At 65.6% G+C, this 57,345-nt stretch carries 46 protein-coding genes (1 of these 46 only partly in view); 24 read left to right on the top strand and 22 right to left on the bottom strand.

Annotated features, from left to right (window positions below):
* The first annotated feature begins 214 nt into the window (after positions 1-214).
* From ACFFWD_RS27280 to ACFFWD_RS27290, 3 genes are all read left to right on the top strand, one after another.
* Positions 215-1,066, top strand: coding sequence for an HTD2 family dehydratase (locus ACFFWD_RS27280; RefSeq protein ID WP_376970451.1), 852 nt, complete (start codon positions 215-217; stop codon positions 1,064-1,066).
* 143 nt (positions 1,067-1,209) lie between these two features.
* The gene (gene mdlC / locus ACFFWD_RS27285) at positions 1,210-2,835 is read left to right on the top strand and encodes a benzoylformate decarboxylase (RefSeq protein WP_376970453.1); all 1,626 of its coding nucleotides are present in this window, start codon (positions 1,210-1,212) and stop codon (positions 2,833-2,835) included.
* A 384-nt stretch (positions 2,836-3,219) separates the two neighbouring features.
* A complete protein-coding gene (locus tag ACFFWD_RS27290) occupies positions 3,220-5,631 on the top strand; it encodes a hypothetical protein (protein WP_376970455.1) in 2,412 nt (803 codons plus the stop codon).
* Between the two features lie 51 nt (positions 5,632-5,682).
* On the opposite strand, the gene ACFFWD_RS27295 is transcribed toward ACFFWD_RS27290, so the two are convergent.
* Together ACFFWD_RS27295 and trhA are read right to left on the bottom strand one after the other, a co-directional pair.
* Entirely contained in the window at positions 5,683-6,477 is a 795-nt protein-coding gene (locus ACFFWD_RS27295) for an SDR family oxidoreductase (RefSeq protein ID WP_376970457.1), read from the bottom strand.
* Positions 6,478-6,588: 111 nt separating this feature from the next.
* Positions 6,589-7,284, bottom strand: coding sequence for a PAQR family membrane homeostasis protein TrhA (trhA, locus tag ACFFWD_RS27300; RefSeq protein WP_376970459.1), 696 nt, complete (start codon positions 7,282-7,284; stop codon positions 6,589-6,591).
* 252 nt (positions 7,285-7,536) lie between these two features.
* Between trhA and ACFFWD_RS27305 the strand changes: the two genes are divergently transcribed.
* Both ACFFWD_RS27305 and ACFFWD_RS27310 read left to right on the top strand, forming a co-directional pair.
* Positions 7,537-9,000, top strand: coding sequence for a YcjX family GTP-binding protein (locus tag ACFFWD_RS27305; RefSeq protein WP_376970461.1), 1,464 nt, complete (start codon positions 7,537-7,539; stop codon positions 8,998-9,000).
* The gene (locus ACFFWD_RS27310) at positions 8,997-10,034 is read left to right on the top strand and encodes a YcjF family protein (RefSeq protein ID WP_376970463.1); all 1,038 of its coding nucleotides are present in this window, start codon (positions 8,997-8,999) and stop codon (positions 10,032-10,034) included. The genes ACFFWD_RS27305 and ACFFWD_RS27310 overlap by 4 nt, the downstream gene beginning before the upstream one ends.
* Positions 10,035-10,175: 141 nt before the next feature.
* Here the strand turns inward: ACFFWD_RS27310 and ACFFWD_RS27315 are convergent, their stop codons facing one another.
* On the bottom strand, positions 10,176-11,765 hold the full coding sequence (locus ACFFWD_RS27315; protein WP_376970466.1) for a glycosyltransferase family 39 protein: 1,590 nt from the start codon (positions 11,763-11,765) through the stop codon (positions 10,176-10,178).
* A 176-nt stretch (positions 11,766-11,941) separates the two neighbouring features.
* Here ACFFWD_RS27315 and ACFFWD_RS27320 point away from each other — a divergent pair, with 176 nt between their 5' ends.
* The 5 genes from ACFFWD_RS27320 to ACFFWD_RS27340 all read left to right on the top strand — a co-directional run bounded on the left by ACFFWD_RS27320 (position 11,942) and on the right by ACFFWD_RS27340 (position 16,303).
* A complete protein-coding gene (locus ACFFWD_RS27320) occupies positions 11,942-13,678 on the top strand; it encodes an adenylate/guanylate cyclase domain-containing protein (protein ID WP_376970468.1) in 1,737 nt (578 codons plus the stop codon).
* Positions 13,679-13,802: 124 nt separating this feature from the next.
* Positions 13,803-14,114, top strand: coding sequence for a hypothetical protein (locus ACFFWD_RS27325; protein ID WP_376970471.1), 312 nt, complete (start codon positions 13,803-13,805; stop codon positions 14,112-14,114).
* Between the two features lie 182 nt (positions 14,115-14,296).
* Entirely contained in the window at positions 14,297-15,496 is a 1,200-nt protein-coding gene (gene sorA / locus ACFFWD_RS27330) for a SorA family sulfite dehydrogenase catalytic subunit (protein ID WP_376970473.1), read from the top strand.
* 11 nt (positions 15,497-15,507) lie between these two features.
* A complete protein-coding gene (gene sorB / locus ACFFWD_RS27335; RefSeq protein WP_376970475.1) occupies positions 15,508-15,819 on the top strand; it encodes a SorB family sulfite dehydrogenase c-type cytochrome subunit in 312 nt (103 codons plus the stop codon).
* Between the two features lie 283 nt (positions 15,820-16,102).
* Positions 16,103-16,303 carry a cold-shock protein gene (locus ACFFWD_RS27340; RefSeq protein WP_376970478.1) on the top strand — a complete coding sequence of 67 codons (201 nt, stop codon included), beginning with the start codon at positions 16,103-16,105 and terminating at the stop codon, positions 16,301-16,303.
* 250 nt (positions 16,304-16,553) lie between these two features.
* On the opposite strand, the gene ACFFWD_RS27345 is transcribed toward ACFFWD_RS27340, so the two are convergent.
* Both ACFFWD_RS27345 and ACFFWD_RS27350 read right to left on the bottom strand, forming a co-directional pair.
* Positions 16,554-17,204 carry a hypothetical protein gene (locus ACFFWD_RS27345; RefSeq protein ID WP_376970480.1) on the bottom strand — a complete coding sequence of 217 codons (651 nt, stop codon included), beginning with the start codon at positions 17,202-17,204 and terminating at the stop codon, positions 16,554-16,556.
* A 92-nt stretch (positions 17,205-17,296) separates the two neighbouring features.
* Positions 17,297-17,761, bottom strand: a complete 465-nt coding sequence (locus ACFFWD_RS27350; RefSeq protein WP_376970482.1) for an Lrp/AsnC ligand binding domain-containing protein — start codon at positions 17,759-17,761, stop codon at positions 17,297-17,299.
* A gap of 110 nt (positions 17,762-17,871) precedes the next feature.
* Here ACFFWD_RS27350 and putA point away from each other — a divergent pair, with 110 nt between their 5' ends.
* The 3 genes from putA (at position 17,872) to ACFFWD_RS27365 (ending at position 23,221) form a co-directional block, all read left to right on the top strand.
* Positions 17,872-20,883, top strand: coding sequence for a bifunctional proline dehydrogenase/L-glutamate gamma-semialdehyde dehydrogenase PutA (gene putA / locus ACFFWD_RS27355; protein WP_376970486.1), 3,012 nt, complete (start codon positions 17,872-17,874; stop codon positions 20,881-20,883).
* Positions 20,884-21,096: 213 nt separating this feature from the next.
* Complete coding sequence (locus tag ACFFWD_RS27360) at positions 21,097-22,302, top strand: CaiB/BaiF CoA transferase family protein (protein ID WP_376970603.1); 1,206 nt, start codon at positions 21,097-21,099, stop codon at positions 22,300-22,302.
* A gap of 274 nt (positions 22,303-22,576) precedes the next feature.
* Positions 22,577-23,221, top strand: coding sequence for a glutathione S-transferase family protein (locus ACFFWD_RS27365; protein WP_376970488.1), 645 nt, complete (start codon positions 22,577-22,579; stop codon positions 23,219-23,221).
* On the opposite strand, the gene ACFFWD_RS27370 is transcribed toward ACFFWD_RS27365, so the two are convergent.
* From ACFFWD_RS27370 to ACFFWD_RS27385, 4 genes are all read right to left on the bottom strand, one after another.
* Complete coding sequence (locus ACFFWD_RS27370; protein WP_376970490.1) at positions 23,212-24,612, bottom strand: MFS transporter; 1,401 nt, start codon at positions 24,610-24,612, stop codon at positions 23,212-23,214. The genes ACFFWD_RS27365 and ACFFWD_RS27370 overlap by 10 nt on opposite strands.
* A gap of 87 nt (positions 24,613-24,699) precedes the next feature.
* On the bottom strand, positions 24,700-25,935 hold the full coding sequence (locus ACFFWD_RS27375; protein WP_376970493.1) for a flavin-dependent oxidoreductase: 1,236 nt from the start codon (positions 25,933-25,935) through the stop codon (positions 24,700-24,702).
* Between the two features lie 117 nt (positions 25,936-26,052).
* Positions 26,053-27,591: a hypothetical protein gene (locus ACFFWD_RS27380; RefSeq protein WP_376970495.1), complete on the bottom strand. Its 1,539-nt coding sequence runs from the start codon at positions 27,589-27,591 to the stop codon at positions 26,053-26,055.
* A gap of 181 nt (positions 27,592-27,772) precedes the next feature.
* Positions 27,773-28,780 carry a hypothetical protein gene (locus tag ACFFWD_RS27385; RefSeq protein WP_376970497.1) on the bottom strand — a complete coding sequence of 336 codons (1,008 nt, stop codon included), beginning with the start codon at positions 28,778-28,780 and terminating at the stop codon, positions 27,773-27,775.
* Positions 28,781-29,008: 228 nt separating this feature from the next.
* Between ACFFWD_RS27385 and ACFFWD_RS27390 the strand changes: the two genes are divergently transcribed.
* The 3 genes from ACFFWD_RS27390 (at position 29,009) to ACFFWD_RS27400 (ending at position 30,952) form a co-directional block, all read left to right on the top strand.
* Positions 29,009-29,383, top strand: a complete 375-nt coding sequence (locus ACFFWD_RS27390; protein ID WP_376970500.1) for a Crp/Fnr family transcriptional regulator — start codon at positions 29,009-29,011, stop codon at positions 29,381-29,383.
* Complete coding sequence (locus ACFFWD_RS27395; RefSeq protein WP_376970502.1) at positions 29,380-30,189, top strand: MBL fold metallo-hydrolase; 810 nt, start codon at positions 29,380-29,382, stop codon at positions 30,187-30,189. Before ACFFWD_RS27390 ends, ACFFWD_RS27395 begins: the two co-directional genes overlap by 4 nt.
* A gap of 148 nt (positions 30,190-30,337) precedes the next feature.
* Positions 30,338-30,952 carry a glutathione S-transferase family protein gene (locus ACFFWD_RS27400; protein WP_376970505.1) on the top strand — a complete coding sequence of 205 codons (615 nt, stop codon included), beginning with the start codon at positions 30,338-30,340 and terminating at the stop codon, positions 30,950-30,952.
* A gap of 108 nt (positions 30,953-31,060) precedes the next feature.
* Here the strand turns inward: ACFFWD_RS27400 and ACFFWD_RS27405 are convergent, their stop codons facing one another.
* Genes ACFFWD_RS27405 through ACFFWD_RS27415 form a run of 3 tightly spaced genes read right to left on the bottom strand, consistent with a single transcriptional unit; the run spans position 31,061 to position 33,094 of the window.
* Positions 31,061-31,558, bottom strand: coding sequence for a TPM domain-containing protein (locus tag ACFFWD_RS27405; RefSeq protein ID WP_376970507.1), 498 nt, complete (start codon positions 31,556-31,558; stop codon positions 31,061-31,063).
* Between the two features lie 17 nt (positions 31,559-31,575).
* Entirely contained in the window at positions 31,576-32,463 is an 888-nt protein-coding gene (locus ACFFWD_RS27410) for a TPM domain-containing protein (RefSeq protein ID WP_376970510.1), read from the bottom strand.
* Positions 32,464-32,485: 22 nt separating this feature from the next.
* Positions 32,486-33,094 (bottom strand): LemA family protein, encoded by a 609-nt coding sequence (locus tag ACFFWD_RS27415; protein ID WP_376970512.1) that lies wholly within the window; start codon positions 33,092-33,094, stop codon positions 32,486-32,488.
* 159 nt (positions 33,095-33,253) lie between these two features.
* On the opposite strand from ACFFWD_RS27415, the gene ACFFWD_RS27420 reads away from it, so the two are divergent.
* Genes ACFFWD_RS27420 through ACFFWD_RS27430 form a run of 3 tightly spaced genes read left to right on the top strand, consistent with a single transcriptional unit; the run spans position 33,254 to position 36,474 of the window.
* Entirely contained in the window at positions 33,254-34,114 is an 861-nt protein-coding gene (locus ACFFWD_RS27420; RefSeq protein WP_376970514.1) for an enoyl-CoA hydratase, read from the top strand.
* 4 nt (positions 34,115-34,118) lie between these two features.
* The gene (locus ACFFWD_RS27425) at positions 34,119-35,264 is read left to right on the top strand and encodes an acyl-CoA dehydrogenase family protein (protein WP_376970517.1); all 1,146 of its coding nucleotides are present in this window, start codon (positions 34,119-34,121) and stop codon (positions 35,262-35,264) included.
* A gap of 13 nt (positions 35,265-35,277) precedes the next feature.
* Positions 35,278-36,474, top strand: coding sequence for an acyl-CoA dehydrogenase family protein (locus ACFFWD_RS27430; RefSeq protein ID WP_376970519.1), 1,197 nt, complete (start codon positions 35,278-35,280; stop codon positions 36,472-36,474).
* A 115-nt stretch (positions 36,475-36,589) separates the two neighbouring features.
* Here the strand turns inward: ACFFWD_RS27430 and ACFFWD_RS27435 are convergent, their stop codons facing one another.
* From ACFFWD_RS27435 to ACFFWD_RS27460, 6 genes are all read right to left on the bottom strand, one after another.
* The gene (locus ACFFWD_RS27435; protein ID WP_376970522.1) at positions 36,590-38,914 is read right to left on the bottom strand and encodes a xanthine dehydrogenase family protein molybdopterin-binding subunit; all 2,325 of its coding nucleotides are present in this window, start codon (positions 38,912-38,914) and stop codon (positions 36,590-36,592) included.
* A gap of 112 nt (positions 38,915-39,026) precedes the next feature.
* Positions 39,027-39,902: a dihydrodipicolinate synthase family protein gene (locus tag ACFFWD_RS27440; RefSeq protein WP_376970525.1), complete on the bottom strand. Its 876-nt coding sequence runs from the start codon at positions 39,900-39,902 to the stop codon at positions 39,027-39,029.
* Entirely contained in the window at positions 39,895-40,656 is a 762-nt protein-coding gene (locus tag ACFFWD_RS27445; RefSeq protein WP_376970527.1) for an NAD-dependent epimerase/dehydratase family protein, read from the bottom strand. The genes ACFFWD_RS27440 and ACFFWD_RS27445 overlap by 8 nt, the downstream gene beginning before the upstream one ends.
* A 20-nt stretch (positions 40,657-40,676) precedes the next feature.
* Positions 40,677-42,317, bottom strand: a complete 1,641-nt coding sequence (gene pgm / locus ACFFWD_RS27450; RefSeq protein ID WP_376970529.1) for a phosphoglucomutase (alpha-D-glucose-1,6-bisphosphate-dependent) — start codon at positions 42,315-42,317, stop codon at positions 40,677-40,679.
* A 128-nt stretch (positions 42,318-42,445) separates the two neighbouring features.
* On the bottom strand, positions 42,446-44,098 hold the full coding sequence (locus tag ACFFWD_RS27455) for an acetolactate synthase large subunit (protein ID WP_376970532.1): 1,653 nt from the start codon (positions 44,096-44,098) through the stop codon (positions 42,446-42,448).
* Positions 44,099-44,168: 70 nt separating this feature from the next.
* Positions 44,169-46,832: a M1 family metallopeptidase gene (locus tag ACFFWD_RS27460; RefSeq protein WP_376970534.1), complete on the bottom strand. Its 2,664-nt coding sequence runs from the start codon at positions 46,830-46,832 to the stop codon at positions 44,169-44,171.
* A 218-nt stretch (positions 46,833-47,050) separates the two neighbouring features.
* Here ACFFWD_RS27460 and ACFFWD_RS27465 point away from each other — a divergent pair, with 218 nt between their 5' ends.
* Complete coding sequence (locus tag ACFFWD_RS27465; protein ID WP_376970537.1) at positions 47,051-48,049, top strand: glycoside hydrolase family 16 protein; 999 nt, start codon at positions 47,051-47,053, stop codon at positions 48,047-48,049.
* Entirely contained in the window at positions 48,039-49,496 is a 1,458-nt protein-coding gene (locus ACFFWD_RS27470; RefSeq protein ID WP_376970539.1) for a GH1 family beta-glucosidase, read from the top strand. Before ACFFWD_RS27465 ends, ACFFWD_RS27470 begins: the two co-directional genes overlap by 11 nt.
* Before the next feature lie 9 nt (positions 49,497-49,505).
* Here the strand turns inward: ACFFWD_RS27470 and ACFFWD_RS27475 are convergent, their stop codons facing one another.
* From ACFFWD_RS27475 to ACFFWD_RS27485, 3 genes are all read right to left on the bottom strand, one after another.
* Positions 49,506-50,573 (bottom strand): maleylacetate reductase, encoded by a 1,068-nt coding sequence (locus ACFFWD_RS27475; protein WP_376970542.1) that lies wholly within the window; start codon positions 50,571-50,573, stop codon positions 49,506-49,508.
* 71 nt (positions 50,574-50,644) lie between these two features.
* A complete protein-coding gene (locus ACFFWD_RS27480) occupies positions 50,645-52,162 on the bottom strand; it encodes a flavin-containing monooxygenase (RefSeq protein WP_376970545.1) in 1,518 nt (505 codons plus the stop codon).
* A 132-nt stretch (positions 52,163-52,294) separates the two neighbouring features.
* The gene (locus tag ACFFWD_RS27485) at positions 52,295-52,744 is read right to left on the bottom strand and encodes a cupin domain-containing protein (RefSeq protein WP_376970548.1); all 450 of its coding nucleotides are present in this window, start codon (positions 52,742-52,744) and stop codon (positions 52,295-52,297) included.
* Positions 52,745-52,994: 250 nt separating this feature from the next.
* Here ACFFWD_RS27485 and ACFFWD_RS27490 point away from each other — a divergent pair, with 250 nt between their 5' ends.
* The 3 genes from ACFFWD_RS27490 to ACFFWD_RS27500 all read left to right on the top strand — a co-directional run bounded on the left by ACFFWD_RS27490 (position 52,995) and on the right by ACFFWD_RS27500 (position 55,433).
* On the top strand, positions 52,995-54,008 hold the full coding sequence (locus tag ACFFWD_RS27490) for an AraC family transcriptional regulator (RefSeq protein WP_376970550.1): 1,014 nt from the start codon (positions 52,995-52,997) through the stop codon (positions 54,006-54,008).
* A 184-nt stretch (positions 54,009-54,192) separates the two neighbouring features.
* A complete protein-coding gene (locus ACFFWD_RS27495) occupies positions 54,193-55,059 on the top strand; it encodes a S1C family serine protease (protein WP_376970552.1) in 867 nt (288 codons plus the stop codon).
* A complete protein-coding gene (locus tag ACFFWD_RS27500) occupies positions 55,056-55,433 on the top strand; it encodes a response regulator transcription factor (protein WP_376970555.1) in 378 nt (125 codons plus the stop codon). The genes ACFFWD_RS27495 and ACFFWD_RS27500 overlap by 4 nt, the downstream gene beginning before the upstream one ends.
* A gap of 767 nt (positions 55,434-56,200) precedes the next feature.
* Here the strand turns inward: ACFFWD_RS27500 and ACFFWD_RS27505 are convergent.
* Positions 56,201-57,345, bottom strand: the 3' portion of a protein-coding gene (locus tag ACFFWD_RS27505) for a sensor histidine kinase (protein ID WP_376970558.1). Its footprint extends 247 nt past the window's final position; the window shows 1,145 of its 1,392 coding nt (coding positions 248-1,392); its start codon lies beyond the right edge, outside the window; it ends in the stop codon at positions 56,201-56,203.

Raw genomic sequence — 57,345 nt, forward strand, 5'->3', positions numbered from 1 at the left:
CCGATTTGGCAACTACTTGCAGACGCCCACATGCGATTCCCCTGCGCTTGCGGGGGAGGGCCGGGGTGGGGGCTCTCTCCACGGTGGGATTCGTGGAGAGAGCCCCCACCCGGCGCTACGCGCCGACCTCCCCCGCAAGCGGGAGAGGTGCAGCGAGCCTGCCGCCAAACCGACCTAATCGCGTTAAACTATCTCTTACCCGGGCAAGCACCTCATGAGCGACAAACTCGAACTCGATCACCTCCGCCAGTGGATCGGCCGCACCCAGGAAGCCCAAGACGTCGTCACCGCGCATCTGGTGATGGGCCTGCGCGCGACGCTGTTCCAGGAGATCGGCGAGCCGAAGCCAGGCGACGCCGCGCCGTTCACGACGCATTGGTGCCTGGCGCAGCCGGTGTTTCCGATGTCGCAATTGGGACCAGACGGCCATCCGACCCGCGGCGGCTTCCTGCCGCCGGTGCCGCTGCCGCGCCGGATGTGGGCCGGCGGCGAGCTCGAGTTCATCGACACGTTGCGCGTCGGCGACGAGCCAAAGCGGACCTCGCGCATCGCCGACGTCACGGTGAAATCAGGCTCGACCGGAACGCTGTGCTTCGTCTCGGTCAATCATGAAGTGACGACGTCGCGCGGCACAGCGATCCGCGAGCGGCAGGACATCGTCTATCGCGAGATGACGAGCACGCCGTCGGCCGCGCCGGCAAAGGCGCCGCCTCCGCCGGTTGCAAAACACCGCGAAAGCCACATCTCCGATCCGGTGCTGCTGTTCCGCTATTCGGCGCTGACCTTCAACGGCCACCGCATCCACTACGATCGCGACTACGTCACCAATGTCGAGGGCTATCCGGGCCTGATCTTCCACGGTCCCTTGCAGGCCTCCTTCATCGTCGAGTTCGCCGCTAAGCTTCGTGGCGGCAAGCCGCCGAAGAAGCTGGTCTACCGTGGCGTGCAGCCGCTGTTCGAGGGCAGCGAGTTCTCGGTCAACGCCAATGAAACCGATGGCGGCCTCGAGCTGTGGACCGCGAATGCAGAGGGACAGCCGACCATGAAGGGCACGGCGAGCTGGTAGGTATGCGGTGAGGTCGAGGTAACCATCTCAGGGGCACGCGCCCGCGGCTTGACTTCGTGAAGCAATCCATCGAGAGGTGGATTGCTTGCCGTTCTTGTTCCTCGCAATGACGGAACAAAAAAATCAGAGATGGGAGCCGCCCGATGTCATCCCGCAAACCTGCCGCAAAGAGCAAAGCCGTCACCGTCAAGGATGCCACCTTCGGCCTCCTGCGCGCGTTCGGTATCAAAAAAGTGTTCGGCAATCCCGGATCGACCGAACTGCCGTTCCTGAGCGACTGGCCTGACGACATCGATTACGTGCTTGGGCTTCAGGAGGCTTCCGTCGTCGGCATGGCCGACGGCTATGCGCTGGCGACCCGCAATGCCGGTTTCGTCAATCTGCATTCGGCCGCCGGTGTCGGCAACGCGCTCGGCAATATCTACAACGCCTATCGCAACCAGACGCCGCTCGTGATCACTGCGGGCCAGCAGGCGCGCTCGATCATGCCGCTGCAGGCCTTCCTCTATGCCGAGCGCGCGTCTGAATTTCCACGGCCTTATGTCAAGTTTTCCGTCGAGCCGGCGCGCGCCGAGGACGTCCCGGCCGCGATCGCGCGCGCCTATTACGTCGCGATGCAGCCGCCTTGCGGACCCACCTTCGTCTCGGTGCCGATCGACGACTGGACGCATGCGACAGAGCCGCTCGAGGCGCGGCAGGTCAGCCGCGAGATCGGGCCCGATCCGACGGCGATGAAGGCGCTGGTCGCAGCGCTCGGCGAGGCCAAGCGCCCTGCCCTCGTCGTCGGCCCCGGCGTCGATCGCGCGGAGGCCGTCGCGCTGATGGTGAAGGTCGCGGAGAAGACGAAGGCCGCGGTCTGGGTCAGCCCGTTCTCGGCGCGCTGCTCGTTCCCGGAGCGCCATCCGCAATTCGCCGGCTTCCTGCATGCTTCCCCCGGGCAGCTCTCGGATGCGCTGCGCGATTACGACCTCGTCGTCGTGCTCGGCGCGCCGGTCTTCACCTTCCATGTCGAGGGCCACGCCGCGATCTTCGACGGCGCGACCACCATCTTCCAGATCACCGACGATCCCGATGCCGCGGCGATGACGCCGGCGGGGAACAGCATCATCGCCACGATGAAGCCGGCGCTGTCGGCGCTGCTGGAGATGCTGCCCGAGACCAGGCGCACCGCGCCGGCCGGCCGCATCCTGCCGCCGCCGCCGGGCGCCGGCGATCCGATCCCCGCCGAATACGCGCTGCACGCGCTCTCTGTTGCGATGGGACCGCAGGACGCACTCGTCGAGGAAGTGCCCTCGCATCGTCCCCTGATGCAGAAGGTGATGCCGATGCGCGGCCAGGACAGTTTCTACACCATGGCGAGCGGCGGGCTCGGCTACAGCCTGCCGGCCGCGGTCGGCATGGCGCTCGGACGCCGCGAAGGACGCACCGTCTGCCTGATCGGCGACGGCTCGGCGATGTATTCGATCCAGGCGCTGTGGACCGCGGCCCAGCGCAAGCTGCCGCTGACGGTCGTGGTGCTCAACAATTCCGGCTACGGCGCGATGCGCTCGTTCAGTCAGGTCATGCAGGTGCGCAACGTGCCCGGCCTGGAACTGCCCGGCATCGATTTCGTCAAGCTTGCCGAGGGGATGGGCTGTGACGCGGTGCGGGTGACGCGATCGGCGGAGCTCGCCAATGCCTACAAGCGCGCCCTCGCGCATGACGGCGCGAGCCTGATCGAGGTGATGGTCGATTCCGCGGTGCCGCTGCTCTACGCGCAGAAGAACTGAGGCAAAGGCTTGTAGCCCGGATGGAGCGCAGCGAAATCCGGGGCACGACCTCACCTGGAATCCCGGATTGCGCTTCGCTCCATCCGGGCTACACGCTCTCCGCCTTCTTGCGCGCCTGCGGCGCTGCAGAAACGGCAACGTTATCTTGCGCTTGATGCGCTGCTGCGCATCCCGCTCCGGCGTCACGTCGCCATCATTTGCGTGACGTGCCCGGTTTGACTCTCATAAGACGCTACGCTTAAATAGCATATTACCTAGATCACAACCTGCCGTACCAGGCGAATTTATTTTTCGTTTGTTGGTGACGTCACAAATCTGTTGCTCGACGTGGCGTCAAATCCAGCCGCGCTTTGATTTCCCTGTCCCCTATTTGAGGAAATAGCTATGGACAAGATCGTCACCGCCAAGCCCGCCACACCTGGCGGCAGCTCTCCTCCGGCCAGTCGCGCGCGCGTCTCCGAGCACTCCGAATACGACGCGCTCTCGATGCGGGATTTGCTTGATGCCCGCGAGCAGTACCACATTCACTTGATGCGCCATCCCAAGGTCGTGGCGACAGCCATCGGTTACTATCGGATCCGCAAGGACGGCGTGCCACCCGACGGCGCGCGCAATCTCGCGAACTCGGAGGTCCGACCAAACTCATGGCCCGCCGTCCTCGTCTTCGTTGACGACTGGATCGCGGCCACCGAGTTTGGCCCCGGCAGGCGCTACGATGCCGATCAGATCGTGCCGAAAACGCTGTATCTGCCTGATGGGCGGCGCGTGCCGGTCTGCGTCATCGAGGCACCAAGGGATCCCGTGAGCCCGGAGGCGCCTCCGGTGAAACGGCATCCGCTGAACAACATCGGCAGCGGCCATCCGGTCTTTGTCGACGTGCAGAATCGCAATCATTTCGCGACCGTCGCCTGCCTGGTGACCGACGGCCACAAAGCCTATGCATTGACCAACCGGCACGTCACCGGCGAGGCGGGCGAGAAACTGTCGTCCCAGCTCGGCGGCCGCTCGCAGCCGATCGGGCTGTCGTCGTCGCGCCAGGCGACACGCGTGCCGTTTACCGACGTGTATCCGACCTGGCCGGGCAAGTCGGTCTACGTGAACATGGATGCCGGGCTGATCGACATCAAGGACGTCAACGCCTGGACGGCGAAGCTCCAGGGCGGCGCCGTGATGGGCCCCATGGTCGATCTGTCGGCTGCGAACTTCCCGATGTCACTGCTCGGCCGATACGTCCGCGGCTACGGGGCCGCGTCGAACCAGTGGATCAGCGGCGAGATCCAGGCGCTGTTCTACCGTTACAAATCGAAAGGCGGATTCGAATACATTGCCGACTTCTTTATCGGCGCCCGGACGCCGACCAGGGACGCGCCGACCCCGCCGCCGTTTGTGACGATCCCCGGCGACTCCGGAACGCTGTGGCTGCTGGACCCGAATGATGCCGGAACCCGCGTCGACAGCGCCGACGCCGGCGACAGATTGCGGCCGCTGGCGCTGCAATGGGGTGCGAACCGGCTCTACTCGGCCCTGAGCGGACAACCGCATTCATATGCGCTTGCGACTTGTCTCAGCACCATTTGCGACCGGCTGGACGTCGACGTCGTTCGCGACTGGAATCTCGATCAACCGGACACCTGGGGCGCGGTCGGTCATTTTGCGATTGCCAGCCGCGTCAGCGGTGCCCTCTCCAAGGGCGTTCGGCAGCTCAAGGAGTTGATGGACAACAACGTCACGATCATCAGCCACGACGACGACACCATCCTCAAGAGCGATTTCAAGGGGATGGGCGACCTGGATTTCATTCCGATGGCCGATGTTCCGGATTTCTTCTGGAAGCATGGCCACCAGGGCCATACAAGGCACTTCGAGGGCCCGAACCACTTTGCCGACATGGACCAGGTCCGCGATTCCGACGGCGTCGACCTGCTCAAGCTCTGCAAAGACCCGAAGAATATCGATCCCAAAGTGTGGAACGACTTCTACTCGAGCGTCGAGGACCTTCTCGATCAGACCCCGATCACGATGGAGCATCGCGGCCTGTTGCCGTTCCGGGTCTGGCAGATCTTCGACAAGATGGTCGCGTTCGTGCGCGACGACGAGATGGCCAACTTCGTCTGCGCGGCCGGGGTTCTGACCCACTACATCGGCGACTCCTGCCAGCCGTTGCACATCTCGTATCTGCACGACGGCGATCCGAAGAAGGCAACCACGCACACAGTGCATCACCGAGACGGAACGACGGACGACGTACGCGTTCCGCTGGGCCAGGGGCTGCACAGTGCCTACGAAGACGGGATGGTCAACGCGCACCGCGACCAAATCCTTGCCGGCCTGGACGACACCCCGCCGGTCGTGCCCTCTGAGCATATCGGGAGCGGGTTCGAGGCGGCGCAGGCCACGATCGAGCTGATGCGCAAGACGTTCGAAGCGCTGCCGCCGCCGGACATGCTGCGGGATTATCTGGCGGCGAAAAAGAACAACGACGACCCGACGGAGATGTTCTGGAACAACTACGGAAAGGGCACCATCGAGGCGATGCAGGACGGAACCCACCTGCTCGCGCTGCTTTGGGAGAGCGCCTGGGTCGCGGGCGGCGGTGAGAGCAAGAGCCGCGATACCTCCGCGCTCAAGCCCCAACAGGCGATGGACATCTGCGCATCTTCCGATTTCCTGCCGTCCGTCAGCATCGCCGATATCGGCGCGTTGCTCGCCGGGACGCCGACACAGCCGGCAAAGCAGGCGAAGCCAGCAAAGCCGGCAAAAGCACAACCGCGGAAGGGAAAGGGCAAGAAGAAGTAGCGAGGCATCGTCCGGTGAGGCGCGTTCCGCGCGCCTCACCGTGAGGCGCCGTCACTTCCCGTAGGCTTCGCGCATCTTGGCCTGGATCTTGGCCATGCCGCCGATCCAGCGGTCGTAGTTCTCGGTCTTCTTGCGCATGTAGCCGAGCACCTGCGGATGCGGCAGGATCAGGAACGTCTCCTGCTCGATGCCTTTCAAGGCATCCTGCGCGACCTGCTCCGGTGTCAGGTCGCCGTCGCCGGACTGCGGGCCCTTCGGGATCGAGCGCAGCATGTTGGTGTCGACGCCCTGCGGGCAGAGGATCGAGACCTTGATGTTGTCGGCGCGGTGCGAGATCGCCAGGTTCTCGGCAAAGCCCACGGCAGCGTGCTTCGTCGTCGAATAGGCTGGGCTGCCGACCTGCGACAGCAGGCCCGCCGCGGAGATCGTGTTGAGGAAATAGCCGCCACCGCGCGCCTTCATGCGCGGCACCAGATGCCGTGCGGCATAGACATGGGCCATCACATGGATCGCCCAGCTCCGCGACCACGGCTCGTCCGAGGTGCCGCCGGCATTTTTCGACAGCGGATCGAAGCCGCCGCCGATGCCGGCATTGGAGCAGAACAGCGCGATCGGGCCGAACATCCGTTCGGTCTCCTCGATCACATGCAGGATGTTCTTTTCCTGCCCGACGTCGCATTTGAAGGCGGCGCCGCCGACCGATGCCGCGACCTTCTCGGCGGCCGCATGATCGAGATCGACCACCACGACCTTGGATGCGCCGGCCGCATGGAACGCCTCGCACAGCGCCTTGCCGATGCCGTTGCCGCCGCCGGTGACTACAACAACCTTACCCGCCACCTGCATGGCCGTCCTCCCGATATCCTGATCCTGCCGGATCATGATATCCCAACTTTCACGGCTGCATGATTTTTTTGCAGGACCGCGCCGCCTTGCGCTTCGCGGCGCCGGCGCCGGTCAGCCGGCCAGCACGATGTCGAGGACGGCTGTGTAATGGCAGGCCGCACCGAGCAGGACGAAGCAGTGCCAGATCACGTTCTGGAAGCGCAGCCGCTGCCAGGTGTGGAAGATGACGCCGAGGCTGTACAGGATACCGCCCGCCAGCACGAAGCCGAGCGCAACGGCTGGCAGCGCCTTCACCACCGCATTATAGAGCATCATGCCGCTCCAGCCCATTGCGAGGTAGAGCCCGACCGAGAGCCGGTCGAACCGGCCGGGATAGACGAGCTTCAGCCAGATGCCGACGATCGCCACGCACCACACCCCGACCAGGAGCGCGATGGCGAAATAGCTGTCCTTCAGCTCCATGATGAACGGCGTGTAGGTCGCGGCGATCAACAGGTAGATCGCCGAGTGATCGAAGCGGCGCAGCACCCATTTGGCGCGTGACACCGGCCACAGATTATAGGTCGCCGACAGCACCAGCATGGCGAGCAGGCCCGCGACATAGACCGACACCACGGCGACGTCGAGCGGCCCGGCATAGACCGCAGTCAGCACGATCAGCGCGGTGGCGGCAACCAGCCCGAAGCAGATGCCGACGATATGCACGATGCCATCGGCGATCAGTTCGGTGCGGTCGTAGTTCCAGAGCACGGCGCCGGTCGCATGGATCGAGTTCGAGGCGAGTTGCTTCAGGCGGAAGACCGTCATGCCGGGACGCTTTCCTCAATACGCTGGTCAACATGGGTATCGCTGACGCGATGATCCGTTCAAGCCATTCAGTTACGCAGGCGGATGACCCCGGTATTGCACCGGCGTGGCTTTTTCATGCGCTTGACATTCCTGGGTACCCCGCCTGCACGGGCTTTGACGCAACGCTTGATTTTGGCCCGATAATCGCCACCTTGCGGGTGACTGCCCGCCCCATTTGGCCCCTCCTGCCACCCTTCCCTCAAGACATCCATGGCCCCCAGTTTCTCTGACATCGTCGAGGAAGCGCGGCTCTCGGCGCGGGCGCTGCTCGACTATGGCGACAGCTTCTTCAACCCGACGGTGCGGCTTGGCGTCACCGGCCTGTCGCGCGCCGGCAAGACCGTGTTCATCACGGCGCTGGTGCATGGGCTGACGCGGGGCGGCCGCTTCCCAGTGTTCGAGGCCTTTTCTTCCGGACGGATCGCCCGCGCGCATCTCGAGCCACAGCCTGATGATGCGGTGCCGCGCTTTGCCTATGAGAACCACGTCCGCACCCTGATCGAGGAACGGGGCTGGCCGAACTCGACCACCGACATCTCCGAGCTCCGGCTCGTGATCGACTACCAGCGGCAAAATGGCGCGGACCGCACGCTCACCCTCGACATCGTTGACTATCCCGGCGAGTGGCTGCTCGACCTTCCGCTTTTGAATAAAAGCTACGAGCAATGGTCGGCCGAAAGCCTTGCGCTGTCGCGCGAGGCGATCCGGGCAAAACTCGCCGCGCCCTGGCATGCGCATCTCGCGACGCTCAAGCCCGAAAGCAAGGAGGACGAGCAGGCCGCGCTCACCGAAGCACGATTGTTCACCGACTATTTGCGCGCCTGTCGCGACGAGCGCTTCGCGATGAGCCTGCTGCCGCCCGGCCGCTTCCTGATGCCGGGCAACCTCGCCGATACGCCGGCGCTGACTTTCGCGCCGCTCGACGTCCCCGCGGACGGCAGCGCGCCGGACGGCTCGCTATGGGCGATGATGCGGCGGCGCTACGAGGCCTACAAGGATGTCGTCGTGCGTCCATTCTTCCGCGATCATTTCGCTCGGCTCGATCGCCAGATCGTGCTGGCGGATGCGCTCGCCGCGTTCAATGCCGGGCCGGAGGCGCTGCACGACCTCGAGGCCGCGCTCGCCGGCATCCTCGACTGCTTCCGGATCGGCCGCAGCACGATCCTGAGCGCGCTGTTCCGGCCGCGCATCGACCGCATCCTGTTTGCGGCGACCAAGGCTGACCATCTGCATCATCTGAGCCACGACCGGCTCGAAGCGGTGCTGCGGCGCATCGTTGCGACGGCCGCCGACCGCGCCGAATATGCCGGAGCAGCGATCGACGTCGTGGCGCTCGCCGCGGTGCGCGCCAGCCGCGAGGCGCAGGTCCAGCGCGGCCGCGACAAGCTGCCGTCGATCCTCGGCACGCCAGCCGCAGGCGAGGTCGCCAATGGCGACACGTTCGACGGCGAGACCGAAGTGGCGACCTTTCCAGGCGATTTGCCCAGCGATCCCGAAGAGCTGTTCAGGGGCGAGTTCCGCGGTCTCGCCAGCGCCGGCGCCGAGGCGGCCGATTACCGCTTCCTGCGCTTCCGCCCGCCGAAACTGGAACGGATCGGGGACGAGGAGCCCGCGCTGCCTCACATCCGCCTTGACCGCGCCCTCCAGTTCCTGATCGGAGACAAACTGCAATGAACGAGAAGACGCCGCACCGGCGGCCGGCGACGTTCAAGCTCGATGATCCCGGCGTGGTCGTGATGGATCCGGACGACAGCGGCCGCCCCGCCCGCGGCACGGTGCAGATCGTGCCCGAGGCCGAGCCCGCGCAACTGCCTGTGCCGGTCGATGCGCCGCTGGTGCCGGCACGCCGCGGTTTCCGCTGGGGCACACTGTTCTGGGGCGCCGTCGGTGGCCTGGTGCTGCTCGGCACCGGGCTTGGCGTCATCAACCTGATCGAAGATCTGTTCGTGCGCAATGAGGGCCTCGGCTTCGTCGGGCTCGCGCTTGCGGTGATCGCGGCGGTGGCGCTGATGGTCGTGATCGCGCGCGAGGCGCTTGGGCTGGCGCGGCTTGCGACCATCGAAAAGCTGCATCTGCGCGCCGCGGAGGTGCTGGTCAGCGACGACCGCGCCGCGAGCCGGGCGATCGTCGGCGATCTGCTCAAGCTCGCGCACCAGAACCCGCAGCTCGCGCGCGCCCGCAATGCGCTGCAGAGCCACAGCGACGACATCATCGACGGCGCCGACATGATCCGCCTCGCCGAACGCGAATTGATGGCGCCGCTCGACGAGGAGGCACGGCGGCTGGTCTCGACGGCGGCGCAGCGCGTCTCTGTGGTCACCGCGGTCAGCCCGCGGGCGATGATCGACGTGCTGTTCGTGTTCGTGGCCTCGTTGCGGATGATCCGGCAATTGGCGCGGCTCTATGGCGGCCGGCCCGGCGCGCTCGGCATGATCCGCCTGATGCGTCACGTGATCGCACATCTCGCGATCACCGGCGGCATGGCGGCGAGCGACAGCCTGATCCAGCAGATGCTCGGCCATGGCATCGCGGCCAAACTCTCACAGCGCCTCGGCGAAGGCGTACTCAACGGCCTCCTGACCGCGCGCCTCGGCCTTGCCGCGATCGACGTGACCCGCCCGCTTCCCTTCACCGCGCTGCCGCGCCCGACACTGGCGGATCTCGCGAAGGATCTGTTGCGCAAGCGTGAGGGCGAAGGCGAGGAATAGCGCGGGCTTCTTTCAGCGCAGAAGGGTTGCGGTTGCTGCGCCCTCTCCCCTTGCGGGAGAGGGCAAGTCCGGTGTTTGCCACGAACGCGCTTGGGTGAGGGGTTTCTCTCCACACGCACCTTGCCCGTGGAGAGAAACCCCTCATCCGGCAGCCTTCGGCTGCCACCTTCTCCCACAAGGGGAGAAGGTAAGGTCACCCGGCTCGATCAGCATCGCCAGCACGCGCCAGCGGAAGAAGGTCGAGTCCGGCGGCGGCGACAGGTCCGGGGTCCAGCCGGTCAGCTTCTCCAGCGAATAGGTGTCCATCACCATGCCGCGCCAGCTTCGCGCGACACGCTCCAGCGGCTGTCGCACGGCCGTGGTCTCGGTCCACAGCGGCAGATTGTTTTCGGGCTCGCGTCCGACATAGAGACCTGTGTGCCCCTTGATCACGGCCATGCCGGGATCGGCAAACCCCTGGAAGCGGCCGCGCTCGTTGGTCTCGATGACCGGCACGCGCCCTCTCAGCAACCAGCGCAGCATCGCATAGGTGCGATAGTCCGTGGTCGCGACCCAGGTCGCACCTGTGGCCTGCAATTGCGCCTCAGCGCGCGCGGCAATCTCGCCGTAGCCGGCCTCGGTGCCGACCGGATCGGTACGGCCGATCCAATTCCACGGTGCCACCGTGTAATAGAGGAAGACGCAGACGACGAAGACGATGCCGGTGCTGATCGCCGTGCGCGCCCAGAACATGGTGGACTTGATCAGCCGGACCGACCAGCCCTCGAACGGCATCCGCGTGATGTTGATGGCGACCGCCGCAAATCCGGCCGGCCACATGAACATCGGCCAGGTGTCGCCGACCCGCAGCGTCAGCGACTTCCACAGGAAGTAGGCAAACGGCACGATGACCGCCGTCGCGAGCAGGATCGCGACCGGCTCGCGATTGCGGTAGCCGCGCCACGCCGTCAGCGTCACACCGAACAGCACCACCGGCAACAGCACGAAACCGACCAGACCGAGCTGCATGCCGATGAATTCGCCGACCGTGCGCAAGCCGACGTCATGCACCGCGGTCGCACGCACCGCCTGGAAGCGGAACGAGGCCCAGTCGTGCTGCGCGTTCCAGATCAGGACCGGCGAGAACACGGCGATCGCGATCACGGCGGCGAGGTAAGGGTACGCACTACGCAGCCAGCGCCCCCGCCAGTCCGGCACCAGCGCAAAGGCGAGCACCGCCGGTGCCAGCATGATCACGGTGAATTTCGACAGCGCCGCGAGTCCGGCGAACAGCCCCGCCACGAGCCACCAGCGGCCGTCCTTGTCCAGCGCGAGCCGCACCAGCGACCACAGCAGTGCGACCGCAAACGGGATCATCGCCGTGTCGGGCGCGACCTTGGCCATCAACAGCCCATAATAGAGCGCGGCCTCCGGCATCACCAGAGCAAGCATGACGGCGCGGACATTGTTGCGGGTCACGCGGCGGACGATGTCGGCGAGCAGGAGCTGGGTGACCAGCATCGCGACGATGCCGCCGAAGCGGACGCCGAGATTGGTGTCGCCGAAGATCGCTGTACCGAAGCGGATCAGCCAAGCGATGCCGGGGGGATGGTCGAGGAAGGACAGCACACTTTCCTTCGTCCAGGTCCAGTAATAGGCCTCGTCGGTGCGCAAATCGAGCACCGAGGCATAAACCAGCCGCAACACCGTCATCGCGGCGATCAAGGCCACCACGCCAGCCCAATTGGGCATGCGGGAACGGCCTGGCTTAACGCTGATGTTATCGGGCGGGGCTATCGTCACGGCGCGCTTTTTGTTCGACTCCGAGGGGGGTGTCAACGTGCTGCGGCGCCCATTATCCCCTTGCGCGGGCCGGCGGTGGTGTTCACCAGCGGAATTAAACTCTAGACTTGCCGATCATGAATCACATGGCTTCCCCTTCGCGCGAGCATTTGCAGGAAATGGTCCGCGGCGTCGGCCTCCGACAGGTCCGGCTCGTCAGCGGCGTGATCCTGTTCGCCTATCTGGTCAGCCATTTCCTCAACCACGCGCTCGGCAACATCTCGATGGATGCGCTGGCGACGGGGCTCTACTACCACATGAGGTTCTGGCAGTTCCTGCCGGTGGCCATCCTGTTCTACGGCGCCTGCCTGGTGCACAGCGCGCTCGGTATCTGGGCGCTATACCAGCGCCGCGAGTTCCGCTGGAAGGCGATGGAGCCGTTGCAGCTCGTGCTGGGCCTGAGCATCCCAATGCTGATCATCGCCCACATCGTCGGCGTGCGCCTCGGCCAAACCCTGTTCGCCCACCACAAGCTCTATCCGCAGGAATTATATCTGTTCTTCATCGCCTCCGAGTACCGGCTGTGGATAATGCTCGCCGTGCTGGTCATCGCCTGGGTGCATGGCTGCATCGGGCTGTATTTCTGGCTGCGGATGCGATCGTTCTTCAAGCGCGCCGCGCCGCTCCTGCTCGCGGCCGCGGTGCTGATCCCGACGCTGGCGCTGCTCGGCGTCTACCAGGGCGGCCGCATGACGCAGGCCGACTATGAGGATGCCGACTGGCGGCGGCAGACGCTCTCGGTGGAGAACGTCGGCACGGTGGCGCAGCAGACCACGCTCGACCGCATCACCAGCGATATGACGATCGGCTATCTCGCTTTGCTCGGCCTCGTGCTAGTGGCACGCGGTGTGCGCGCCCTGCTCGAGCGCCGCGGCGGCATGATTGCGTTGTCCTACGGCAACGGCCGCACCATCCGCGTGCCGAAGGGGCTGAGCGTGCTGGAGGCGAGCCTGCGCAACAACGTTCCGCATGCGAGCGTGTGCGGCGGCCGCGCGCGCTGCTCGACTTGCCGCATCCGCATCATCGGCGATTGCGCGGGCCTGCCCGAGCCCTCGCCGCGCGAGGCCTTCGTGCTGCACCGGGTCGGCAGCGACGATCCGTCGATCCGGCTGGCCTGCCAGCTCCGGCCGACCACCGACCTGTCGTTCTTCCAGCTGTTCCTACCGCACGCGGTGTCGGCGAATGGTGGCTCGTCCAACCCAACACGGATCGGCCAGGAGCGCTATCTCGTCAGCATGTTCGTCGACATGCGCGGCTCGACCCGGCTCGCCGAAAAGCGGCTGCCGTTCGACACCGTGTTCATCGTCAACCGCTTCCTCGGCGCGGTGTCGCAGGCGGTGCTGGAATCAGGCGGGCGGCCGAACCAGTTCGTCGGCGACGGCATGCTGGCGCTGTTCGGGCTCGGCACCAGCCGGCAGGAAGCCTGCCGCCAGGCGCTGCGCGCGGCGGCTCGCATCGCGGTCAATATCGACGAATTGAACCAGTTCCTGAGCCACGACCTCCGCGAACCGATCCGCTTCGGCGTCGGGATTCATGGCGGCGAGGTGATCGTCGGCGATATCGGCTATCGCGATCACATGGTGTTTACCGCGCTCGGCGATGCCGTGAACGTCGCGGCGCGGCTGCAGGACATGACCAAGGGGCTGGCGTGCGAAGCGGTCATCTCCGACGAGGTGCGCGTCACCGCGGGGCTCGCCGACGACGCGCTGCCGGCGCAGGAGGTCACGATCCGCGGCCGCAACGAGCCGATGACCGTGCGCACGGCCGAGGAGACGCGCATCCTGTCAACGCTCGTTAACGATGAGCGTGCCGCGGCGGCCTGATTGGTTCAACCCGCGTATCACGCACTGTGATTTCTCTCACACCTGAACAGGCGTTCATCAAATAGCCGGCCCTCGCGGGGCCGCGCGCTCGAACCCGCTTTCCGTGGGGTGCGACTGACGGGCGATGGGTAACACTGCAACCCGCGCCGCGACCGACCTCAAGGCGCACCTGAAGGAGAAGACAATGTTTCGTAAAGCGCCCCTTGCCCTCGCCACCATTGCCACCATCGGTGCCGCCGCGCTGGCGCCGACCGCCGCGTCCGCCAAGCCGTTCGGCGGCGGTTGGGGCGGTGGCTGGCATTATCATCACCACTGGGGCCCGGGCTTCGGCATCGGCTTCGTCGGCGGAGTCGTCGACTCCGGCTGCTACGTCAACCGCCTGGTGCTGACGCCCTACGGCTATCGCTATCGCACCGTGAACGTCTGCCTGTACTGATCGCCCCCGTCGGTTTGATTTCAGAAGCCCCGGTCGCCGTTGCGGCCGGGGTTTTCTGTTGCTGCAATGCAATGCCGGGGACGCTGCGAAAGCATCAATTGACTCCGGGTTCCCCGGTGCGACATTGCTCGCCTGAGTCCGGTGATGACCGGCTCAAACCACAAGAAGCTTCGGAGGAAGCGATGCTCGATCGACGAGACTTGATGAAGCGCGCTGGGATGGCTGCGCTGGCGGCGGGGCTGGGATCCAGAGGCGCGTTCGCGCTCGAAACAGTGACGCTGCCGTTCGGCAATGGCGAGCGGCCGCTGGTGCGCTATCCGCAGAAGCGCCCGATGATCGTCCTCACCAGCCGCCCGCCGCAACTGGAGACGCCTTTCGCGATCTTCAACGACGGCCCGCTCACGCCAAACAACGCGTTCTTCGTGCGCTATCACCTGGCCGACATCCCCTACAATCTCGATCCCGACAAGTTCACGCTCGAGATCAAGGGCAAGGTCGACAAACCCCTGAGGCTGTCGCTGAAGGACATCAAGAAGATGAAGGCGACCGAGATCGTCGCCGTCAACCAGTGCTCCGGCAACAGCCGCGGCTTCTTCAACCCGCGGGTCGCCGGCGGCCAGCTCGGCAACGGCGCGATGGGCTGTGCGCGCTGGCGCGGCGTGCCGCTGAAGGCCGTGCTCGACATGGCCGGCGTCCAGGCCGGCGCCAAGCAGGTGACCTTCAACGGCATGGACGGTCCCGTGATGGACAAGACGCCCGATTTTGTGAAGGCGCTCGATATCGATCACGCCCGCGACGGCGAGGTGATGCTGGCCTATGCCATGAACGGCGACGATCTGCCATTCCTCAACGGCTTCCCGCTCCGCCTCGTGGTGCCCGGCTATTACGGCACCTACTGGGTCAAGCATCTCAACGAGATCACCGTCATCGACAGCGTGTTCGAAGGCTTCTGGATGAAATCGGCCTACCGGATTCCGGATACGCCCAACAACGCGGTCGAGCCCGGCACCGCGCCGAAGTCGACGATCCCGATCAACCGCTTCACGGTGCGCTCCTTCATCACCAGCGTCACCGACGGCGCCAAGCTGAAGGCAGGCCCCACCACGCTGAGGGGGATCGCCTTCGACGGCGGCAAGGGCATCAAAGAGGTCGCTGTCTCGACCGATGGCGGCAAGACCTGGGCACCGGCCAAGCTCGGCAAGGACCTCGGCAAATATGCGTTCCGTGAGTGGAAGCTGCCGGTGAAGCTCGCCGCCGGCTCCTATGATCTGAAGGTGCGCGCCACCAACAATGCCGATGTGACGCAGCCGATGGAGCCGTTGTGGAATCCGGCCGGCTATTTGCGCAACGTCGTCGAAACCGTGCGCGTCACCGCGGCGTGAGGAGAAGCACCATGACAACCAAGCTGCTCCCTACGCTTGCCGCCATCGCGGGCCTTTCGATCACTGCTGCCTCCGCCGCGCAGGTGAACTACGCCGTCCCCGAGGAGACGGCGGCCCTCAAGCCCGGCGCGAACCTCGAGGTGGTGCAGAACAACTGCACCGCCTGCCACTCGGTCGACTACATCAAGACCCAGCCGCAGGGCGAGAAGTTCAAGAAGGACTTCTGGCAGGCCGAGGTCACCAAGATGATCAAGGTCTACGGCGCCCCGATCGAGGATGCCGACGTCGGCAAGATCGTCGAGTACCTTGCCGCAACCTATTGAAGCCCCGTGTGGCCCCACCCCGCGCGCCGGCGGAATGCCCGCGCGCGGGATCCCAACCCGACTCGACGTGACGGGAACCGATTGATCTTGCAGCGCACCAAATGACCAGGAAACAGGCAGATCGGCGCCAAAGCCCGCTCAAGTAGGGTGTTTCCGACCAAAAACACTACCTCGTTTGATCTATCCAGCTTTTTGCAAACTGCTATCCTGTGCGGCGCGGACAGGCCGGTTTGTGCGGGGACCGGCAGGTCTGTTTTGATTTGATTCCGCGGAGACGACTGGAATGCCCAAAGGTACCGTGAAGTGGTTCAACCCGACCAAGGGGTATGGATTCATCCAACCCTCGACGGGCGGCAAGGACATATTCGTTCATATTTCTGCTGTTCAGAAGGCTGGCCTTCAGACGCTCAATGAAGGCCAATCGGTGGAGTACGAAGAGATCGCAAATCGCGGCAAGACTTCGGCCGAGAACCTGAAAGTCTAGCGCCCAGCGCGTGACCTTTCGGCGCACTCTCGGACGTCATCCGGGAGTGAGGGCCGGATCATCAATTCAGTCAGCGTGACGTTCGGCAGGGCGGGCACGGCGCCCGCACGCCTTCACGTCGAGCTTGCACATAGCCGCTCGAGACGACGCGCGGCCGTAACGCCGTTGCTGCGGACGCATGAGCAGCGCCTCGCTCCTGCCGCGGGAACTTTGCCACGCCGCCGGCGGCAGGACAGCTCCGTCACGTCATTCAATCTTCCGTCACCCATTGGGTGACGGGCATGACGTCGGGCGGCTGCGAATAGCCGCGCGGCCAGAGGTCGACGGCCCATTCGACCTTGGTCGCGCGCTCAACCAGCACGGCGGTGTTGTGCGGCGTCTGCACCAGCGAGTAGCCGCGATAATGCGGATCGCCGACGAAGTGGAATTTGAGCAGGTCCCACTGCTGCATGACGAGGAGCAAGCTCGTAGTGTTGCGCGTCGTGTCCCAGCAATCGTAATTGTGCTTGTCGTCGAAGTAGCGGAAGTCGGCCTTTGCGACGCGCTTTTCGGTGCCGATGATCGGACCCATGCGGCGATCGAACCAGATCACCGCTTTCTGCACGGCGGCGCGTTCGGCGGCGGCATTGGCGCGGCCCACCGCCAGGATCTTGGTCAGCGCGGTCCGGTCGGCGGCACTGAAATCGAGAACCTCGCGGCGGCGGCAGACGAAGCCATAGCAGACCGTCATCGACGTCGCCGACGGCGGATAGATCGAAACCGAGGAATAGAGACCAGCCACGCCCGCGCTGAGCTCGGCCGATCGCGCCGGCGCCGCAGGCAGCCATGACAGCACGACGACGGCAAGCGCGCCGGCTAGCCCGGCCCGCCTCGCTCGTATCGGCTGTTCGGCATCCTTCATGATCGCTGCCCCAACTGAACGCGAGGATTAACGCGACGGCGTCGCGATGCCAATACGCCCGCAGGGCGGCTGTGGATCACATCAAGAAAATGTCAGCCGACCGGCAACGGCGCGTCGCGCTTGACCTCTTCCATCACGGCGTAGGTTCGCGTTTCGCGCACGCCCGGCAGCGCCAGCAGGGTTTCACCGAGGAACCGGCGATAGGCAGCCATGTTGGCGACGCGCGCCTTGACCAGATAGTCGAAGCCGCCGGCCACCATGTGGCACTCCAGCACTTCCGGCGCGGTCTGGACCGCCTTTGCGAAGCGCTCGAAGACGTCAGGCGTGGTCTTGTCGAGCAGCACCTCGACGAACACCAGGAGGCCGAGCCCCAGCCGGTGCGGATTGAGCCGCGCGCCGTAGCCCTCGACGAAGCCGTCGCGCTGCAGCCGCTTCAGCCGCTCGCCGACCGAGGTCGGCGACAGCCCGATGCGCTCCGCGAGCTCGACATTGGCGATGCGGCCATCTCCTTGCAAAATCGAGAGGATTTTGCGGTCTATTCTGTCAATATTTGTCATATATCCGGTGTTGTTGATAATATCCCTGATTTTCTAAGGCAAAATTGCTAACTTGTCTATCGAACTACGGTCCGTACACGCCTAGGTTCCTCTGGTCACAAGGAACTGCCATGTCAGACACCCATCGCCCCCCGCCGCGCTTCAGCGCCCCCTACGCGCCCGACGACGCCGCGATCGCTGAACGGCTGTTGCAAGACGCCCGTCTCGGCGCGGAGACGGAGGCGCGGATCGACCAGACTGCGACCCGCCTGATCGAGGCCGTCAGGGCCAATGACGATCCGCTCGGCGGCGTCGAGGACATGCTGCGGGAGTTCGCGCTCTCGACCAAGGAGGGGCTGGCTCTGATGGTGCTGGCGGAGGCGCTGCTTCGCGTGCCGGACGCGCGCACCGCCGACCAGTTCATCGAGGACAAGCTCGCCCAGGGCGACTTCGTTCATCATGAGACCAAATCCTCAGCGTTCCTGGTCAACGCCTCGGCCTGGGCGCTTGGCGTGTCGGCGCGCGTGATCCAGCCCGGCGAGACGCCGCAGGGCACGATCGGGCGCCTGACGAAGCGGCTCGGCGCGCCGGCGGTGCGCGCCGCGACGCGGCAGGCGATGCGGCTGATGGGCAGCCATTTCGTGCTCGGCGAGACCATCGAGGCGGCGCTTACGCGCGCGCAAGCGCATTCGGCCCGCGCCGCGCGCTATTCCTTCGACATGCTGGGCGAAGCCGCACGCACCGTTGACGACGCGCAGCGCTATCTCGACTCCTACGCCCGCGCGATCGAGGCGATCGGCGGGGCGGCAGGCGACCGCCCCCTGCCCGACCGGCCCGGCATCTCGGTCAAGCTCTCGGCGCTGCATCCCCGCTTCGAGGCAGTGAGCCACGCGCGGGTGATGACCGAGCTGGTGCCGCGGCTGATCGATATCGCGCGCCGCGCCAAGGCGTTCGACCTCAACTTCACCGTCGACGCCGAGGAGGCCGACCGGCTCGAACTGTCGCTGGATGTCATCGCGGCCGCGTTCGCCGATCCGTCGCTTGCGGGATGGAACGGCTTTGGGCTCGCGATCCAGGCCTATCAAAAGCGCGCCGGCGATGTGATCGACCATGTCGACGCGCTGGCGCGCCGCCTGAACCGCAGGATGATGGTGCGCCTCGTCAAGGGCGCCTATTGGGACACCGAGATCAAGCGCGCGCAGGAACGCGGGCTCGACGGCTATCCGGTCTTCACCCGCAAGGCGATGACCGACCTCAACTACGTCGCCTGCGCGCGCAAGCTATTGGCCTTGCGGCCGCGGCTGTTTCCGCAATTTGCCACCCACAACGCGTTGACGGTCGCGACCGTCCTCGAACTCGCCGACGATCCCACGAGCTTCGAATTCCAGCGGTTGCACGGCATGGGCGAAGCGCTGTACGCGCAGCTCGGCGAGGACCGACCTGACATCGCCCATCGCACCTACGCGCCGGTCGGCAGCCACCGCGACCTGCTCGCCTATCTGGTGCGGCGGCTCCTGGAGAACGGCGCCAACTCCTCCTTCGTCGCGCGGGCGGCCGACTATTCGGTGTCGGTCGCGGACCTGTTGCGCCGCCCCGCCGATATCATCGGCGCGGCTTACAATGCCTGCCATCCCGACATTCCGCTGCCAGCGGACCTCTACCGGCCGCAGCGCGAGAATTCGCACGGCATCGAGTTCGGCGAACGCGCGGCACTTGGCAAGCTCACAGCCGCGATTGCGGCCGAGCGCAAGACTGCGCCCGAAAGCGGCGGCACCTCCACCGCGGAGCAGGCAACATCCGCCGTCACCGTCGCGCGCTGCGGCTTCAAGGCCTGGAACGACACGCCGGCGCGACGGCGCGCCGACATCCTGGACAAGGCCGCTGAGCTGCTCGAGCAGCGCCGCGCCCATTTCATCGCGCTCTTGCAAAGCGAAGGCGGCAAGACGCTTGACGATGCGCTGTCGGAGGTGCGCGAAGCGACCGATTTCTGCCGCTACTACGGCGCGCTGGGGCGAAAACTGTTCGGCGAGGCGGACGCGATGCCGGGCCCGACCGGCGAGAGCAACGTGCTGGCGTTGCGCGGCCGCGGCGCGTTCGTCGCGATCTCGCCGTGGAATTTTCCGCTCGCGATCTTCCTCGGCCAGGTGACGGCAGCGCTGATGGCCGGCAACGCGGTGATCGCGAAGCCGGCCGAGCAGACGCCGCTGATCGCGGCCGAGGCGGTGCGGCTGTTGCATGAAGCCGGTGTGCCGGCATCCGCGCTGCATCTCGTCCAGGGCGACGGCGCGATCGGTGCCGCGCTGGTCGCGCATCCCGAGATCGCAGGCGTCGTCTTCACCGGCTCGACGGAGGTCGCCCGATCGATCAACCGGACGCTCGCCGCCAAGGACGGCCCGATCGTGCCGCTGGTCGCGGAGACCGGCGGCATCAACGCGATGATCGTCGACGCTACCGCATTGCCCGAGCAGGTCGCCGACGACGTGGTGACGTCGGCGTTCCGCTCCGCGGGCCAACGCTGCTCGGCGCTGCGGCTGTTGTTCGTGCAGGACGACGTTGCCGACCGCATGATCGAGATGATCGCGGGCGCCGCGCGCGAGCTCAAGATCGGCGATCCCGCCGATCCTTCCACCCACATCGGCCCGGTGATCGACGCCGAGGCGAAGCAGAAGCTCGATGCGCATATCGCACAGATGAAGCAGGAGGCGCGCGTGCATTTCGCCGGCGAGGCACCGGCCGGCAATTTCGTCGCGCCGCATATCTTCGAACTGTCTGCGGCCGGGCAACTCAAGGAAGAGGTGTTCGGCCCGATCCTGCATGTGGTGCGCTACCGTCCCGACAGGCTCGGCGAGGTGCTGACTGCGATCGAAGCCACCGGCTTCGGGCTGACGCTCGGCATCCATTCCCGCATCGACGACACCATCGAGGACATCGTCGATCGCCTTCAGGTCGGCAACATCTACGTCAACCGCAACATGATCGGCGCGGTCGTCGGCGTGCAGCCGTTCGGCGGCAGCGGCCTCTCCGGCACCGGCCCCAAGGCCGGCGGACCGCATTACCTCACCCGCTTCGCCACCGAGCAGACAGTGACGATCAACACCGCCGCCGCTGGCGGGAATGCCGCGCTGATGGCGGGGGTGGAGTAGCAGGTGCCGTCATTGCGAGCGAAGCGAAGCAATCCATACCTCCACTTGCGGAGACATGGATTGCTTCGATCGCTTCGCTCCTCGCAATGACGCCCGAACAACCCGTTGCATCGCGCCTCGGAGATGGGTCAAATGGCCGCTCTGAGGGATCATCGCACGCGATATTCCAGCCACCGGAAAAACACCAACAAGCGCCACGGGAGCGACGGCACGATGGAAAAAGGCATTTTTGACGGGCTCAAGGTCCTGGACTGCGCGAGCTTCATTGCGGCGCCTGCGGCCGCAACCGTGCTGTCCGACTTCGGCGCCGACGTCATCAAGATCGAGCCGCCCGGCGCCGGCGATCCCTATCGCAACCTGCCGAACCTGCCCGGCTATCCGCACAGCGAACACAATTTCGCGTGGATGCTGGAAGCGCGCAACAAGAAGAGCCTCGCGCTCGATCTCACCAAGCCCGAAGCACAAGCCGTGCTCTACAAGCTCGTCGCGGAAACCGACGTCTTCATCACCAACATGCCGCCGCAGGTGCGCCAGAAGCTCGGTATCACCTACGACCATCTCGCCCATCTCAACGACCGGCTGATCTATGCGTCGTTCACCGGCTATGGCGAGAAGGGCGAGGAAGCCAACAAGCCCGGTTTCGACTCCAACGCCTACTGGGCCCGCTCCGGCCTGATGGACCTGGTTCGCGCCGACGAGGAGACCACGCCGGCCCGCTCGGTCGCCGGCATGGGCGATCACCCTTGCGCGATGGCATTCTACGGCGCGATCGTCACCGCGCTGTTCCAGCGCGAGAAGACCGGCAAGGGCTCGCATGTCGCGACCAATTTGATGGCGAACGGCATCTGGGCCAACGGCGTGCTGGCGCAGGCCAAGCTCGTCGGCGCCAAGTTCCAGAAGCGCAGGCCGCGCGAAGAGGCGCTGAATGCGGTGACCAACCACTACAAGTGCCGCGACGGCCGCTGGATCATCCTGTCGCTGCTCAGCGAAGAACGGCAGTTTCCGACGCTCGCGCGCTGCATGGGCCGCGAGGATCTCGTCACCGACCCGCGCTTCGCCACCAAGGCCGACCGCCACGCCCGCTCGGTCGAGCTGATCAGGATTTTCGACGAGGTGTTCGCGACCAGGGACCTCGCCGAATGGCGCAAGGTCCTCGACGGCAACGGCCTCGTGTTCGGCGTCGTCGGCATCCTCGACGACATCCCGAACGACAAGCAGATGATCGAGAACGAGGTGCTGGTGCGCTTCGAGAACGACACCATGCTCACCGTCAACAGCCCGATCTTCATTGACGGCGCCAAGAAGGTGCAACCGCGCAAACCGCCTGCGGTCGGCGAGCACTCGGACGAGATCCTGCGGCAGGCCGGCTACGACGAGGCGGCAATCAGGGAGCTGCGCGCAAAGGGGGCGGTGGCGTAGACGAGGCCCATTCCACATCGTCATTGCGAGCGGAGCGAAGCCATCGCGCCGCGTGGCGGCATGGACTGCTTCGTCGCTTCAGCGCAAAATTGCTTCGCAATTTTGTCGCGAGCTCCTCGCAATGACGCACATGTAGCCCGGATGGAGCGAAGCGAAATCCGGGATAAGTCTCGCACCTGATCATGCGATCCCGGATTACGCTCCGCTCCATCCGGGCTACGAAGTCCGCAAGTTTAGAACGAAATGACCCATTCGATTATCGGAAGGCCCCAACATGCCCTGCTACCGGCTGCACTACTTCCCGGAATCCGGCAACAGCTACAAGCTCGCGCTGATGCTGACGCTGTGCGGCGAGACGTTCGAGCCGGTATGGACCGATTTCGCCGGCGGCGTGACGCGGACCGCGGAGTGGCGGGCGACCGTCAACGCGATGGGCGAGATCCCCGTGCTCGAGGTCGACGGCGAGCGCCGTACCCAGACCGCGCCGATCCTGTTGCAGCTCGCCGAACACTACCGCGAGTTCGGCGGCGAGACGCCAGCAGAGAGGTTCGAGCTGTTGCGCTGGCTGTTCTGGGACAACCAGAAGCTCTCCGGCTACATGGCAACCTACCGCTTCCTGCGCACATTCACGCCGTCGGCCGATCCGAAGGTGCTGAAGCATTTCCGCACGCGGCTCGACGACTTCCTCGGCATCCTCGACCGCCATGTCGGCGACAACGCGTTCATGATCGGCGCGCGGCCGACGGTGTCCGATTTCTCGATGATGGCCTATCTGCACTATCCGAGCGACGAGACCGGCTATGATTTTGCCGTGAGCCATCCCAACATCAGCGCGTGGCTCGGCCGCATTGCCGCCCTGCCCGGCTGGAAATCGGCCTATGAGCTGCTGCCCGGCCCGCGCCTGACGCACTATGCTTGAAAGCGTTGGCGGCCAGCTGCTGCCTGCAACGTTGCATCCATTGATGACGTCTGGCTCGCGCCGGAGCCACCCTCGGGACGGACGAACCGGCTGAGCGAGAACGCCGCCAGCGCTGCGCACAGCGCGGCCGATGCGGCGGTCAGGAACAGCTCGCCCGTGGTCCATTTCGCGCTCATCAGCGCGCCGCCAATCAGGGGGCCGATGATGGAGCCGACCCGGCCGATGCCGAGCGCCCAGCCGACGCCGGTGGCACGCATCGCGGTCGGATAGTAGTTGGCGGCCAGCGCATTGGCCGCGATCTGGCCGCCGACGATGCAGAAGCCCGCCGCGAAGATCGCTGATGTGACCAGCGCCACCGAATGGCTGGACTGCCCGATCGCGCCGACCGCGAACACGGCGACGAAATAGACCAGCGCCAGCGCGCGGAACGAGAAACGGTCGACCACACTCCCCAGCGCGAAGGTGCCGACCACGCCGCCGACCTGCAACATCGAACCGATCAATACCGCCGCCGACACCGAGGCGCCGAGATCGTTGAGCACGGTCGGCAGCCAGTTCGCCAGGAAATAGAGGTCGAGCAGGCTCATGAAGAACACGACCCACAACAGCAGCGTCGGCAATGTCCGTCGGTCGCTGAAGAGATGCCGCACCGGCAGCCCTTCGAGCCGCGGCTCATGCACCACGAATTGCGTGCCTGAAGCGGCCGGCGCGGCGTTCGTGTTGATGCGCGCCAGCAACTCGGCAACGCGCGCTTGGGCGCGGCCGCCGAGCGCAAGGAAGCGTACGGATTCGGGCAACCGCCACGCCAGCACCGGCGCCAGCAAGAGCGGCGCTGCACCGCCGACGATGAACACCGAGCGCCAGCCATATTGCGGGATCAGGGCTGCGGCGAGCAGCCCACCGAGCGCAGCACCAACCGAGAAGCCGCAGAACATGATCATCACCATGGTGGCGCGGCGGCGGTGCGGGCTGAATTCGGAGGTCATCGCCACCGCATTCGGCATCGCGCCGCCGAGCCCGAGGCCGGTGAGCAGGCGGATCACCATCAACGAGCTGACGTCATTGACAAAGACCGTCGCAAACGTGCCGACGCCGAAGGCGAGCGTCGAGAAGATGATGATCCGCTTGCGGCCGACGCGATCGGCCAGCGGGCCAAAGACCAGCGCGCCGATCATCAGCCCGAACAGCCCGGCGCTGAATACCGGCCCGAGCGCGGCACGCGACAGGCTCCATTCCTTGGCCAGCGCGGGCGCGACATAGCCGATTGCCTGGGTGTCGAAGCCATCGAGGAACAGCACGGCGGCGCAGGTCAACAGCAGCTTGACCTGGAAGGTTCCGACCGGCTGCCGGTCGATATAACCGGCAACGTCGATTGTCTCAGCCTCCGCCATGACCGTCCCTCCCGATGCAGTTGATCTGGCGGCTCTTACCGGCCGCTGTTCTTGAAAGCCCGATGCGGACCGACGCTGCGCAGCAGGTTAGCCGCGCAGCGCCTCCTTCGAGTAGCCCGCGATCCGCTTGTAGCTGTCGGACAGGCCGACCAGCTCCTCGCGGCTGATGACGTCCTCGATGGCGCGGAACGGCTGGTCCCCGGTGCGCAGGAACACCTCGCGCAGGATCGCATCCGGCGGGTTGGTGCGGTTGGTGAGCACGATGCGCGTGGTGGCTTCGAGCCGCTGCGCCTGATAAGCCGCGAGCGCCGCGACGGGATCGTCATGGGTAAGCAGCGCCGTGGTCAACGCGCGGGCGTCGAGGATCGCCTGTCCTGCGCCGTTCGAGCCGCGCGGCACCATCGGATGCGCGGCATCGCCGAGCAGGGTGACGCGGCCAAAACTCCAGCGCGGCAACGGATCTTGATCGACCATCGGGAATTCGAGCACATGATCGGCAGCGCGGATGAAGGCGGGCACGTCGAGCCAGTCGAAATGCCAGTCCGCGAAGGCCCAGATGAAATCGTCGAGCGAACCCGCGCGGTTCCAGTCGCGCTTGCGATAATTGGGCGTCTCGATCTCAGCCACCCAGTTGACGAGTTGCAACCCGTCGGCACCGGCGGGACGGATCGGGTAGATCACCATCTTGCCATGCGACAGCCAGCCGGCGCGCACCATGCTGGCGCCCGACAGCATCGGCTTCCAGCGTGTCACTCCGCGCCACATATTGACGCCGGAATAACGCGGCTCGCCCTCGTCGGGGAAGAACTGCTTGCGTACCGCCGAGTTGATGCCGTCGCAGGCGATCGTGACACGGCCGCGCACGCTGACGCGACCGGCACCGCCGGGGCCATCGGCGAACGTCACGGTGACGCCGCCGTCCTCCTGCGCGACGGATACGCAATGGCTGTTGGTGACGACGCGATCGGCGCCGGCGCGTGCGCGGAACGCGTCGAGCAGCACTTTTTGCAGGTCGCCGCGGTGGATCGAGAATTGCGGATGCGCGTAACCGGCGCTGCGGCCAAGCGGCTCCTGGTAGATCAGCTGGCCGAAGCGGTTGAAGAACGTCGCGTCCGTCGTGGTGATCGCGACCTTCGCCAGCGCGTCCTCAAGCCCCAAGGCTGCCAGTTCCTTGGTCGCGTGCGGCAGCAGGTTGATGCCGACGCCGACCTGCCTGATCTCGGCAGCGGACTCGAAGATACGACAGGGAATATTGGCCTGGTGCAACGCAAGGCCGAGCGTCAGCCCGCCGATGCCGGCGCCGACGATGAGGACCTCGTCCATGTTTCCATCCCTATTGTTTTCGCGGATGAAACACGAATAGTAAGCCTACTGTCAATCTGGGAAGGTGATCTCTCCCCGTGAGAGCGGTGCGAGGGAGACGAGAGATCGCCGCGCAGCCTACCTTCCCTTCACGAAGCACATGCCCATACGGGAGGCTTGGCCGGCGACCTGGCAGGCAAGCCCCTCCGCGCAGGTCCAGTTGCGGAAGCTGCGGTCGGCCTCCGCCGGCTTGGTGCCGCCCTGGTAGCAATGAGCGCCCCAGCCGTCGCTGTACTCGGTGCCGGCGAGCTCGGTGCTGCCGCGCGCCTGCGGGCGGTTGGAGAAGCCGCGCGAATAATCCGGCGCCTTGCCGTCGCGGATGCTGGCGAGGATGTCGCGGCGGCGGACCTGGTCGCCGAAGAAATGCGGCGAGGCCGGCACCACGGTCGAATTCGACGGCTTGGCCGCCATCCAGTCGACGCCGGGGAAGTGGAAGCCGCCGATGCCGCGGGTCTGGTGGCAGCCGGCGCAGGTGACGTCGTTGAGCCGTCGTTCGAAGCCGGCGAGCGACTGGATGTTCTCTAGCTTCGCGCCATTGGCGGCGGCCTGCTTCAGCGCGCCGACCACGTCGGTCGCTGAGAACACCGCCTTGTCGGCGGTGCCCTCGCCCTGCACCAGCCCGAACTCGGGCTGCAGATCGGAGAGGTCGAAACCGATCGGCGTCGGTGCAATCGCGCCGGTCGCCAGGAATTTGTCGGGGATCAGGATCGTGCCGCGATCGAGCTCGGCAAAATGCTTGGGATCGAGCAGCCACGCCTTGAAGTCGTGCTTCAGCCCCTCGTCGGCGAGGATGCGATCGCGATCGATCTGGTTTTCCATTGGCGCCTCCACGAAGCGCCCTGTCCGGCCGTCATAATCGAACACCTTCAGGAGATAGTCGGTGCGGAAATCGCGGATCGCCGATTTGGGCGCATGCGCGATCTGCAGATTGGTCTCGATACGGTCGATGTTTTCGGCGCCGATCAGCGCGAGCGGGCCGTCCTTTTCGACCAGCTTTTCCGTGGTCGGCGGGGTGCCGTCGGTTGCCAGCCAGCGCCGCGCGATCTCGCCGCAGGTGATGGTGCCCCCGCCTTTTGCCTTCAGCACAAGGTTCAGCGTCATCGGCAATCGCTGCGACACCGCGTTTTCACCGATCGGCGGCACATCGGTGCGGATCAGCCGATAGATCAACCGGATCTCGCCGCAATTGTCCGGCGCGACATAGGCGCGGTCCATGCGGTTGACGATGCCGGCCAGCACGAAGCGCACGTCCGCAGAATCGAACAACGCGCGGTCGAACAGCTGGAATGCAAAACCGTCGCCGACGCCGACGCTTTCGTTCGGCAGGCTCGCTTTGTGCTTTGCCGTGTAGCGTTCGAATTCGCGATCGAGCGCCTCACGCACCGGCGCCATCGACGGCAATTGAAACAGCTGGTCGTTGGAGAGCGGAAGGCTGGTGGAACGTTCCGGCCACAGCATCCGGCCGAGGCCGAACCGCTCCTGATCGAGCGCGCGCAGGATGGCGGGATCGATGATCGCCGCGCCGCGCTCCAGCGCGCGTTCCTCGCCTGCGCGCGCGGGCATGGCGCCGCAGAGCAGGACCGATATCAGCAAAAGGCATCGCAGCGCGCGGCTCATGCCCCCACTAACACCGCGCAGCGAAGCCTATTCAAGAAAAAAGGCGCTTCACATCGCGGTGAACAATAACCGTCATGGCCGGGCTTGACCCGGCCATCCACGTCTTTCCCACCGCGGAGTCAAAAGACGTGGATGCCCGGCACAAGGCCGGGCATGACGAAATCTTGTCGGGGTGAGGCGATCAGCGCGCGACGATCAGGCCCTTGCTGGTGACGACCACCCAGCGGCCGTCCTGCTTGCGGACTGCGTCGACGCGGCCGAGGCCCGGGACGGGATCGCCGGCATAGACTTCATAGACGCCCTGGCGGCCTTCGATCAGGGCGCCGCCATTGCCGACGTCGCGCAGCGTCCAGCCCTCGACGATCGGCAGGCGGCCGACTTCGACCTTGGGCGCGGCCGGCGCGGCAGCGGTGGTCGCTGGCGGGGTCACCGTTCCCGTCACCTCCCTGGCGGCGGCGGGCGTCGCGGCGGCGACGGTCGCGGCCGGCGGGGTGGCGCGGAGCTTGTCGACCGCGTCGCTCAGCTTGGCGAGCTTGGCCAGCGGCTCGGCCTGCGCCTTCTCGACCTTGTCGAGGCGGTCGCTGGTCTTGTTGAACTGAGTCGTGCTCATCTTGCCGGTGTGCTCGACGCTCGCCCTGAGCGCGGTGATATCGGCATCGATCCGGGCGATCGAGGCTTCGACCGTTTCCTTGGCAGCCGTGTCCTTGGCGGCCGCGACCTCATTGCCGGCGAAATGGCCGAGGCCCGCGGTGGCGAGCGCGCCACCGATCGCGCCTGCGATCGTTGCCAACGCCACCACGGCGGCCATCGCGGCCACCCGGCGCGAGCCCGCGGGCTTTGCGGCCTGCTCGGCGGCCGGCTTTGCGGCGGTGGCCTCATGATCCCAGCTGCGCTCTCCCGGCGCCATGATCACCAGCTTGCCCGGGAAGCGCGGCTCGTCGCGCTGGCCGGCCTCGACCTTGGGCCCGTCCATTTTCGGCAGCTCGACCTTGGGCGCCTCGGCCTTGGGAGCTTCCACCTTGGGCGCTTCGATCTTGGGCGCGTCGGCCTTCGGCGCGGTCTCTTCCTGCTCGGGCGCGAGCCGGGGAGCCTCGACATCGGCCGCGGCCGTCATCGGCGCGCTTTTCGCCGCCATTTCAGCGCCGGTTTCGCCGCTGACGGGCTCACTCTGCTGCTCACTCACGTTCAAGTCTCCAGATGTGGTTGACCTTTTGGTAACTTTTATTGCTTGCGAAATCGTTACCCGGCTTGGGCTTACCGAAATTTTAGGAAGTCGTCCGGGCGGGATTTAGGAGATCTTCCGGGCGGGATTTTGACCAATGCTGCCCTGCGGCAATCCGCGTCAGCTCCGTTTGCGCCCGCGCCATTCCCGACTAACATGGTCTCACCATCCAGCCAGAAGGCAGGTGCCGGTGTCATGACGATCGAAAAGTGCATCAATGAATTTGATGTCGATGACGTCATTTTTGAGGAAGGCTCGTCCGGGCGCGAGCTTTACGTCGTGCTCGACGGCCAGGTCGACATCGCCAAGATCAATGGAGGAAACAAGACGGTCATCGTCACGCTCGGCAAGGGCGAGTTCTTCGGCGAGATGGCCGTCATCGACGGCTCGTCGCGCTCTGCGAGCGCGATCGCGGCGGCGCCAAAGACGAAGGTGATGCGGATCAACCACGCGCGCTTCGTCTACCTCGTTAGCCAGCAGCCGGCGTTCGCGCTGATGATCATGGACGCGCTCTCGAAGCGCCTGCGGGCCTCGAACGCCCTCACCTACCGGACGGCGGGCAAATCATGAGCGACCGCCGGCCGAGCCCGTTCAAGACCCTGCTCGACAGCGAGGTCGCGACGCTGATCCAGGCGGCCGACGACGTCTACCAGATCCGCTTCAAGAACCGCGCGGCCAACGCCTATCTCGTGCGCGGCAGCAAGCGGACCATCATGATCGACGTCGGCCTGTCGACCAACTATCCGCATCTCCTGACATGCCTCAAGCATATCGGGGTGACGCCCGACATGATCGACATGGTGGTGCTGAGCCACGAGCATCTCGACCATATCGGCGCGGCCTATCATTTCCACGGCGGCGCTTTTATCGCCGCGCACCGGCTCGCCGCCAACAAGATCATGCTGCGCGATGACTTCTCGATGCTGCGCAAGATGTTCAACGAGCCGAACGTGCCGATCGACATCGACATCTGGCTCGAGGAAGGCAATCTGATCGACCTCGGCAATTTCCGCCTCAACGTGATGCACACGCCGGGCCACACCTCGGCCTGCATCACGCTGTTCGACCAGGACAAGGGCCTGCTGTTCGCCTCCGACACGCTGATGCCGGGCGGCGTGATGGGCGGCGTGTTCGGCTCCGGCTCGATCGCCGATTACATCCAGTCGCTGGAGCGGCTGAAGGGATTGAACTCCAGGATCCTGCTGTCCGGCCACGGCCGGCTGTCCGACACGCCGCAGGACGACTTGCGGATCGCGATCCAGCGCTCGCACGGACTGCTGGAGGATACCGCGCAACTTTTCGACGCGCTCGATGCACGCGCGAATTTCGAGCCGATCATGCAATCGGTGCGCGACCTCAACAAGCTCGACGACTGACGCGCGCGCAAGCGGCGCCAGCGATTTATTCCCTTGTCCGGCCTGACTTCTGTGTGGGACGGGACTTGCCGCAAGTCATTTGACAAATCCGCGCGCGGCCTGTTCAACAACCTCCAACAACAACGCTGGAAAGCAGGGAGCGAGGACTATGAAGCTTTACGACTCGGTCGGACCGAACCCGCGCATCGTGCGCATGTTCATGGCGGAGAAGGGTATCGAGATGCCCAAGCAGACCGTCGATCTGCGCGGCGGCGAGAACCGGCAAGAGGCCCACCTGAAGCGCAATCCGCACGGCCAGATGCCGGCCCTTGAGCTCGACAACGGCAATTACCTCTCCGAGATCACCGCGATCTGCGAATACCTCGAGGAGAAACAACCCGCGCCCGCGATGATCGGGACGACGGCTGAAGAGCGCGCCGAATGCCGGATGTGGACGCGTCGCGTCGACCTCAACATCGCCGAGCCGCTCGCCAACGGTTACCGCTTCGGCGAGGCGCTGAAATTCTTCGAGAAGCGCATCCCTTGCGCCCCCGAGGCCTCGCCCGGCCTGAAGATGATCGCCGCCAACCGGATCAAATGGCTGAACGACCAGATGGCCGATGGCCGCGAATACATCTGCGGCAAGCGCTTCACGCTCGCCGACATCCTGCTGTATTGCTGGCTCGATTTCGGCAACCAGGTCGGTCAGCCGCTGGACCAGTCGAACAGCAATGTGGTGGCATGGTTCAACCGCGTCGCCGCGCGGCCGTCGGTGAAGGCGTAAGCTCGCGATTCGTCATTCCGGGGCGATGCGAAGCATCGAACCCGGAATCTCGTGCCAACAACCTCTAGATTCCGGGTTCGCGCTTCGCGCGTCCCGGAATGACGATCATTACATCACCACCGGTCTGTCCGGCAGCTCGTTCGGGCCGCCCGCCTCATGCGGGAAGTATTTCGCGAGCTCGCGCGACACGGCCTCGATCCCCTTGATGACGCCCTGCTCGAACCGGCCGACCCTGAAATCCACTTCCATCGCGCGGCAGATCGCCTCCCAGCCGTCGCGGCCGACCTTCGCGTCGATGCCGCGGTCGGCGACGATCTCGACGTCGCGGTCGGCGAGCAGGAGATAGATCAGCACGCCGTTGTTGTGGTGGGTGTCCCAGATCCGCAAATGCGAGAACACGTCGAGCGCGCGTGCGCGCGCCGGCTGGTCGCGGAACAGCGGCACCCCGTCGAGCGCGCCTTCGACGACGAAGCGGATCTGGCCGGAATGCGTGGCTTCGCCGGCCTTGATCGCCGCTTCGATGGCGTCGAGCACGCGCGGCGGGAAATCCCGCCGCACCCGCCAGCGGTGTTCGAGCAGATGTCTGCCGATGCGCCTGATGCCCATGTCCTTAAGCCTCTCGCCTACCAGCTCCCCGAGGCGCCGCCGCCGCCGAAGCTGCCGCCTCCTCCGCTGAAGCTGCCGCTGTCGCTCGAGCTCGAACCGCTGCTCCAGCCGCCGCTGCCGCCCGACCAGCCTCCAGAGTAACCACCGCCGCGCCGGCCAACGGCCGGACCGCCGGAATTCAATCCGCCCAAAATCATCGCTGCGACAAAGGCGAACAGGCCGAGCACGACGGCCGTGGCCATCGAACCAACCGCCATCCAGGCGAACACACCAACGATGCCGCCGGTCACGGCCGAACCAAGCAGCCGTCCCAGCATCGCACGCAGGAACCCGGCCACCATGATAACGACAAAGATCGCAACCGGATTGGCCAGATCGACAAGGTTCTGCGCCTGCCAGTGCTCGGGCTCCGGCGCCGGCAGCTTCTCGCCGTCGATCACGCGGATCATCCGGTCGACGCCCGCGGAGACACCGCCGGCGAAATCGCCGGCCTTGAACTTCGGCGTGATGACCTCGTCGATGATGCGGTGGGCGACAGCATCGCTCAGCGCGCCTTCGAGGCCGTAGCCGACCTCGATGCGCAGATGGCGGTCGTTCTTGGCTATGACGACCAGTGCGCCGTCGTCGATCTTCTTGCGCCCGAACTTCCAGGCCTCCGCGACGCGGATCGAGAATTGCTCGATGGTCTCCTCGCCCGTGGTCGGCACGATCAGCACCGCGATCTGGCTGCCCTTGCGGGTCTCCAGCTCCTTCAGCTTCGCGGTCAGCGCGGCGATATCGCCTGAGGACAGCGTCCCGGTCTGGTCGACGACACGGCCGGTGAGCGGCGGCACCGCGACGTCGGCGAACGCCGGAAACACCCAGCCCAGCAGCAGCGCGAGCAGGATCGTGCGTGCGGCGGTCATCGCGGGGAAAATCCCGTCACCGCTATTTCGACGGCGCCGGCGTCGGATTGAAATCGACCTTCGGCGCGGTCGAAATCTCCCTCTCGTTCTCGACGGTGAAGTTCGGCTTTTCCTTGTAGCCGAACACCATCGCGGTCAGGTTGTTCGGGAAGGTGCGGATGCCGACGTTGTACTCCTGCACCGCCTTGATGTAGCGGTTGCGCGCCACCGTGATGCGGTTCTCGGTGCCTTCGAGCTGGGCCATCAGGTCGCGAAACAACGCGTCCGATTTGAGCTGCGGATAATTCTCGGTCACCACCAGGAGCCTGGAGAGCGCGCTGGTGAGCTCGCCCTGCGCCTGCGTGAATTTCTGGAAGGCGTTCGGATCGTTCAGCACCTCTGATGTCGCCTGGATGCTGCCGACCTTGGCACGCGCATTCGTCACCCCGAGCAGCACGTCCTTCTCCTGCTGCGCAAAGCCCTTCACCGAGTTGACGAGGTTTGGCACCAGGTCGGCGCGCCGCTGGTATTGATTCACCACTTCCGACCAGCTCGACTTGACCTGTTCGTCGTTGGTCTGGATCGCGTTGTAGCCGCAATTGGTCAGGCTCAAGGTCGCCAGCGCTGCCAGCACGGTCCAAAGCTTGCGCATGAAAATCCTCCACGTGGAATTCTTGGTCACCGTAGCAGATCGTTCCCGCCGGGTAATCCCGCGAACACGGCCTCGGCCTCATTTTTGCGGCGGATCGCTCTTGCCTATCCGTCCGTTCGCCGTTCATCATGGGTTCAAAATCGATCCTGGGGAGGATCCATGACAGCAACACAACAATTCGAGACGATTGCCGTCGAACGGCCGGAGCCTGCGATCGCGCGGATCGTGATGAACCGCCCCGAGGCCCGCAACGCCCAGAACCTGCAGATGACCTACGACCTCAACACCGCCTTCGACGAGGCGGTGCAGGACGACTCGGTCAAGGTCATCATCCTCGCCGGCAACGGGCCGCATTTCTCGGCCGGCCACGATTTGCGGCCGGGAGCCAAGAATCAGGCAGGCGTCGATTTTCCACCGGTCGGAAATTGGGGCGGCTTCGCCGAACCGAACGCGCATGGCCGCTTCGCGCGCGAACAGGAAATCTACCTGCAGATCACGCGGCGCTGGCGCAATTTGGCAAAACCGACGATCGCGGAGGTGCACGGCAAGTGCATCGCCGGCGGGCTGATGCTGGCCTGGGCCTGCGATCTCATCGTCGCGAGCAGCGATGCCGAGTTCTGCGACCCCGTGGTCACCATGGGCGTCTGCGGCGTCGAGTGGTTCGTGCATCCCTGGGAGTTGGGCGCGCGCAAGGCCAAGGAGATGCTGTTCACCGCTGATATCTGGAGCGCCGACGAGGCGCACCGCCTCGGCATGGTCAATCACGTGGTGCCGCGCGGCGAGCTCTCGTCCTTCACCCTTGGGCTCGCGCGCAGGATCGCGACCAAGCCGTCGTTTGCACTGAAGCTGAGCAAGGAGGCGGTCAACCGCTCCATCGACATCATGGGGCAACCCGCCGCGATCGATCAGGCCTTCGCGTTGCATCAGCTCTGCCACGCGCACAATCTGCAGGAATTCGGAATGGTGGTCGATCCCGCGGGTCTCCATCCCTCCGTCAGAAAAACCGCCAACGTGAAGTGACCAGATGGACCTGACCTTAAGCGACGAGCAGCGCCTGCTGCGCGAAAGTGCCGAGCGCTTCGTAACGGAGACGTTTACGGCCGAACACCGCAAGAAGGCCGCGAACGATCCGCACGGCTTTTCGCCCGCGATCTGGAAGCAGTTCGCCGAGCTCGGTTGGCTCGCGCTGCCGATCAGCGAAAACCATGGCGGACTCGGCGGCGGCGCGATCGAGATCGGGATTCTGATGGAAGCCTTCGGGCGCGGGCTGGTGTCCGAGCCCTATCTCTCCACGGTCGTGATCGGCGCCGCGCTGGTCGCCGCATGCGGCAGCGAGGCGCAGAAGCAGGCGATCCTGCCTGATGTCGCGGAAGGCACGCTGTATCTCGCCTTCGCGCATTCGGAGCGCGCTGCGCGCTTCGATCTCGGAAAGGTCGAGACGACAGCGACGAAGACCGCCGACGGCTGGCGGCTCAACGGCCACAAGATTGCGGTGCTCGACGGCGCGGCCGCGAACCAAATCATCGTGTCGGCCCGTGTTGCCAACGCCAACGGAGCGTCCGGCAAGCTCTGCCTGTTTCTCGTCCCCGCGGGAACGCCTGGCCTTACGCTGCGCGATTATGCGCGGCTCGGCGGCGGACACGGCAGCAGCCTCGAGCTGAAGGATGTCAAGCTTCCCGCCGACGCCCTGCTCGGCGACGGCAGCGATGCGCTGCCGGCGATCGAGGCAGCGGTCGACCGCGCGCTGGCCGCGCTTGGCGCCGAGGCCGTCGGCATTATGCAGACGCTGCTCGACACCACGCTCGAATACACCAAGATCCGAAAGCAGTTCGGCCGGCCGCTGTCGGCCAACCAGGTGATCCGCCACCGCCTCGCGGACATGGCGATGCAGTGCGACGAGGCACGTTCGATGGCATTGCGCGCGGCGCTGATGGCCGATGCCGAACCGGTCGCCCGCGGCCGTGCCGCCTCCGGGGCCAAGGCCAAGATCGGCAAATGCGCCCGCTTCGTCGCCGAGCAGTCGGTGCAGCTCCACGGCGCGATGGGTGTCACCGAGGAGCTCGACATCGGCTCCTATTTCAAGCGCCTGCTTGCCTTCGACACGCTGTTTGGCGGCAGCGCCCATCATTATCGCCGCCACGCCGCGCTCAGCGGCCGGGCGCAAGCGTAACGGAGAGCGCAAGATGGATCTCACCTTCAGCGCCGAAGAGCGCGCCTTCGAGAAGGAAGTCCGCGACTTCATCGCTGACAACCTGACGCCGGAATTGAAGCGCGCCACCGCGCTGACCCCGTCGGTGTTCTCCGACCCTGATATCGGCATGGCCTGGCAACGCGCGCTGCACAGGAAGGGCTGGGGCGCGCCGGGCTGGCCGGTGGACCATGGCGGCCCGGACTGGACGCCGGCGCAGCGCTGGATCTTCGAGGCCGAATGCGCCCGCGCCGGCGTGCCCAATGTGAACGTGATGGGCGTGAAGATGGTCGGCCCGGTCATCATCGGCTTCGGCTCGCCGGAGCAGAAGAATTTTTATCTGCCGCGGATCCTCTCCGGCGAGGACTATTGGTGCCAGGGCTATTCCGAGCCGGGCTCGGGCTCCGACCTGTCGTCGCTGAAAACGCGCGCGGTGCGCGACGGTGACGACTACATCATCAACGGAACCAAGATCTGGACCACGCATGCGCATCACGCTAACCGCATGTTCGCGCTGGTGCGCACCAACGAGAGCGAACGGCAGCAGGACGGCATCAGCTTCATCCTGATCGATATGAAGACGCCGGGCATCACCACGCGCCCGATCCTGACCATCGGCGGCGACCACGAGGTCAACCAGGTGTTCTTCGACGACGTCCGCGTGCCGGTGGCAAATCGCGTCGGCGAGGAAGGCAAGGGCTGGACCTATGGCAAGTATCTGCTCGAATTCGAGCGGGGCTCCGGCATTGCGTCGGCAAAACTGCGCGATGCCCTGAAGACGATCTCCGATCTCGCAGGCTCCGACGTCACCGGCCGCGCTATCGACGACCCCGATATCGCGCTGCGGATGTCGGAGGTCGAGGTCGACATCGATGCGCTCGAGATGACCGAGCTTCGGGTGCTTTCGGCGTTGCAGACCGGGCAAAATCCCGGCGCGGTGTCGTCACTTATAAAACTGCGCGTCAGCGAGATCCGCCAGGCGGTGACGCGGCTCGGCGTCGACGTGATCGGCAATGACGGGCTTGCGGTCGAGCCGGCGCGGCCGTTCTACCGGCTGAACCACGAACCGGCGATCCCCGAGGAGCTGCTGCCGGTGGTGCCCGAATATCTCAACGGGCGGGCGTATACGATCTTCGGCGGTTCGTCGGAGATCCAGCGCGACATCATCGCGAAGATGGTGCTGGGGTTGTAGGCCAACACCACCCTTTTCGTCATGGCCGGGCTTGTCCCGGCCATCCACGTCTCGTTGTCCGCCAAGCAAGACGTGGATGCCCGGCACAAGGCCGGGCATGACGGGCCTCTTGCTATTATGCCCCCGCCTTCGCGTCGCGGATCGCCTGCCAGATCTTTGACGGCGTCAGCGGCGTGTTGAGCTTGACGATGCCCAGTTCACTGAGCGCATCCATCACGCCGTTGGTGATGCAGGGCGGGCCGCCGATCGCGCCCGACTCGCCGCAGCCCTTCGAACCCAGCGGATTGGTCTTGCACGGCGCGGAGGCATCGAGCGTGACTGACATCGGCGGGATGTCGTCGGCGCGCGGCACGCAATAGTCCTGGTAGCTCGCGGTGAGAAGCTGGCCTTCTTCGCTGTAGGCCACGCCCTCATAGAGCGCCTGGCCGATGCCCTGCGCGACGCCGCCATGGATCTGGCCGGTCACCAGCATCGGATTGACGGCGACGCCGACGTCGTCGACCGTAGTGTAGCGAACGACCCGCGTGATGCCGGTCTCGGGGTCGATCTCGACCTCGCAGATGTGGGTGCCGTTCGGCCAGCTCGGCCCGTCGACCTCGCCCTCGCTCTCCACGGAGAGCTTTGCGCCACTTTCCTTCTTCGCGATCTCGAACAGGCTGACTTGCCGGTCGGTGCCGACCACGGTGAGGAAGCCCTCGCGATATTCAATGTCCTCGACGCCGGCCTCCAGCATGTTGGCGGCCTTCTCGCGCGCCTTGTTGATCATGTCGTTGGTGGAGACGGCAACCGCGGTGCCGCCGACGAACAGCGAGCGCGAGCCGACGCTGCCGAAGCCGGTGGCCAGATCGGTGTCGCCCTGCACCACGTCGATCTTGTCCATGGGAATGCCGAGCGTATCGGAGACCATCTGGGTGTAGGTGGTCTGCAGGCCCTGGCCCATCGCCATAGTGCCGGACCAGAGGATGACGCGGCCTTCGGCGGTGGCGTGCAGCGAGACCTTCTCGGTGTGGGCGCGGCCGCCGGTCCATTCGATGTAGCTGGTCAGGCCGCGGCCGTAGAGCAGGCCTTTCTTCTTCGCCGCCTTCTTGCGCGCGGCAAAGCCGTTCCAGTCGGCGAGATCGGAGGCGCGCTCCAGCATATGCGCAAAGGCGCCGGAGTCGTACACCTGGCCGACCGCGTTGGTGTAGGGCAGCTGCGCCGGCTTGATGTAGTTCACCTTGCGGATGGTGCGCGGGTCCATGCCGATCTGGCGCGCAGCCGCATCGAACAGCCGTTCGACGATGAACACCGCCTCGGGCCTGCCGGCGCCGCGATAGGCGCCGACCGGTGCGGTGTGGGTCATCACCGACTTCACCTCGAAATGCACCAGCGGCAGGTCGTAGACGCCGGTCTGCACGAACGGACCGAGCACCAGCGGGATGATGTTCGCCGTTCCCGATGAATAGGCGCCGGTGCCGCCGATCGAGCGCACGCGATAGGCCAGCACGCGGCCTTTGGCGTCGAGCGCAAACTCGCCAGTCGAGGTGAGGTCGCGGCCATGGGTGCCGCCGACGAATTCGTCGGTGCGATCGCCGCGCCAGCGGATCTTCTTGTTCAGCTTGATCGCGGCATAGGCCACGATGCCGTCCTCGGGATAGAGACTGGTCTTCTGCCCAAAACCACCGCCGATGTCGCCGACCAGCACGCGCACGCTGTCCTTCGGCCGCTTCAGGATGGATTCGGCGAGCAGGTCGCGGGTCGAGCCCGGCGTCTGCGACTGCACATGCAGGAGCAGCCGCCCGGTCTTCTTCTCGATCTCGGCGATCGTCGAGCGCGGCTCCATCGCCGACGGCACCAGGCGCTGGCTGACCAGGTCGAGCGACACCCGGTGCGCGGCGCTGGCAAAGGCCGCCTCGACCTTGGCGGCATCGCCATAGCTCATCGCGGCAACGACATTGTCGGGCGCTTCCGGCCAGACCGCCGGCGCGCCGGGCTTGGTCGCCTCGACCGGATCGACCACCGAGGGCAGTACCTCGTAGTCGATCTCGATGGCCTCGGCCGCGGTCTGCGCCAGCACCCGCGAGGTCGCGACCACGGCCGCGACCGCCTCGCCGGCATAACGCACCACCTCATGCGCCAGCAGGCGCCGCGGCGGCACGGTCATCGGCTTGCCGTCCGGCCGCTTGAAGATCGCGAGCGTCGGCAGCGTGCCGATGTCGTCCTTGACCAGGTCGGCGCCGGTATAGACCGCCTCGACGCCGGGCATCTCCAGCGCCGCCTTGGCGTCGATCGACTTGATGTTGGCATGGGCGTGCGGCGAACGGAGCACGTAGAGCCAGAGCGCGCCCTCCTCCGGCTTGTCGTCGATGAACTGCCCCTTCCCGGTGAGCAGTCGCTGGTCTTCCAAACGCTTGACTGGCTGTCCCGCACCAAAACGCATATTGCCGGGAAGAATGTTCATCAGGTGGTCCTTCGAGCTTCCAATAATTCGGCCGGGGTTTTAGCGGATTTTCGGCGCGAGACAACATGCCCCGGGACGACGTCATGCGCCTTATGCAACCCGCAAGTCCGCATCAGCCGAGGTCCCGCAGCGCCGCCTCGACCACCTTGCGCTGCTCGGGCGAGAGCGGCGCCTGCGGCGGCACGGGGTCGCCGACGTCGTAGCCCTGGATCGCAAGCCCGGCCTTGATGCAGGCGGCGAGGTTGAAGCGGGCAAAGGCCTCGTTGATGCGCCACAGCTTCCGCTGGAGCCCCATCGCCTCGTCCCAGCGGGCGCGCCGGCAGAGGTTGTAGAGCTCGACGCTCTGCCGCGGGACGATACAGGCCGGGCCCGCCATCCAGCCATGGCCGCCGATCAGCATCACGGCGGCGGGAATATGGGCGGAGGCCGAGAACACTTTGATGCTGTCGCCGCAGCGGTTCATGATCGACAACAGCCGCCCGGTATTGGTCGAGGCGTCCTTGATGTAGCCGATCCGCGGATGGGTGGCGAGCCGGCCAATGACGTCCAGCGTCAGATCCGAGCGCTGGAAATTCGGATTGGTATAGATGACGACGGGAATATCGACCGCGTCCGCGATGGCGCGGAAATAGGCTTCCACCTGCGCGTCGCCGACCGGAAAATACGCCTCCATGATCGCGAGGATGCCGTCCGCGCCCCGCTTCTGATAGGCCTTGGCCTGCGCCACCGCATCTGCCGTCGTGGTCGAGGCGACACCGGCGACCACAGGCACCCGCCCCTGGGCCGCCTCGATCGTGGTTTGCACCACCTGCGCGCGCTGCGCATTGTTCAGATAGGCGAACTCACCGGTCGAACCGAGCGGCGTCAGCCCGTGCACGCCGGCCTTGATCAGATCGTCGCAGAGCCGGCCCAGCACCTCGGTGCGGATATGGCCGGCAGGGTCGACCGGGGAGACCAGATACGGGAAGACGCCGTGGAAATCAGCCATTTGCGAGCCTCGTGGACGGCGACACATAATCGGGATCGTGCGCGAAGGGAAGCGGCACGCCTGCACGTAAAGCACGCAACACGGCGGCAAAATCAGTCCTGGCCCGGAAGCCGAGCAGGCGCTCGGCCTTGCCGGGATCGTAGATGCGGCCGATCGTTTTCGGCAGGTGCCAGCTGCGCCGCGCAAACAGCGCCGGCGCCTCGGGGAAATAGCGCGCGATCACGTCAGCCGCGTCCGACTTCAGCGTGGCGACGTCGTCGCGCGCGAACGGCGTCGGCGCGCTGATGACGAAAATCTCGAAGCCGCTCGCCCTCTCGAGCGTGACGCCGTAGATGTTGCGCGGCTCGAGCGGTCCCGTCGTCTCGTCGAGCCAGACTGCGGCATGGCCGTCGCCGTCCCGGATCGCCTGCGAGATCATCAGCGACGTCGTCGAGGTCATGACGAAGCGGTCGTGACCGGCGGCAACCGCCGCCTGCAGCAGGTTCAGCGTGCCCGACACATTGGCGTCGACAAAGGCTTGCGGCGGGAAGCGAACGATATCCGGTTTGTGCAGGGCCCCGGCATGGATCACGGCCTCGATGCTATGATCGGCAAACACCTTGTCGATTACCGATCGGTCGGCGACGGAGCCGATGACATCGGTCGCCTCGCCGGCAACCACGTCGAGGCCGACCACGACATGGCCCTCCTGTCGCAGGCGCGGCGCGAGAAAGCGCCCGAGCCAGCCGGAGAAGCCCGTCAACATCACCCGCATGACGTCAGTCCCGCCCGGCCTCAGAACACCCTGGCGATCGCGGCCTGCGCGTCGCCCTGGATCTGCTTGAGATGATCCGGCCCGCGGAAACTCTCCGCGTAGATCTTGTAGACGTCCTCGGTGCCGGAGGGGCGCGCGGCGAACCAACCGCTGTCGGTCTCGACCTTGATGCCGCCGAACGACTGGTCGTTGCCCGGTGCCTTGGTCCTGACCGCGCGCACGGGATCGCCGGCGAGCTCCTTCATCTTGAGCTGGTCGGGGCCGAGCGCCTTCAGCGCGCTCTTCTGCTTCGGTGTCGCCGCGACATCGATGCGCTCATAGAAGGGAACGCCGAGCTCGGCCGTGAGATCCGCGAACAGCTCGCTCGGGTCACGGCCGGTCTTCGCGATGATCTCGGCGGCCAGCAGGCCGAGAATGATGCCGTCCTTGTCGGTGGTCCACACCGAACCATCGCGCTTGAGGAACGATGCGCCCGCGCTTTCCTCGCCGGCAAAGCCGAACGCGCCGCTGCCGAGCCCCTCGACAAACCATTTGAAGCCGACCGGTGTCTCCACAAGCCTGCGGTTCATCTTTTTCGCGACGCGATCGATGATCGAGCTCGACACGATCGTCTTGCCGATCGCGGCACTCCCGCCCCATTGCGGACGGTGCGCAAACAGATAGGCGATCGCGGTGGCGAGGAAGTGGTTCGGGTTCATCAGCCCGTTCGAGCGCGTGACGATGCCATGGCGGTCGGCGTCGGTATCGTTGGCAAAGGCGACGTCGAACCGGTCGCGCATCTGGATCAGGCTCGCCATCGCATAAGGCGACGAGCAGTCCATCCGGATCTTGCCGTCCCAGTCCGCCGTCATGAAGCGGAAGGTCGGATCGACGGCGTCGTTGACGATGGTCGCCTTGATCCCGTAGCGCGCGATGATCGGCTGCCAGAAATGCACCGCGGCGCCGCCGAGCGGATCGACACCGATCTTGACGCCGGCCGACTTGATCAGCGCCAGATCGACGGTGTTGCCGAGATCGGCGACATAGGGCGTGATGTAGTCGTGGAGATGCGTGGTCGCAGCCTTCCGCGCGCGCTCATACAGCATCCGCGCGACGCCCTTGAGGCCGGCCTCGATGTAGCGATTGGCATTCTTCTCGATCACAGAAGTGACGTCGGTGTCGGCCGGCCCCCCATGCGGTGGATTGTACTTGTAGCCGCCGTCTTCCGGCGGGTTGTGCGACGGAGTGATGACGACGCCGTCGGCAACGCCCGCGCTGCGGCCCTTGTTGTAGCTCAGGATCGCATGCGAGATCACCGGCGTCGGCGTGTAGCCGGCTTGTGCATCGATCATGATCTCGACGCCGTTGGCGGCGAACACCTCGACCGCGCTCACGAGCGCCGGCTCGGCCAACGCATGGGTATCGATGCCGATGAACAGCGGCCCGGTCAGCCCGGCGTCGCGGCGATAGTCGCAGATCGCCTGCGTGGTCGCGAGGATGTGGTCCTCGTTGAAGGAATTCCTCAGCGACGAGCCGCGATGGCCCGACGTGCCGAACGCGACGCGCTGGGTGGGATCGGAGGCGTCGGGCTTGCCGGCGAAATAGGCCGTGACGAGACGTGGCACATTGGCAAGCGAGGCGGGATCGACGGGTTTGCCGGCGGCGGGATGTGGTGCAGTCACTTGACCTCTCAGAACAGGTATCGCCAGCCCATCAGCGCAAATGAGTGATGCCTCGCCCTGCTACCATGATGGCTTATCCCCAATCAAGCCGAGGGCATTTCGTTCCTCGCCGAATGCGCCGCGAGGCGTCACGACACGTCGATCTGCTGCACCTTCTCGCGGAGTTCGTCGACCAGCACCCGCTTATTCTCGGAATAATCGATCGGAACCACGACGAGATGGACGCCGCCGCCGGCGAAGGCGCGCTCCAGCGTCGGCACGATCGCATCCGTGCTCTCGATCCGCGATCCCTTGGCGCCGTAGCTCTCGGCATATTTGACGAAATCCGGATTGCCGAAGGTGAGACCGAAATCCTGGAAGTGATCGACCGCCTGCTTCCAGCGGATCATGCCGTAGGCCGAATCCTCCAGGATCAGGATCACGAGATTGAGCTTGAGGCGGACGGCGGTCTCCAGCTCCTGCGAGTTCATCATGAAGCCGCCGTCGCCGCACACCGCGAGCACCCTTGTGTTCGGATAGAGCATCGCCGCCATCATCGCCGACGGCAGCCCCGCGCCCATCGTCGCAAGCGCGTTGTCGAGCAGCAGCGAGTTCGCCAGCAGCGTGCGGTAGTTGCGCGCGAACCAGATCTTGTACATGCCGTTGTCGAGCGCAACGATGCCATCCGCGGGGATCACCTGCCGCACATCGTGCACGATGCGCTGCGGCGTCGGCGGCCAGTGGCCTTCGGTGGCCCGGTCGGTGATCCTGGCGAGGATGCCTTCGCGCAGGCTGACGAGCGCGCTGGCGTGAGGCAGCTTTCCGGCTACGCGATCCGCCAGCAATGCGAGGCTCGGGCCGACGTCGCCGATCACCTCACATTGCGGAAAGTAGACCTGTTCGACATTCGCCGCCGTGTAGCTGACATGGACCACCTGCGGCCCCTTCGGCCCCATGATGAAGGGCGGCTTCTCGATCGTGTCGTGGCCGATCGCGATGATGAGGTCGGCGCGATCGATCGCCTCGTGCACATAGTCGCGCTCGCTGAGCGCCGCGGTCCCCATGTACAAATTGGTGCCGCCGGAGACCGTGCCCTTGCCCATCTGGGTGGTGAAGAACGGGATCTGGGTGCGGCGGACGAAGTCGCCGATGCCGGCGGTGCTGCGCGGGCGCGAGGCCGCAGCGCCCAGCATGATCAGCGGGCGCTGCGCCTTCAGGATCATCTCGGCGGCGCGGTCGAGGGCCGCCGCATGCGCCACCGGGATCTCGATCGGATGCGGCGGTATCATGGCCACCGGCTCCGTCTCCTCGCCCGCGATATCCTCCGGCAATTCGAGCAGCACCGGGCCCGGCCGCTCCTGCATCGCGATCCGGAACGCATCGCGAACCAGGGTCGGGATGGTCGCCGGGCCTATGATCTGCAGCGACAGCTTGGTCAACGGGCGGAACGTTGAGACAATGTCGACGATCTGGAACTTGGCCTGCCGGCTGCTCATGATGCCCTTCTGCCCGGTGATCATCACCATCGGCATCGCGCCGAGCAGCGCATAGGCAGCGCCGGTGGTGAGATTGAGCGCACCGGGCCCGAGCGTCGTCATGCACACGCCGGGCTTTCCGGTGAGGCGGCCATAGGTTGCCGCCATGAAGGCCGCCGGCTGCTCGTGACGGGTGACGATCAGCTTGATCGAGGATTTGCGCAGGCTCTCGACGACATCGAGATTCTCTTCGCCGGGAACGCCGAACACCCGCTCCACGCCCTCGTTCTCGAGGGCAGCGACCAGCAAATCAGACCCTTTGACCATTTCAGCCTCGCATGTTCGACCGGATGCTGCCCGGCAAGCATAGCTGCCTCACGCAGCCCGTGGGAGTCCCCTACGGTTTGCGCGCCTTGATCCAGGCATCGACCGCGGGTAGCGCGCGCGCCTTGAAGTCGGCCGCAACCGCGATCGATTCCAGCGCCCGCGCCGTCATCACGCGCCCGCCGCTGGTGGACTGCGCCGGCGCAAAGCCTGCAAGTTCCGCGGCGTGGGCGTCGTCGGTAAAATTGGTCATGAAATTGGGGACGAACTGGTCGCGGAAGCTCGGCCCCTGCCGCGCGAGCAACGTATCGAAATTCGCCCGCACGAAATCCCAGGCCAGCTGCGGCTGCTCGGCGGTCGATGCAACGGTGCCGATCATACCGGTGACGATCGTGCCGGGCAGTTCGTCGGTCAGAGTGAGTGCCAGCGTGGCGCGGGCGAGCGCGGGGTCGCGGGCACTGGCAGCGGCATAATAGTAGCGCAGGCGCTCATTGGTCACGGTGCTCTTGCGCGCGAGGGCGAGCAGCGTGTCATAGGTCGACTGATCGGCGGTCACACCGACGACATGGGCGACCGGGTCGCGCAATGCGTTGGAAAGCGTCTTGGGATCCTGCAGGAAGGCCGCGAACCGCCGCCGCGCCTCGGCAATGACGGTATCGTCGCCGAGGTCGCCAAGCATGCGGATCAGGCTCGCGCGCAACAGCGCCGTGTCGTCGTCACCAGCGCCACCGCCATCCCAACCAAGCCGGTCGAGCAGTGGGCGCAGCATGGCACGCGCATAGGCCTGGATCACCGGCCGCTCGCCGCGGTCGCGCGACAGCCGGTTGAGCACGGCAAGCGACGAGATCACCTGGTCCCACACCGCGCGATGGTCGCTCGTATCAAGCGGATCAAGCAGCGCGAGATAGGACGACGGCTCAGCGCGGCCGGCCTGCACCAGCGCCCAACTGTCGGTGACGATGTTGAGGCGGTCGTCGATCGACATCTGAGCGAACGCCTTCACCAGCGCGGCGCGGCTGTTCGGGCCGTATTCGACGCGGCAGTAGCCGATATCGCCGAGATTGACCTTGACCGCCTCACCGCAGGCGCCCGCCGGAATGTCGGCGCTGCCCTGCAGCAGCATCTCCTCCGGCGCCGTGCCGCGCACCAGCCCGACCGCGACGGGAATCTGCCAGGTGCGCGACGGCAGCGCTGCCGCGCTCTTCGGCGCGATCACGAAGCGGTCCTGCCGCAGCGTCATGCGCTGGGACGCGCCGTCGCAGATCGTCTCCGCCACGATCAGGGGCACGCCATCCTGCTCGGTGAAGGAGGCGGCGACGCCGGCGATCGTCTTGCCGGCGGCGCTCTCCAGCGCATGCCAGAGATCGGCGGTGGTGCTGTTGCCGTAGGCGTGCGCAGCCATGTATTTGCGGATGCCGTCGCGGAACGCGTGCTCGCCGAGGTAATTCTCCAGCATCCGGATCAGCGCCTGGCCCTTGTTGTAGGTGATGGCATCAAACGCGGTGGTCGCCTCGCTGTGGTCGGCGATCGGCTGCTGGACCGGATGCGAGGTGCGCCGCGCATCGAGGCCCATGGCGAATTGCTTCTGGCCGTAACCATTCAGCCAGCTCTGCCACTGCGGATAGAACTGCGCCGAGGCCTTGGTCGCCATCCAGCTCGCGAAACCCTCGTTGAGCCAGAGATTGTCCCACCAGGCCATGGTCACGAGGTCGCCGAACCACATATGCGCCATCTCATGCGCGATGATGGCGAAGATGCCGCGCCGCGCGGACTCCGCGTTGGTCGCGGGATCGAACAGCAGCCGGCTCTCGAAAAAGGTGATGCCGCCCCAATTCTCCATCGCACCGCCGAACCCGCCGGGCACCGCGATCAGGTCGAGCTTCGGCAGCGGGTATTTCACACCGAAATAGTCGTTGTACCAGGCGAGCAGTTTGACCACGCTGTCGAGCGCGAAGCGCCCCTGCCCGCTCTTGCCGGCCGTCGTCACCACGCCGATCGTCACCCCGTCGGCATCGGCCGTCGCCTGTTCCAGCTCACCGACGGTGAGCACGAAGAGATAGCTCGACATTGTCGGCGTCGGTGCGAACGAGACCTTCTTCAGGTTCTCCGCGACCGGCTCCTCCTGTGCGACCGGCATGTTGCCGACCGCCATCATGTTGCGCGGAATCGTCACTGACAGCGCAAAGGTCGCCTTGAATGCAGGCTCGTCCCAGCATGGAAAGATCCGCCGCGCATCGGCGGGCTCGAGCTTGCTCGAAATCAGCCGCTTGATTCCCGCATCGGTCGGATAATCGACGGAGAACAGCCCGGTACCGAACTTGTTGATCTGCGCCGTGAATGCGATGCGCAGCGTATGGCGGCCGGCTGCAAGCGGCTTCGCGAAGGTCAAGGTCGCTGTCTGTGCGACGGCATCGGTCGATACCTCCGCGCGCTGCGCGCCGTCATCGATCATCGCCACCCCGAACGTGGTATTGATCGCGTTCAGCGTCAGCTGCGCCGTCGGCTCGCGCACCTCGATATCGACGGTTTCGACACCAGGCAGCGCAAGGCTTGCGAAGTCCGGCGTCAGCTCGATCGCATAGCTGAGCGGGATCACCGTCTTCGGCAGCTTTCCGGGCGTGCCATCGAAGGAAAATGTCGGTTCGGCACGCGCGCCTGCGGTCGCAGTCAGCAGCAGGGCGGCCGCGGCGAGACGACGCAGCAGCGTCGATCGGATGTGATTGCGGTGGCTGTTCATTGCGTGTGGTTCACGGGAGGCGTCGATATCGTCGAACGCCATTCCAGGAACGAATGACGCCGCGCACAATCTAGGAGAGAACGTGACGCGGCGAAACTGACAACTGCGCGACCCGGCGGTCGTCCGCGGCTACGCCCATGTTGCCCAACAATGGCAGGAAAGGTTAGCTTGGGTGGATTTCCGCTTGCTGCCGTCCCGATGCAGGTGATGACCGCCGAATGACAGCAAAATTTCTGATCACGATCGGACTCATTGCGGCGCTGACGCCGGCCTGCGCGGCTGATGATCCGGACGGCGCGCCGCTTGAACTGACCTTACCCGTGACGACCGATCCGGCGATGATCCAGTGCCGCAAGATTGGAATGCCGGAGGCATCATCGCTATCCTTCCTGCCCTTGCACCGGACCTTCCACGACGATTTCGATGAACATCCGCTGTCGGGCGGACGTTGGGTGCCGCACTATGCCGGAGGAGCCGCCTGGCCCGAGGCCCGCTACTGGGGCGGCGACGGCTCTGACTTCAAGCGCAAGACCAGCGCCAATGGCGAGCAGCAGATCTATGTCGATCCGCGCTACGCCGGACGCGGGACGGCGCCGCTCGGGCTCGACCCGTTCCGGATCGAGAACGGCGTGCTGTCGATCGTGGCCCGCCGCACACCACCCAACCTGAAGGCGGTGCTGTTCAACAATGAATACACATCCGGCATCCTGACGACCCAGGGCAAGTTCTCGCAGTACGGCTATTTCGAAATCCGCGCCAAGATCCCGATCGGTACCGGCGTGTGGCCGGCATTCTGGCTGCTTGCCGATGACGGCGGCTGGCCGCCGGAGATCGACGCAGTGGAAGGGCGCGGACAGCGACCCGGCGACCTCGTGATGACGACCCATTGGCGGATCCCTGCAACCGGCCGCATTGAATCCTGCGGCTTCGACTTCGCGGTATCGGGCGCCGAGGCCGATTTCCATAACTACGGCGTACTGTGGCAGCCCGATCGCCTGATCTATTTCATCGACCGCAGGCCGGTGTCCGACATCAGGGTACCGATCGGCTTCGACGACCCGATGTACATGATCGTGAATCTGGCGATGGGCTCGAAGTTCTTCGGCGGCGTCGGCTTCGTCGATGCCGAGTCGCCGGTGACTGTTTCGTTTGAGATCGACCGCATCTCCGCCTACCAGATCGACATGACCCCGACGGGAGCAAGTAATGTCAGATGAATTCTCGCGTCGGCAATTTGCCGGGCTCGCAGGCCTCTCCGCGCTCGGCCTGACGGCGCCGGCGCTGGCGGCCGAGAGCGCCGCCAACCCGGTCGCGGCGGCGAGCTTCCCCGACGGCTTCGTCTGGGGCACGGCGACGTCCTCGTACCAGGTCGAGGGCGCCGTCAACGAGGACGGCCGCGGAAAATCGATCTGGGACACCTTCAGCCACACGCCGGGCAAGATCGAGGACGGCAGCAATGGCGACCGCGCCAACGAGCACTATCACCGCTACAAGGGTGACGTGCAGCTCATCAAGGATCTCGGCGCGAAAGCCTATCGCTTCTCGATCGCCTGGCCGCGGATATTTCCTGACGGCACCGGCGCGGCGAACCCGAAGGGCCTCGACTTCTACAATCGTCTGGTCGACGAATTGCTGGCGAACGGCATCACCCCCTATGCCACGCTCTATCACTGGGACCTGCCGCAGGCGCTGCAGGACCGCGTCGGCGGCTGGCGCTCAAGCGATACGTCGAAGGCATTCGGCGATTATGCCGGCTATGTCGCAGAACGGCTGACCGATCGGGTAAGGAACATCTTCACGGTGAACGAGGTCGGACGTTTCCTCTACTTTGGCTATGGCCTCGGCATCGATGCGCCCGGGCTCACGCTGCCCGATGCAGAAGTCAACCAGGCGCGCCACCACGTCGCGCTGGGACATGGCCTTGCGGTACAGGCGATCCGCGCCAGGGGACGCCCCGGAACGCGGGTCGGCTTCGCCGAGAACATCACGGCCTGCGTGCCTGCGATCAACACGCCGGAAAATATCCGCGCCACCGAAATGGCGACGCGCGAGTTCAACTCGGGCTTCCTTGGTGTGGTGCATGAAGGCAAGTACACCGAGGGCTTCCTGCAATATGCGAGGGCAGCAGCGCCAAGGTTCACCGCGGAAGAGCTCAAGATCATCTCGCAGCCCATCGACTTCGTCGGCCTGAACATCTACGCGCCGCAATATTACATCGTCGCAACCGACCGCGCTCCCGGCTGGCGGCCGCTGCCGATGCCTGCGTCGTTTCCACACATGAATTCCGAATGGCTGCGAATTGCGCCGGAGGTGATCTATTGGGCGCCGCGAATCGCCGCGAAGATCTGGAACATCAAGGATATTTACATCAGCGAGAACGGGACGTCGGGAGAGGACAGGATCCATCCAGACGGCCAGATCTACGACCTCGACCGCATCATGTTCCTGCGCAACTATTTGACCCAACTCCAGCGCGCGATCGCCGAAGGCGCGCCGGTGCGTGGCTATTTCCTGTGGAGCCTGATGGATAATTTCGAATGGATCTTCGGCTACGGGAAGCGTTTCGGCCTGTACCGGGTCGACTTCGAGACCCAGGCGCGCATCCCGAAGCTCAGCGCGGCATTCTATCGCGACGTGATCGCGCGCAACGCGATCGGGGTATGAGGCATTGCCTCAAGAGGCCTGGGGCGGCGCGCCGGACCATGCGCGCCTGAGCAGATCGCGAATCCCGCCCTGCTCGATCGGCCGTGGATTCCAGTAGGGATTTTTGGTCGCGAGCTCCGCGGCCTTCTCGATGCCATCTTCGGGCATGCCGATCTCGGCAAGCGAGCGCGGGGCAGCGAGCCTTGCCGATAGTTCGAACAAACCGGCGGCAGCATCGGGCGAACCAAGTGCCCTCGCCGCGCGACCGAGCGCCTCGGGCGCGGCGGGCGTGTTGTAGGCGACGGTGTGCGGCAGCAACACCGCATGAGTCTCGGCGTGCGGCAGGTCGAACAGCGCGCCGACCGTGTGGCAGAGCTTGTGATGCAGGGCCATGCCGACGGTGCCGAGGCAAACGCCGCAGAGCCAGGCGCCGTAGAGCGCGTCCGAGCGCGCATCGATGTCGCGGGGCCGTGCGACCACTTCAGGCAGCGCGGACGCGAGCTTTGCAATGGCCTCCTCCGCCATCAGCGAGGTGATCGGATTGCCGTCCCTGGCGTAGAGCGCTTCGGCCGCGTGCGCGATCGCGTTGAGACCTGATATCGCGGAGAACTTTGCCGGCATCGAGACCGTGAGATTGACGTCATAGATGACGGTCTCCGGCAGGATCTTTGGCGACGATTGCGTCGTCTTGACGCCGTCGACGGTCTCGCCGAGCACCGGCGTCATTTCGGAGCCGGCATAGCTGGTCGGCAGGATGAGTTGCGGCAGGTCGGTGCGCAGCGCGATCGCCTTGCTCAAGCCCGTTGCAGCCCCCGCGCCGATCGCGACCACGCCATCGGGCTTGAGCTCGCGCACCACGTCCATCGCACGTTCCGTCACCACGACCGGCGTGTGCACCACCGCGCCGTCGAACAGGCCGGCCGCGCGGCCGCCAGTCAAGACCGCAACATCGCCGAGCTCGGCCTGCTGCCGCCGCGTCGCCAGCAGCAGCGCGCGCCTGATGCCGAGCCGGTCGAGTTCGTCCGGCAGCTTCGCGATCGTGCCGACGCCGAACACGACCCGCATCGGGCTGACCTGGTAGGTGAAAGGCTGCGACATGGCGAACCCCGCATGGCATTCCGGCTTGTCGCCGGACGACAACGGGTGTTTCACTCACCCGCCGCGCCCAGTCAACCCGCGGCGACCATCACCGGCGGGGCCACCGCCTTGTAGTCCGGCGCGGTCGCGAGGAAGCGCGCATAGGCGTCCGCGTCGGGGGGCGTGAACTTTTCGGCGAGCGGGCTGCGCCGGCGCGCGGACGTGCCGATGTCGGCCAACAGCTCGTCGAAATGCTTGAAATGGTAGGGCGCGACGCAAAGCCCGCCATAGACACCAGCCGCCGGACGTTCGACGCGCTTGAAGCGCAGCATCATCGCGATGTTGTCGTTCATTTCGGCCGCACTCGGTTGCCGCGCGAGTTGGCCGTCCGCATAGCGCACCAGCCAGTTCGCCGCCATGTCGGCGCACAGCACCGTGCAGAAGCTGGAGTTGAAGCCGACGAAGCCCATGTCCGGCAGATCGGGATTGGCGATCAGGCGATACAGCCGGTACTGCCCATCGGGCTCGACCAGTTTGGCCTGATAGCTCGCGGGCAGGAACGGCACGCCGAGCTTGTAGCCGATCGCGAGCACCGCGACATCGGCCGCAACGCGCTGGCCGCCGCTCATCACGATGCTCTTGCCGTCATAATGATCGAAGGTGCCGCGCACCGCCTTGATGCGACCGTCGGCGACCATCGGGTAGAAGCCGGGAGTGGCGATCGGCACCGAGCAATTGACGCCGTCTTCGATCCTGTCCTTCGGCACCATGTCGCACTGCTTCAGCTTGAGCTGCAGCTTCAACATGCTCTCGAGCCCGCGCCAGTTCGCCCAGACCAACGGCTTGGCGATCGCGTGCGCGAGCCGCGACAGCGGCCCAATGCCCCAGCTGCGGAACATCTCCTCCTGCGCGCGGATGTAGAGGATGCGCTTGAAGTTGACGAGACCGCCGACGAAATAGGGAATCCGCCACACCGGCTCGCGGTAGACGATGGTGACCTCGCTGGCGCCGGAACTGACTGCGTTCACCGCGATGTCGGTCGCCGACTTCGAGCCGCCGAGCACGACGACCTTGCGTCCCTTGGCGAGCATCGGATCGCCATATTGCGAGGAATGCAGGATCTGGCCGCCCTGTGCCTTGAAGCCGTCCTCGCCGGCAAGCGACAGCGTTTGCGGCTCGTTGAACTGGCCGGTGCAGACGGCAACGAAGTCGAAATCCTCATGGCCGGTTGCGCCGTCGCTGCCTGCAAGCTCGAGGGTCCAGCCGGGCTTGCCGTCGGCGCGGCGCTTCATCGCCACGACCTTGGTGTTGAAGCGCATCGCGCCGTCGAGCCCGTGCGAACGGGCGTAGTCGCGCAGATAGGCATGGACCTGCGGGCCCTTCGGCCATTCCGGATAGGACTCCGGCATCGCCCGGTCGGTGTAGCGATAGAGGTCCTTCGGGCTCTGGGTCTGGACATCGGGATAGGAGCGCGCCGGCTCCCAGACGCCGCCGAGATCGCCGCTGCGCTCGATGATCGTCACCTTGTGTCCACGCGTGGCAAAGGCCTTGCCGGCGGCGAGGCCCGACACGCCGGCGCCGATGATGCAAACGTGCTTCTGCTTGACCATGAAACCGCTCCGATAAGTGAACTGGCTCATTCCTTGAAGCGCATGCCTTCCCGTCATTGCCGGGGCCTGCCCCCGGCAATTCCTGTATCGCGTGCGCGGTGTCTGAAGTGTCCGCCCGGCGCGGCCGGGCGCTTACTCGTTGGCCTCCGGCGGCAGAAAGTCCACCTCGTGCTCGGCGGAGATCCGCACCACCTCGGCGGGGTCCTGCAGATTGTGCAGCTTCTCGAACAGCGCCTCGAGCTTCTGCATCGGCGACACCCAGAACAGCGCGCGCGCCGGCTTGTCCGACTTGTTGAAATAGCCGTGCGGAATGCCGCGCGGCATGCGGACGAGGTCGCCGGCCTTGGCCTGCACCCAGACGCCGTCGAGCTTGAGGTCGAGCACGCCTTCCTGCACCAGAATGAACTCGTCCTGGGTCGGGTGGATGTGCACCGGTACGAACTGGCCGGGATCGCTGTTGGTTTCGAAGGCGAAGGTCGAGTCGGTCACGGCCTTCGGATAATAGACCTGACCCAGGATGTTCCAGGTCTTGCCGCCATAGCCGGTGCCGTTTCGTGTGATGCCTTTTTCGAGCGTGCCCATGTCAGCCTCCTCCAGATTGAATGCGCATTGCGGAGCTTGAGCCTGTCGCCGGTCCTGATGGCTGTCTAGCCGATAAACGAATCCGCGAATTGGCCGATCATGCTGCAATGCGGCAGCACGCCTGTCCAAAGTCCGCGCACCGCCTGCGCAAGGATCGGGCAGATTGCGCCCGCAAAACCGCGTTCCCCTTTGCCGGCAGATGCACTAGGCTGGCGATGTTTTAGACCTCAAACAACTCCGGACGGCCGGCGTGATTGCGATCAGCGCAGAGGTTTCGGCGAAGGCGCGGCTCAAGGCGTTCGCGCGCGTGTCGACCGCGCGGGTCGACGACGCAGCCGAGGCGATCGGGCGCATCTTCTGTCCGCATGATCTCAAGCCGGTCGATCACTCTGAGCAGGATTTCTGCGCGCTGCACAATTGCGCCGGCTTCGACGGGTTTTCCATCAACTACGTCGCCTATGGCGGATCGGTGTCGATCAATCCGGGCTGCCTCGACCGCTTCTTCCTGCTGCAGATGCCGCTGTCCGGCTCGGCCTCGATCCGGACCGCAGCGCGCGAGCTGGCGACCGGACCGGAACGCGCCGCATCGCTGCTGTCGCCGACGATCCCGACCGAGATGACCTGGCGCGGCGATTGCGCCCAGCTGATCCTGCTGCTCGACCGCAAGCTCGTCGAGCATCGCGCCGCGGCGCTGGGCGGCACGGCGGTCCGGCCGGTCGAATTCGATCCCGCGGTCGAACTGACCGGATCGCTGGGGCGGACGCTCGCGGCGAGAATCGAGCATCTCGTGACAGTCGCCGAACAGCTCGGGCCACAGAAGCGGTTGCCCGCGATCGCGGCGGCCGATTGGCGCGAGGCGTTGCTCAACGCCCTGCTCAACGGTCAGCGGCATAGCCTGAGCGGCGCGATCGATGTCTTCAACGGCCGCGCCGAGAGCCAACCGGCGGCGCTGAAGCGGGCGCGGGCCTATCTGGAGACGCGCGCCACCGAGCCGCTCGACCTCGCCGAGCTCGCCGGCGTCGCGGGCACCGGCATCCGCGCGCTGCAAATCGGCTTCCGCCGCCATTTCGGCTCCACGATCTCGGACATGCTGCTCGACATCCGCCTCGCGCAGCTCAATGCGCGGCTGAAGACGGCGCGGCCGGGCGAGCGGATCGTCGACATCGCCTTCGACCTCGGCTTCACCCATCTGAGCCGCATGGCCAGCGCCTACCGCGCCAAGTTCGGCGAGAGCCCGCGTGCGACGCTGCGGCCGCTGAGCTGAGCCGAAATGCGCCGCGATCGAGCGGCCGCCAGTGCCTGAGCACGACATCTCCTGACTTCCGCACATTGCGCCCGCCGCATCCCGACCACATCTTTGTCGCCCGGGAACGCGCGCCCCTGCCCATCCGGCCAGTATCCGCACCCGCGGCGATATCCCAGATTGATGGAAGCAAAGGAGCTTCCCCATGACCGAACCGACCACCCTTTCCTCACTCTCGTCAGCGCTTTCGGAGACGATCGCGCGCACTGCGCCGGCGATCGTCTCGGTGCATTCGCATCGCCTGCGGGCCTCCGGTTTCGTCTGGAAACCCGGTCTCGTCATCACCGCCGACGAGGCGCTGGCCGACGAAGGCGAGATCGAGATCCAGCTCTCCGACGGCAGCACCAAAGGCGCTGTTATCGCCGGACGCGACCATACGACCGACATCGCGCTGCTGCGGTTCGACGGCGACATCGCACCGGCCAAGCTGTCGGCCACGACCCCGGCGCTGGGATCGCTTGCGGTCGTGGTCGCCGCCGACCGAGGCGCCCCAACGGCACGGCTCGGCATGGTCTCGCTGTCGGGCGCCCCGTGGCGCAGCCTGCGCGGCGGCGACATCGACGCCAGGATCGAGCTGGATGTCCGGCTGCGGCACAGCCAGCAAGGCGGCCTCGCACTCAACACCGACGGCGAGGCCTTCGGGATGGCGGTGCTCGGGCCGCGGCGCGTGCTCACGATCCCGACCGCCACCATCGCGCGGGTCGCGGCCCAGCTCGAGAGCCGCGGCCGCATCGCGCGCGGATATCTCGGCGTCGGCCTACAGCCGATCCGCCTCGACGACGGCATCGGCGCGATGGTGATGAATGTCGACAAAGGTGGCCCCTCGGCGGCCGCGGGAATCCGGCAAGGCGACGTGATCGTCGCCGTCGACGGCGAGAAGCTGTCCGGCGTGCGGGCGCTGTCGCGGTCGCTCGGACCACAGAGCGTCGGCACGACCGTCGACGTGACGGTCCGCCGCGGCGGCGAGCCGATGCAGTTCAAGGTGACGATCGGCGAAAGGCCGGAGACGTGAGCGAGCAAACCACGCCAGACATCGTGATCTCGCTCGAGATCGACGACCCCGTCCTTGCGGACCGGCTGGCGACGCTGCTTGGCGGCGTCGCTGGCCTCCGCCTTGCCGCGCCGGGAGAAGCAGCCGCCGCGGCGATCGTCTCGCGCGATCGGGACGCGGCAGCCTCCCCCGGCGACTTCGAGCTGACGCCGCGCGAGCTCGACGTGCTGGCGCTGCTCGCCGAGGGCGCATCGAACAAGATGATCGCACGACGACTCGGCATCTCGGTCCACACCGCCAAGTTTCACGTCGGCTCGCTGCTCGACAAGCTCGACGCCACCGGCCGCACCGACGCCGTCGCGCACGCGGCACGGCGCGGGGTGATTAATTTGTAGGGGGATGGAGTTGGGCGCCCCGTTCGCGTCATTGCGAGCGCAAGCGAAGCAATCCATGTCTCAACTCGGGGAAAGATGGATTGCTTCGTCGCTTCGCTCCTCGCAATGACGGAGGAAACCTTCCGATTCACATATCAAACAGCCCATTCGCGGTGTCATCACCCGCGAATGCGGGTGATCCAGTATTCCAGAGACGTCAGCGCTTGAGCCGAGAGGCCGCGGCGTACTGGATGCCCCGCATGCGCGGGGCATGACGACTGTGAGGATACACGTCCGCATTCTCGCGACGTGAATCGTCCGAGCTTTGCATCTCGTTCCACCCTCTAAGAGCAGAGGGCGCAGGGAAAGCCGGGTGCCGATCGCACCCATGGGTCCCGAGCAACAAAAAGCTCGGGAGGTAGGACCACAGGTGAAACCGGAAACACTCCGGCTTTCCCTGCGCGATGGCTTTACGGCTTATTTCGTGCTCTCCCCGGCGAGACCGGGCTTGTTTGTCACCGTCTTCGCAGGACGTTTCGCGCGTCTTGCGAGGAGACAAACCACTGGGGCGTCAGGACCACACGACTTCACCGTCCGCCTCACACGCACTCGTCAGTTGCGCGCTTAGCGTCCACCGCATCCCACACCACGTTCGTGACGATCGCGAGCCGCCCCTCGTGTCGGGTGAGACGGGCGTATCACTACACTGATTTTTGCTTCCGAAAAACCGAAATATTTTTCAATGAGGCACTTGCGCCGTCGGGCAAATCAGTGGCAGGGGCGCCGCCTTACGTGCCCATCGTGCTCTGGCCGGCCGGCGCGGGGAAGGACAGCCTGACCAACAGCCCGGGCGCGTTGTCGTGCAGTTCGATCTTCGCCCCGTGCAGGCTGGCGACCGCCGCGACCAGGCTGAGGCCGAGGCCGTTGCCCGGCGTATAGCGGCTCTGCTCGAGCCGATAGAACCGCTTGAAGACGCGGTCGTGCTGGTCGGTGGGAATGCCGGGACCGTCGTCGGCGACCGAAATCACCGCGCCGCCCTCGCAATTGTGGCAGCTCACGGTCACGTGTCCGCCGGGGCGGCCGTGCTTGATGGCATTGTCGACGAGATTGGCGATCGCATCGAACAAGAGGTCGCGATCGCCGGTCACCGGCACCTCACTGACCCCGGCGAGGCGGAGACGAGTCGCATCCTGCTCGGCCGCGGCGTCGTAGAGTTCGACCACCTCGTCGGCGATCTCGACGAGGTTGACGGTGCGAAACGCGTGCTTGCGGGCCCGCGTCTCGATCTCCGAGATCCGCGTGATCGAGGCGAACATCCGCAGCACCGAATCGAGATCGGCGATGGTGTCGCCGATTAGCGCCGCGTCGCCCTCGCTGTTCCGCGGCGCGTGATAGGCTTTCTCCAGCCGCCCGCGCATGCGGGTCAACGGCGTGCGCAGGTCGTGCGCAACGTTGTCGCTCGCCTGTTTCACCTCCCCCATCAGGGTCTCGATCCGGTCGAGCATCTGGTTGAGGTTCTCGGCAACGCGATCCCACTCGTCATGGCTGCCGTGGAGCGGAATGCGCAGGTCGAGCCCGGCCTGCATGATGGCGCGGCTCGTCGCATTGATGGATTCGATACGGCCGACGGTTCGTCGCGTCACCCCGATGCTGGCGACGGCCGCCAGCACGAAAAGCAGAACGGCAACTGCGACCCCAGCCGCCCTGATCCGCGCGGTAAAGCCGTCGAGATCGCTGATGTCGCGACCGACCAGCAGCCGGTCGCCATTGGCGAAGGTCTCGGTCACCCCCCGCACCAGCGGGTTCTCCGCCGCGAGCGTCGGTATCGACGCGCGAAATTCGGTCCATCCCCGCTCGGCGGCGCCATCGGGCCATCGCTTGAGGTTTCCGGCGAGCACCGCCGATCCCGGCCCGACCAGGACATAGACGTGAT

The sequence above is a fragment of the Bradyrhizobium erythrophlei genome (assembly GCF_042430365.1).
GTDB lineage: Bacteria > Pseudomonadota > Alphaproteobacteria > Rhizobiales > Xanthobacteraceae > Bradyrhizobium > Bradyrhizobium erythrophlei.

Bases quoted from the DNA above. Each gene is read 5' to 3' on its own strand.
- ACFFWD_RS27280 (WP_376970451.1), top strand. From the start codon at position 215: ATGAGCGACAAACTCGAACTCGATCACCTCCGCCAGTGGATCGGCCGC.
- mdlC (WP_376970453.1), top strand. From the start codon at position 1,210: ATGTCATCCCGCAAACCTGCCGCAAAGAGCAAAGCCGTCACCGTCAAG.
- ACFFWD_RS27290 (WP_376970455.1), top strand. From the start codon at position 3,220: ATGGACAAGATCGTCACCGCCAAGCCCGCCACACCTGGCGGCAGCTCT.
- ACFFWD_RS27295 (WP_376970457.1), bottom strand. From the start codon at position 6,477: ATGCAGGTGGCGGGTAAGGTTGTTGTAGTCACCGGCGGCGGCAACGGC.
- trhA (WP_376970459.1), bottom strand. From the start codon at position 7,284: ATGACGGTCTTCCGCCTGAAGCAACTCGCCTCGAACTCGATCCATGCG.
- ACFFWD_RS27305 (WP_376970461.1), top strand. From the start codon at position 7,537: ATGGCCCCCAGTTTCTCTGACATCGTCGAGGAAGCGCGGCTCTCGGCG.
- ACFFWD_RS27310 (WP_376970463.1), top strand. From the start codon at position 8,997: ATGAACGAGAAGACGCCGCACCGGCGGCCGGCGACGTTCAAGCTCGAT.
- ACFFWD_RS27315 (WP_376970466.1), bottom strand. From the start codon at position 11,765: ATGCCCAATTGGGCTGGCGTGGTGGCCTTGATCGCCGCGATGACGGTG.
- ACFFWD_RS27320 (WP_376970468.1), top strand. From the start codon at position 11,942: ATGGCTTCCCCTTCGCGCGAGCATTTGCAGGAAATGGTCCGCGGCGTC.
- ACFFWD_RS27325 (WP_376970471.1), top strand. From the start codon at position 13,803: ATGGGTAACACTGCAACCCGCGCCGCGACCGACCTCAAGGCGCACCTG.
- sorA (WP_376970473.1), top strand. From the start codon at position 14,297: ATGCTCGATCGACGAGACTTGATGAAGCGCGCTGGGATGGCTGCGCTG.
- sorB (WP_376970475.1), top strand. From the start codon at position 15,508: ATGACAACCAAGCTGCTCCCTACGCTTGCCGCCATCGCGGGCCTTTCG.
- ACFFWD_RS27340 (WP_376970478.1), top strand. From the start codon at position 16,103: ATGCCCAAAGGTACCGTGAAGTGGTTCAACCCGACCAAGGGGTATGGA.
- ACFFWD_RS27345 (WP_376970480.1), bottom strand. From the start codon at position 17,204: ATGAAGGATGCCGAACAGCCGATACGAGCGAGGCGGGCCGGGCTAGCC.
- ACFFWD_RS27350 (WP_376970482.1), bottom strand. From the start codon at position 17,761: ATGACAAATATTGACAGAATAGACCGCAAAATCCTCTCGATTTTGCAA.
- putA (WP_376970486.1), top strand. From the start codon at position 17,872: ATGTCAGACACCCATCGCCCCCCGCCGCGCTTCAGCGCCCCCTACGCG.
- ACFFWD_RS27360 (WP_376970603.1), top strand. From the start codon at position 21,097: ATGGAAAAAGGCATTTTTGACGGGCTCAAGGTCCTGGACTGCGCGAGC.
- ACFFWD_RS27365 (WP_376970488.1), top strand. From the start codon at position 22,577: ATGCCCTGCTACCGGCTGCACTACTTCCCGGAATCCGGCAACAGCTAC.
- ACFFWD_RS27370 (WP_376970490.1), bottom strand. From the start codon at position 24,612: ATGGCGGAGGCTGAGACAATCGACGTTGCCGGTTATATCGACCGGCAG.
- ACFFWD_RS27375 (WP_376970493.1), bottom strand. From the start codon at position 25,935: ATGGACGAGGTCCTCATCGTCGGCGCCGGCATCGGCGGGCTGACGCTC.
- ACFFWD_RS27380 (WP_376970495.1), bottom strand. From the start codon at position 27,591: ATGAGCCGCGCGCTGCGATGCCTTTTGCTGATATCGGTCCTGCTCTGC.
- ACFFWD_RS27390 (WP_376970500.1), top strand. From the start codon at position 29,009: ATGACGATCGAAAAGTGCATCAATGAATTTGATGTCGATGACGTCATT.
- ACFFWD_RS27395 (WP_376970502.1), top strand. From the start codon at position 29,380: ATGAGCGACCGCCGGCCGAGCCCGTTCAAGACCCTGCTCGACAGCGAG.
- ACFFWD_RS27400 (WP_376970505.1), top strand. From the start codon at position 30,338: ATGAAGCTTTACGACTCGGTCGGACCGAACCCGCGCATCGTGCGCATG.
- ACFFWD_RS27405 (WP_376970507.1), bottom strand. From the start codon at position 31,558: ATGGGCATCAGGCGCATCGGCAGACATCTGCTCGAACACCGCTGGCGG.
- ACFFWD_RS27410 (WP_376970510.1), bottom strand. From the start codon at position 32,463: ATGACCGCCGCACGCACGATCCTGCTCGCGCTGCTGCTGGGCTGGGTG.
- ACFFWD_RS27415 (WP_376970512.1), bottom strand. From the start codon at position 33,094: ATGCGCAAGCTTTGGACCGTGCTGGCAGCGCTGGCGACCTTGAGCCTG.
- ACFFWD_RS27420 (WP_376970514.1), top strand. From the start codon at position 33,254: ATGACAGCAACACAACAATTCGAGACGATTGCCGTCGAACGGCCGGAG.
- ACFFWD_RS27425 (WP_376970517.1), top strand. From the start codon at position 34,119: ATGGACCTGACCTTAAGCGACGAGCAGCGCCTGCTGCGCGAAAGTGCC.
- ACFFWD_RS27430 (WP_376970519.1), top strand. From the start codon at position 35,278: ATGGATCTCACCTTCAGCGCCGAAGAGCGCGCCTTCGAGAAGGAAGTC.
- ACFFWD_RS27435 (WP_376970522.1), bottom strand. From the start codon at position 38,914: ATGAACATTCTTCCCGGCAATATGCGTTTTGGTGCGGGACAGCCAGTC.
- ACFFWD_RS27440 (WP_376970525.1), bottom strand. From the start codon at position 39,902: ATGGCTGATTTCCACGGCGTCTTCCCGTATCTGGTCTCCCCGGTCGAC.
- ACFFWD_RS27445 (WP_376970527.1), bottom strand. From the start codon at position 40,656: ATGCGGGTGATGTTGACGGGCTTCTCCGGCTGGCTCGGGCGCTTTCTC.
- ACFFWD_RS27455 (WP_376970532.1), bottom strand. From the start codon at position 44,098: ATGGTCAAAGGGTCTGATTTGCTGGTCGCTGCCCTCGAGAACGAGGGC.
- ACFFWD_RS27460 (WP_376970534.1), bottom strand. From the start codon at position 46,832: ATGAACAGCCACCGCAATCACATCCGATCGACGCTGCTGCGTCGTCTC.
- ACFFWD_RS27465 (WP_376970537.1), top strand. From the start codon at position 47,051: ATGACAGCAAAATTTCTGATCACGATCGGACTCATTGCGGCGCTGACG.
- ACFFWD_RS27470 (WP_376970539.1), top strand. From the start codon at position 48,039: ATGTCAGATGAATTCTCGCGTCGGCAATTTGCCGGGCTCGCAGGCCTC.
- ACFFWD_RS27475 (WP_376970542.1), bottom strand. From the start codon at position 50,573: ATGTCGCAGCCTTTCACCTACCAGGTCAGCCCGATGCGGGTCGTGTTC.
- ACFFWD_RS27480 (WP_376970545.1), bottom strand. From the start codon at position 52,162: ATGGTCAAGCAGAAGCACGTTTGCATCATCGGCGCCGGCGTGTCGGGC.
- ACFFWD_RS27485 (WP_376970548.1), bottom strand. From the start codon at position 52,744: ATGGGCACGCTCGAAAAAGGCATCACACGAAACGGCACCGGCTATGGC.
- ACFFWD_RS27495 (WP_376970552.1), top strand. From the start codon at position 54,193: ATGACCGAACCGACCACCCTTTCCTCACTCTCGTCAGCGCTTTCGGAG.